The organism is Maricaulis sp., from assembly GCF_039978735.1.
Lineage (GTDB): Bacteria > Pseudomonadota > Alphaproteobacteria > Caulobacterales > Maricaulaceae > Maricaulis.
The window spans coordinates 1-55,073 of sequence record NZ_JBDWAS010000057.1; the positions used below are offsets into that span (position 1 = coordinate 1).

The following is a 55,073-nucleotide window of genomic DNA, read 5'->3' on the forward strand; positions in this document are numbered from 1 at the left end:
CAGGGGGCCAGGGGGTCAGGGCTTGATGTTTCAGGGCATCACGCCTTAGGGGGCAAGGCTCCGGGCTTCGAGTTCCGGGCTCGGAATTCCGGGCTTTGAGTTCCGGGCTTCGAGCTCCGGGCTTCGAGTTCCGGGCTTCGAGTTCCGGGCTTCGAGCTCCGGGCTTGCCGTTCTGGGCCCGGAGATCCGGGTTGGAAGCGCGATGCTCGGAGCGTGAGGTTTGAAGCGCGGTGCTTGGGTTTCGAAGCCAAGTCTCAAGGCAAAAGCACTCCCTTATAAGGAATACAAGACACCGCCACTTGCGATGCCAATCATTTTCTCCGATTGCGCCGGTTCTTTTTCGATTGCGCCGGTTCTTTTCCGACTGCGCCGGCTCTTTCTCAGATTGCGCTGTCCTTTCCCTGATCGCGCCGAGCGGCGAGCGCCCGCCTTGTTGACCGGTTCACTCGAGTGGAAGTCCCGCACCGGGGCAGAAACTCCCCGGCTGTGGCGCTGTCAAGAAGCACGCCCCAATGGCGCTGCACGCGAACGAACAGCCCGCGCCACCGGAGACGTGTTGCTCGACCTGCGCGTCGCCGCCGGCCCGGCTCTGCCCCGCCCATCCTTGATCGCTCTCAACATTGACACAGTTCCTTCTAAGCCTTGTAATAACTTCATACCTTCTCGGAGACGGACATGACAGCGCGGAATACGATCGAGCTGGATCTGGAATGTTACAAGGCGCTGGAATCGCACAGGCAGTCGCTGGACGAGAGCGCGCTGGATATTCTGCGCCGAATCCTTCTAAGCGCTAACGACACTTATAAGGAATGCCCGGCAGAGCCCGCGGAGCGGAGTGCGCCTGCCAGAGGCGATGAGGGGAGTATCGGCGGTGGCGCGCCGGATCGTACGAGCCCGACTTTGTCGCCGGATCATATGAGCCCGACTTTGCCGCCCGATCGAACGGGCCCAACGTTGTCACCGGATCACATAACCTCAGCTCTACCGCGAGATCACATAACCTCGGCTCTACCGCCCGATCACCTGGCCTCGGCTTTGCCGCCCGACTGGCAGGATCCGAACGACGAGACGGAAAGGCGGACCGGCAATTATCTCGTCCAGCTGGGCGACAAAGCCTGTTTCGCGTCCAGCCAGAAGGCCGCCTACCGGCTGGGGCTGATCTGGCTGGAGAAAACCCGTCCGGGCCTGCTGGCCGCACTCGCTCATGCCGGCACGCGAAACCGCCGGATCGTGGCGCATTCCCCGGACGCGCTCTATCCGCGATCGCCGGCGCTGGCCAAACATGCTGAAAAGCTGATCGATGACTGGTATGTCGATGTAAACCTCTCGAAGGAACAAAAGCTTTCGCGTCTCAAGACTGCCTGCCGGCATGCCGGCCTGATGTTCGGCAAGGATCTTATTGTTGACCTCTGACACCGGCTTCGATCTCGCCAACCCAATTCCGATCGCCCAGGCGCTGATCCGGCGGCCGTCGATCACCCCGGCCGATGCCGGTGCGCTGGACGTGCTGCAGGGCATGCTCGAAGCGATGGGGTTTGCCTGCCGGCGCTATCCTTTCGGCGAAGTCGACAATCTCTATGCCCGCCTCGGCACAGCCTCGCCCTGCTTCCTGTTTGCCGGACACACCGATGTCGTGCCGCCCGGCGACGCGGCCGGCTGGCAGCGCGCACCGTTTGCTGCCGAGGAGGCCGACGGGGTTCTGTGGGGACGCGGCGCCGCCGACATGAAGGGTGCGATTGCCGCCATGGTCGCCGCCGTGCGCCGCCATCTCGATGCGGCCGGCACGCCGGACGGCTCGATCGCCTTCCTGATCACGGGCGATGAGGAAGGTCCGGCGATCAATGGCACAAAGGCCGTGCTCAAGGCGCTGGAGGCCGAGGGCGAGACCTTCGACCATTGCCTGGTCGGCGAGCCCACCAATCCCAATGCGCTGGGCGACACGATCAAGTCGGGCCGGCGCGGATCACTGAACTGCGAGATCACCGTCACCGGCCGCCAGGGGCATGTCGCCTATCCGGAACGGGCCGAAAACCCGATCCCGCCTTTGCTCGACCTGCTGGCGCGGCTGCGTGCGCGGACGCTGGACAGCGGTGTGCCGCACTTCCAGCCGTCCAATCTGGAAATCACCACGGTCGATGTCGGCAATCCGACCACCAATGTCATCCCCGCCACCGCCCGGGCGCGGTTCAATATCCGCTTCAATATCGCCCATACCGGCGCCGACCTGACCCGCTGGATCGAGGATGAGGCGGCCGGTGTGAACCTGCATTTCGACGGGCAGGTGAAAACCGATATCCATGTCACGGGCGAAGCCTTCCTGACGCCGGCCGGCGCCTTCACCAGCCTGCTGCAGGATTGCGTGGAAGCGGAAACCGGCCGCCGTCCCGCCCTCACGACCGGCGGCGGAACCTCCGACGCCCGCTTCATCCAGGCCTATGCGCCCGTGGCCGAGTTCGGCCTCGTCGGCGCGACCATGCACCAGGTCAATGAGCGCGTGCCCGTCAGCGATATCGAGAGCCTGACGCGGATCTATGCGCGCATCCTGGATCGCTATTTCGAGGATACGCCGGAATGATGCGTCTCGTCGCCGAAGCCTGGGTCGCGGTCCGGGCCAGCTGGCGTATCTTCACCTTCCGGCCGGACTGGCAGTCGGGGTTCGATATCTCGATGGGCGGGTTCTGGCGCTCCTTCGGTGCCATCCTCTTCGCCGTGCCGATGATCGCGATGATCCACATCTCGGGCGAGGCCATCGGCCGCAATCTCAGCTGGACGGACGAGTTCCTGATCCAGGGCCTGTCCTGGGCGCTCTTCCCGGTCGCGGCCGCCATCGCGGCGCAGGTGACCGGTGCCCGCGCCGGTTTCGTCCGCTGGATCATCGTCCACAACTGGGCGGTGCTCTGGCTCTATGCCTATCTTTTTGTGCTGTGGACCCTGTTCACCGCGGGCATTCTGCCGGTCGAGCTGATGAGCATCGGGATCTTCATCTATCCCTATCTGCGCGTGCTCGCGCACTGGCGCATCGCCTATGTCTCGCTGGGTCTGCCGACCATTACATCTGCGCTCGCAGCAGCCGTACCCATTCTGGCGACGGAAATCGCGGTGAGGATCTATTTCACCAGCGTGGTCGTCCCTCAGGCGTCGGGCGGATAATCCACGGCGACGAGGTAGAGCCCGTCCGGCGGCGCGACCGGTCCGCAACGGCTGCGGTCGGCGGCGTCCAGCGCCGCCTTGAAGTCCTTCGGGCTCCACTTGCCCGTGCCGACCTCGACCAGCGAGCCCACCATGGAGCGCACCTGGCGGTGCAGGAAGGAGCGGGCCGAACAGGTCAGCTGCACCTCCTCGCCATAGCGGGAAACCTGCACCGCATCGAGCGTCTTCACCGGGCTTTCCGCCTGGCACTGGGCATCGCGAAACGTCGTGAAGTCATGCTGGCCCAGCAGCGCCTGCGCCGCGTGATGCATCGCGTCGGCGTCCAGGCGTTTCGGCACCCGCCAGACCTGGCCGCGATCGAGGGTGAGCGGCGGGCGGCGGTCGATCATGCGGTAGAGATAATGCCGGCTCGTCGCCGAGAAGCGGGCATGGAATTCATCGTCGACACGCTCGGCTTCCAGCACCGCGACCGGGTCGGGCTTGAGGTGATAGTTCAGCGCATCGCGCACCTTGTCGGCGGCCAGATCCTTGACGAGATCGAGATGCGCGACCTGGCCCAGCGCGTGCACGCCGCTATCGGTCCGCCCGGCGCCATAGACCAGGACCGGCGCGCCATCCAGCCGTTCCGCGGCCCGTTCGAGCGAGGCCTGGACGGAGGGGGCATTGTCCTGACGCTGCCAGCCGGCAAAGGGCGTCCCGTCATACTCGATGGTGATCTTGTAGCGCGACATCAGGCGAGCACCGTGCCGGGCTCGACGCTGTTGCCGCGCAGGAAGTCGGTGGCGTCCATGGCGCCCTTGCCCGCCCGCTGCAGGCGGACGAGACGCAGCGCGCCCTCACCGCAGGCGATCAGCAGATTGCCGTCGAGCACTTCGCCCGGCGCGCCGGAGCCCGTCTCGGCCTTCGCCATCAGCACCTTCACCCGCGCAACCTCCTTGCCGGTGTCCAGTTCGAACCAAGCGCCCGGGAAGGGGGAGAGCCCGCGCACATGACTGGCCAGTTCACCGGCCGGGCGTGTCCAGTCGATCCGTGCTTCCTCGGAGGAGATCTTCTTTGCATAGGTGATGCCCTCTTCCGATTGCGGCACCGCTTCCAGGCTGTCGCGTTCAAGCGCCGACAGGGCGCGCGGCCACATCAGCGCGCCCGCCTCCATCAGCTTGTCGTGCAGGCTGGCCGCGGTATCGGTGGGGGCAATGGCAACGGTTTCCGACAGCAGGATCGGACCGGTATCCAGACCCGCCTCCATCTGCTGGATCTGCACGCCGGTCGTCTCGTCGCCGGCCATGATCGCGCGCTGGATCGGCGCTGCCCCGCGCCAGCGCGGCAGCAGGGAGGCATGCAGGTTGAGACAGCCCAGGCGCGGCGCATCCAGGGCCGCCTGTGGCAGGATCTGGCCATAGGCAACCACGGCGGCGACATCGAGATCGAGCGATGCAAACTCCTCGATCACCTGCGGATCGCGGAAGCTGTCCGGTGTCGAGACCGGAATGCCCAGCACTTCGGCGAGCTGGTGGACCGGGGTCTTCTGCTCGGCCTGGCCGCGGCCGCGGCGGCGGGGCGGCTGGGTGTAGACCCGGGCGACCTCGTGGCCGGCGGCGGCGATCTCGGCCAGAGAGCGGGCGGCAAAGTCGGGCGTTCCCATGAAGGCGAGGCGGAGCGTCATTGTCGATCAACATTCATCTGAGGTTGGGCTTGGGGTGTGATATCGTCCCCGGCAATGAAACGCCAAGAGGAAGCGTCACCCATGAAACTCGCCTGGCTTGTCCTGCCCCTGACCCTGCTCGCCGCCTGCGCCGCCACTGACAGCCCGCCGCCCGGCTATGGCGGACCGGACCCGGTCGTCGTCGGTATCGGCGAGATGTGCGGCGGCAATGTGCGTCCCCAGCGGATCTGCGGCGGTGCGCCGGAGGCCAATTACTGCCGCTATGAACAGGCCGCCATGTGCGGTGCCGCCGACGCGCCCGGCACCTGCCAGCCGCGGCCGCAGATGTGCACCCGGGAATACCGCCCGGTCTGCGGCTGTGACGGCCAGACCTATGGCAATGCCTGCACCGCGGCCTCGGCCGGTGTCAGCATTGTCCATGAAGGCGAATGCCGCGCGGAATAGGGTTCACGGCGGGACGGGATTTGCTTCAGTCACGCAATAATTCGTGATGGCCGGCGATCAACGTCCCGCTACCCCAATAACGGGCATAATGGTAGATCGCACCCGCGTGCCAATCATGGCACGAGGGTCAAGGACACCATACATGCGCATGCAAATTTCCGCTGCCCTCCTGGGCGGCGCGCTTCTGATGGCCTGCACGGCTTCCGAGGACGTCTCCGCAGCCCAGGACGCTGCTCAGGAAGACACGTCTGTCGTGAGCGAAACCGTCACCGAAACCCCGGCCGAAACGGTCGTCGAGGACACCGGTACGGACCACATGTCGACCGACGCTACGGTCGATGCTGAAACCCCGGCCGAAGCGGTGGAAGCCGAAGCGGTCTGCACCCAGGACTATGCTCCGGTGTGCGGTTCGGACGGCGAAACCTACGGCAATGCCTGCGAAGCCGGGCTCGCCGGCGTGGACGTGGCGGCCTCTGGCGAATGCCATACCGACGAAGAGCCGCATAACTAGAGCGTGGTCAGGTGAAGTGGGAACCGGTTCACCGGTTCGACCACGCGACCACTCAGGATTCCGGGGCAGGAAACGATCCTGCCCCGGGCGTCTCCATACATCGAGAACCTGACGGGCCGGTTTCCCAACGACCGGCCCGTCTTGTTTCCGGGCTTGTTTTTGAGCCCTATTCGAAGCCCCAGGGCGGGGGCGGGGCATCGACGGGCCGGGTCAGATCGAACACGGCCGCGAAATGCCGCTCCGGACGGTCCAGCGCATAGGTGAAGCTGTCCTCCGTCAGCGTGATCGACCAGACATTCTCCATCGAGGCCGGAATACCCTCGCGCTCGAACAGTTCGCGCGAGAAATCGTCGGCGGGAAATTCGGCCCGGCTGTCCGTTGGCGGCGAGACCGTGTCGCCGCCATACTGGGTCAGCACATCCTCGCTGCCATCCTCATGACGGTGATCGTGCTTGAGACGCAGATGGCCGTCATCCATGCGCGTGATCACCCAGGTCCGCGACCGGTCCTCCCCGACATGCAGCGGAATGCGGATTTCCGTGTCCGAACACTCCCGCACATGCATGACGAGGCGCTGCGACGCCCAGTCGGCATCGCGCGGATCGTCGCTGGCGACATGCCCTTCGAACGCCTGGCCGCAATAGGCGCCGAGACGGTCGAACAGGTCGGCCTGTTCTGCAGGCTGTGAACAGGCCACCAGGGCCAGCGGCACGAGGCCGGTCATCAGGTGTTTCATTGGCAATCTCTCTCCCCCAATCGCGGATCACCCTGCCCGATCCTTGCCGCAGTGGAAACAATCCTTTTCGTCCGGCGTGGTGGGTCGCGCGGCCGATCATGCCTATCTTGGGGTCAAGCCAAGGCCCGAGCGGCCTCACAGAAAAGGAGCGCATCGCCATGACTGCGACCGATACCCTGACCCGTCCGCGCAAGATCACCAAGGTCTCGCGCGGCCTGCCGACCTCCGACGGGGCCGGCGTGAAACTCACCCGCATGCTGGGCCATCGCGGGCTGATGGATCTCGACCCTTTCCTGATGCTCGACCAGATCCGCTCCGACGACAGCGCGGACTATATGGCCGGCTTCCCGAACCATCCGCACCGCGGCTTCGAGACCGTGACCATCATGCTGGACGGCAAGATGCGCCATGGCGACAACAAGGGCCATTCCGGCGTGATCGAGGGCGGCGGCATCCAGTGGATGACGGCCGGCCGCGGCATCGTGCACTCGGAGATTCCCGAGCAGGAGGATGGCCGCCTCTGGGGCTTCCAGCTGTGGGTGAACCTGCCCTCGCACATGAAGATGACCGATCCGGGCTATCAGGAGTTCGCCAAGGACGATATCCCGGTGGAAACCCGCGACGGTGCGACCCTGCGCGTGCTCGCCGGCAAGAGTGCCAGCGGCGTTGAAGGCCCGGCGAAATCGGTCTCGATCCAGCCGACCCTGATCGACATCGTGCTGCAGCCGGGTGCCACGCTGCGTGAAAGCATCGATACCGATCACACCGCCTTCATCGCGGTTTACAAGGGCATGGTCTCGTCCGGCGAAGGCCGGGTGAGCGATCCCGATCTGGGCGTGCTGGAAGACGGCGACACGATCGAGCTGACCGCCGGGCCCGAAGGTGCCAGCCTGCTGCTGGTGGCCGGCAAGCCGATCAACGAGCCCGTCGCGCGCTACGGTCCCTTCGTGATGAATACCGAAGCCGAGCTGCACCAGGCGGTGCGCGACTTCCAGGCGGGCCGCTTCTAGGCGGAACCGATACCGGCCGGACCCGTAGCATGCGCTGCGGGTCCGGTACCCGGCACACACGCAACACCAGGAAAGGAGAACCCGATGGGCCTCCTCGTCGACGGCCAGTGGCAGGACCGCTGGTATGATACGGACAAGACCGGCGGACGTTTCGAACGCTCCGCCTCGAAACTGCGCAACTGGGTGACGCCGGACGGCGAACCCGGTCCCTCCGGCCGCGGCGGTTTCAAGGCCGAGCCCGGGCGCTATCACCTCTATGTCTCCTATGCCTGCCCCTGGGCGCACCGCACGCTGATCTACCGCGCGCTGAAAGGGCTGGAGGACATGATCTCCGTCTCGGTCGTCGACTGGCTGATGGGCGAGAATGGCTGGACCTTCAAGGATCGCGGCGACGGCATTGCCGGCGACGATCTCTTCGGCAAGGATTTCCTCTACCAAGTCTATCTGGAAAGCGAGCCGGACTATTCCGGCCGCGTCACCGTGCCCGTTCTGTGGGACAAGCGGACCGGCCGCATCGTCTCGAACGAGAGCGCCGAGATCATCCGCATGCTCAATTCCGCCTTCGACGGGGCCGGTGCGAAACCGGGCGACTGGTATCCCGAAGGCAGGCGCGACGAGATCGACGCGCTGAACGACCGCATCTACGAGACGGTGAATAACGGCGTCTACAAATCCGGTTTTGCGACCACGCAGGACGCCTATGAAGAGGCGGTCCGCCCGCTCTTCGACAGTCTGGACTGGATCGAGGGGATCCTGGCGGAGAAGCGCTTTTTGACCGGCGACACGCCGAGCGAGGCCGACTGGCGGCTATTGCCCACCCTGTTGCGTTTCGACCTCGTCTATCACGGCCATTTCAAGTGCAATATCCGGCGGATCGAGGACTATCCCAACCTGTCCGGATACATGCGCGAGCTCTACCAATGGCCCGGCATCGCCGGCACCTGCAATTTCGACCACGCCAAGGCGCACTATTATGCCAGCCATGAAAGCGTAAACCCGACCGGCATCGTCCCGGTGGGCCCGGCGCTGGATCTGGAGAGACCGCACGGGCGGGGGTAGGAGCCAGATGAGTTTCCTCCCCGCGCATTTTTCCCGGCCGTATGTCCCGCGGAGGCGGGACGAAGAGCCGGGACCGACAGCACGGGCATCGCGCTCGCTGCCCGTCCACTAGGTCCCGGATCTGCAGCCTGCCTTCGCAGGCTTCCGTCCGGGAAAACCGTGAAATTCTGAAATGAAATGGCGGAGAGTCGAAAACCTAAGCCGCGTCGCGGGACTTGTCTTTTTCGGCTTTCTTCACCTTCTGCACCGCCCGCTGCCGCTTCAGGCGCGAGAGGTAGTCGATGAAGAGAATGCCTTCCAGATGGTCCATTTCGTGCTGGATGCACACTGCGAACATGCCTTCGGCGATCTCGTCGCGCTCATTCCCGTCATAGTCGAGATATTGCACGCGGATGCGGTCGGGGCGCTCGACCTCGTCGAACACGGCCGGCACCGACAGGCAGCCTTCCTCATAGGGACGCAGCGTGTCGGACGGGTCGGACAGGACCGGATTGACGAAATAGCGCGGCTGCGGCTCCTCGTCGGAACCGGCCAGATCCATCACGATCACGCGCTTGGGCACACCGATCTGGATCGCGGCGAGACCGATGCCGTCGGCCGCGTACATCGAGTCCAGCATGTCGTCCATCAACGCACGGAGCTCGTCATCCACCCGGTCGACCGGTTGGGAGACTTCCTTCAGACGCGGGTCCGGGACGGTAAGAATGTCACGTATAGCCATGCCCCTAAAATAGTCGCAGCGGCTTAACGGTTCAAGAATTCGCCGCTTCTGATGCCGTATCCGGCGCAGCCAGGGCAGGCGCCTCGCCGGACGCGTCATCCTCATCCAGCCCGGCGGCATCGAGATACTCGCTCGGCAGGGCCTTGCGGGCATTCGCCCCCAGCGTCTTGAGCATCTCGGCCTGGCGCACCAGATTGCCCCGCCCCTCGACCAGCTTGCCCTTGGCGGCCGACCAGGCATCCTTTGCGCCGTCGATCCGCTTGCCGACGGTTTCCAGGTCCGACACGAAGCCCTCGAACTTGTCGTAGAGCGCGCCGGCGCGGTCGGCGATATCGATGGCATGGCGGTTCTGGCGGTCGATCGTCCACAGATTGCCCACCGTGCGCATGGCCATCATCAGCGTGGTCGGCGTGGCGATCATCACATTGCGGTCCCAGGCATAGCTGGACAATTCCGGATCGTTCTGCAGCGCCAGCGAGGCCGCGCCCTCGAGCGGCACGAACATGAGGGTGAAGTTCACTCCCTCGTAAAGCCGCGCATAATCCTTCTCGCCCAGCGCCTTGATATGGGCGCGTACCGAGGCGATGTGCTGTTTGAGCGCCGTCTTGCGCGCGGTTTCGTCCTCTTCATTGACGCAGCGCTCGAAGGCGACCAGCGAGACCTTGGAGTCGATCACCAGCCGGTGTTCGCCGGGCATTTCCACGATCACGTCCGGCCGCAGCAGCGCGCCGTCATCATTCCGCTCGGTCTGCTGGGTGAAGTAATGCTCGTTCTCGCGCAGCCCGGCGCGTTCGAGGATGGTTGCCAGCACCATCTCGCCCCAATCGCCCTGCACTTTCGAGGAGGAGCGCAGCGCATTGGCCAGGTTCTTGGCGTCCGCCGACATCTGATGCGCGTCCTTGCGCACCGTTTCCATCAATTGCTTGATTTCGCCGGCATGACCGGAGCGCTCGGTCGCGTCCTTCTCGACCTTCTCGCGGAAATCCTTCAGCTGTTCGCGCAGCGGATTGAGCAGGGTCTGCAGGTTTTCCGTGCTCTGCTTGTTCAGCTCGGCACCCGACGCCTTGAGGATCTCGTTTGCGGTGAGCTTGAATTGTTCGCTCAGCCGCTCGCGCGCCTTTTCAAGCTCGGCGAGCTTTTCCCCGTGATGGCGCTGCGTGGCGTCGTGCTCGGATTTCAGGCTGGCAAAGTCGGACGCCAGCCGGTCCCGCTCGGCCCGCAATTCCTCGGACTGTTTGAGCAGGCGGTCGCGCTCCTCGCGCACGCTTTCCAGGCGCGCCAGCTTCTCGCGTGCCTCGACGGCTTCGGTCGCGCGCTGCTCTGCCGTCTCGCGCCATTGATCGCGCTCGGCCCGCAGGGTTTCGGCCTGGTCGGCGGCAAACCCGTCCTGCGCCTTCGGCCGCCGGAAGAGCAATACGGCCAGCAGCAGGATGACGAGCGCCAGCCCGCCAAGCAGGAGCCAGGTTTCCGGAGCGATTTCGGTCAGCATCATGGGGTCGCCTTGTCTTTGCACGTCATTCTGCGTGAGTCGGTCGTGTGCGGCCACAATGCCGGCCCGCCGCGACAGAAGCTGTCACATCCCTCGGTCGCCCGCCGTGCTCGCGCAGGAGGGGAAAACGGCCCCGATCCTGCATCCTGCCCGCTACGGGATGTAGGAGAGCGTGCATGCACGTGCGTATCGTTTCAATCGGAGACATGACCGGCGAGCAGGTCGCGAAATGGAACGCCTGGGCGGCCCCGCATGGACGCCTGATCAGCCCCTATTTCCATTACGAGTTCACCGCCGCGATCGCCCGCGCCCGTTCCGACGTCCGCATTGCCATTGTGGAACAGGATGGCGAGATCGCCGGCTTCTTCCCGCACCATGTCGCCCATGACGGCGTCATCCGCCCGGTCGGGGCACCGATGAGCGATTATCAGGGCGTGATCGCCCGGCCGGACGTGCAGATCCCGCTGGAGCGGATCGTGCGCGCCTGCGGCGGTTCCGCCATGGTGTTCGACAACTGGCATTGCCCCCGGGGCGGCTGTGACCGCGCCCGCCGCAGCCGCGACGGCTCGGTGATGGTCGATCTGGCCGGCGGTGCCGATGCCTATTTTGCCGCCCAACGCGCCGAATACCGTGACCATTTCCGCAAGACCGCCCGGCGCCAGCGCGCGGCCGAGCGCGATATCGGCCCGGCGCGCGTCGTCATCGGCGATACCGATGGCAGCGCCTTTGCCCAGCTGGATACCTGGAAACAGACCCAGTACGAAACGACCGGCAAGCTGAATGTGTTCGGCATCGGCTGGGTGCGCGAGACCCTGAACGATCTGCGCACACTCGATACGGCAGGCTTCTCCGGTCTGACCGCCTCGCTCTGGTTCGGCGACCGCTTGGCTGCTGTCGAGTTCGGCCTCAGCGCCGGCGGCGTCTATCATTCCTGGTTCCCGGCCTATGATCCGGAACTGGCCCGCTATTCGCCTGGCCTCCTCCTGCTGCACGGCCTGTTCGAACAGGCCGCGGAACACGGCATCGAGCGCCTCGATCTGGGCCGCGGCGGTCTGCACTACAAGAAATATTATTCCAGCTATGAAGTGCCGCTGGACCAGGGCCGCGTCCTGGTGCCCGGCCTCGCCTCAACCGCGATCCGCAGCTGGGAAATCGCCGAGAAGGCCGCCGGCGTGATGCCGGGTGCCGTCGCCGAACTGCCGGCCCGCCTGCGCCGCCGCTGGTCCCAGGTCAGCGCCTTCCAGCCGCGCCTGGCCCCCCGCCTGGCCAGCTTTGCCGGATCGATTTCGCTGTAGGTCATCGGCACCTGCGACAAGTTCGCCGGGCGGCAGCCCGGTGGACGACGGCCAGCGCATCGATATCCCTGTCCCTGCAGGCATCCTGGCCCGTGACCGGCTCCAACCCAACGTCCGGTATTCATATATAACAATCACGGGTTCAGCTTCTCGAAACCCTGGCCGGGAGAAAGCGGCCATGTGCTGTTGTTTCGAGAGACCCCAAATGATCCAGCTTTCAAACCTCTCCATTTCCCTGAAAATTCTTCTCGTGGCCGGTCTGCTGTCTGCGGGCACGATTGCGCTTGCGGCGATCGGCGTCGCGAGCATCTCGAAGCTCAAGGCCTCTTCCGAGGCGGTCGAGCGTGTGTCGAATGAAATCCGTATCGGCGGCCGGATGGGCCAGAACGCGCTCGAACTCAGCCGGGCAGAGTATCGTGCCGCGGCGGACCCGGCCGTCATCGGGCAGGTCCGCCAGCAGATTGACGAGAGCCGCGCGGAATTCCGCGACCGCCTCGAGCGCGCCTCGGCCCTGGCCGGCCCCGAACAAGCCCGTCTCCTCGACGAGGTCGAAACCGGATACGAGGCCTACATCGCCGCGATGACGACGGCGTTCGACGCGATCGAACAGCTGGAACAGACAGAATTGACCGAGGCTGAAACGGCCGCGATGGACGCGATCCAGACCTCCCGTCAGACCATGGAAACCCTGCGCGCCGCCATCGCGGACTATGTGAACTTCACGGACGAAAAAGGGGCAACGCTCGTCGACGAGGCCGCAGCCCTGTCCAATACCGTACGCGGCGTGCAGGTGGTCGCCGGTCTCGCGGTCACAATCGGCGGGTTTTTCCTGGCGTTCTTCCTGAGCCGGACCAGTATTGTTCAACCGCTTGCGCGCGTCGTGCGCAATCTCAAGCGTGTTGCCAAGGGCGATCTGGAGGTCGACATCTCCGGTGCCGACCGCAAGGACGAGATCGGCGATCTCAATCAGGCGCTGCAGCACTTCATCGAAGCGGCCCAGGCGCAGCGCGCGCAGATCGAACGCGAGCAGGCCGATGCCCGCCGCAAGACCGAACGCGCGGCCCGCGTCAAAGCCCTCACCGACGCCTTCGAGGAAGAGATCGAAGCGGCCATGGCGACGCTCGCCAGCGCGGCCGAGGAACTTGCGGCGACAGCCAACTCCATGTCGTCCACAGCCGAAGAGACCAGCGCCCAGACCCAGAGCGTGTCGTCGGTCACCACCCAGACGTCCGCCAATGTGCAGACGGTCGCTGCGGCGAGCGAAGAGCTTGCGACGGCCATTGCCGAAGTCGCCCGCCAGATCGACCGGACTGCCGAAATCTCGGACACTGCGACCGAGCGGACGCAAGGCGCACTGACCGAGATCGATGCGCTGAGCACGGCGGCCCGCGAGATCGAGGATATTCTGGTCCTGATCGCCGGCATTACCGAACAGACCAAGCTGCTGGCTCTGAACGCGACCATCGAGGCCGCCCGCGCCGGTGAGGCGGGCAAGGGCTTCGGTGTTGTCGCCAGTGAGGTGAAGACGCTGGCCAACCAGACCGAACAGGCCACGGCCAGCGTCACCGAGCAGATCCGCACGATCCAGCAACGCACCCAGACCGTCGTCGACTCGGTCCAGGGCATCCACAGTGTCGTGAACGATGTGAACGAGATTTCGACGGCCGTTGCCACGACGGCCGAACAGCAGACCGCTGCCACCAACGAGATCAACCGCAACATCACCGAGGCGGCCACCGGCACCGAGGAAGTCACGCGCTCCATCAGCATGCTGGAAACGGCGGCCGGCAGCACGTCGGCTGCAGCGACCCAGGTCGCCTCGACAGCCGAGGAACTCTCGCGCCGGAGCAATTCCATCAAGGCGGACATCCAGCGCTATCTGGCCGAGGTGGAAGCGGCCTGATCCGGTGCGGCGGGCGGTGGACAACACTCCGCCCGCCTCTTCATTCATGAACCGCATCGCCCTAGATTGTTCCGGCAATGAGGGAGATGAGCATGCGCGTTGCTGCCGCCGGGCTCGCCCTTGCCGTCCTTGGTGGACCGGCAATGGCGCAAGACACGATCCACGAGACCGAACAGGCCGATTTCCGCGTCGAGACCGTCGCGACCGGGCTCGAATTCCCCTGGTCCCTGGCCTTCCTGCCGGATGGCGACATGCTGGTCACCGAGCGTGAGGGCGGTCTGCGCTATATCGATGACGGAACGCTGCGCGAGGCCCCGGTCGAGGGTCTGCCGGACATTCTGGTCGACAATCAGGGCGGGCTTCTGGGCCTCGCCCTGCACCCGGAGTTCGCGGAGAATCGCTGGGTGTATTTCTCCTTCGCCGAAGGCACGTCCCGCGCCAATCACACCGCGCTCGCCCGCGGCCGGCTGAGCGAGGACGGAAGCAGGCTGGACGAGGTGGAACCCCTGTTCCGCGTCAATTTCGACAAGCAGCGCGGCTATCATTTCGGCGGCCGCATCCTGTTCCTCGAGGACGGCACCCTGCTGCTCACCCTGGGCGAAGGCGCCCAGTATTTCCTGGAAGCCCAGAACCTGGACAATCATCTGGGCACGATCGTGCGCCTCAATGACGACGGCACGGTCCCCTTCGACAATCCCTATGTCAGCGCCAATGGCGCCCAGCCGGAAATCTGGAGCTATGGCCACCGCAATGTGCAGGGCATTGCCCGCAACCCGCAGACCGGCGCCATCTGGGCGCATGAGCACGGCCCCCGCGGCGGCGACGAGATCAATGATATCCGCCCCGGCCTGAATTACGGCTGGCCGGCCATCACCTACGGCATCAACTACAACGGCACGCCCGTCTCCGATGCCCGCGCGGCCGAGGGCATGGAACAGCCGCTGTGGTACTGGGTGCCCTCGATCGCGCCGTCGGGCATGGCCTTCTATGACGGCACCGGGTTTCCCGAATGGCAGGGCGATCTGTTCGTCGGCGCCCTCGCCGGCTCGATGCTCGTGCGCTACGAGGTCGAGGGCGACCGGATCATTTCCGAGGAAGAGCTGCTGACCGAGCGCGGCGACCGGATCCGCGACGTACAGTCCGGTCCGGACGGGCATATCTATCTGCTGACCGACGATCTGGAAGGCAGCGTGCTGCGGCTGGACCCGGTCATTCCCTGACCGGGCGGCTAACCCCGCATGTCGGTCAGCGACCGGCCTTCGGCGATATTGCGCAACAGATAGACCAGCGGCGTGTCGACCGCGGCGACGAGCAGTTTCACCACGACCTGGCCGAGGATGAGACTGCCGATCGCGGCCAAGCTCTCGATCCCGCCGAAGGCCACGGTGATGAAGATCGTCGAATTGAGGATCTGCGACACCATGGTCGACAGGTTGTTGCGCAGCCACAACCGGTTGCGGCCGATGTCGCGCTGGCGCAGATGGTGGAAGATCAGCACGTCCGCCAGCGCACTCACGAAGAAAGCGACAATGCCGGCGAAATTGGTCCGGATGCCTGAGGAAAATACCGAGACGAATTCCGACTGGCGCTCGGCGGTCCAGCTCGGCGCCGCCGAGACGAACCCGGCGACATCCTCGAAATACATGGCGTAGAGGATCAGGAGCGCCACAACGAAACGCATGATGACGCCGATCAGAACCACGCACAGCGCGTAGCCGCGACCCCACACCTCGCTGATCACATCGGTCGCCAGATAGGTGAAGCAGAAGGCCAGCGTGCCGGCGGGCACCAGCACGTCAAGCGGGCCGAGATGGATGACCTGCACCTTGATCGCCGTCAGTGCGGCCATCACCAGCGAGACCATGAACAGGCCCGTGCAGAAGAACAGCACGAAAGCCTTCCGCGTAACCCGTTCGGGATTCATCCCGCTGTGTGCGTGTGTATCGTCCATGCCGCCCCCGGCCGTCCGGTGGCAGTCTAGGACGATTTGCCGCTTTGCCTAGTATCGGCCGGAAAGCGCGCGCTCAGACCGCCGACCGGCTGCGGAAAGCCGCGGCCAGCGTGCCGTCGTCGAGATAGTCCAGCTCGCCGCCCACCGGCACACCGCGCGCCAGCGAGGTGACCGACACGCCGCACGGCTCCAGCTTGTCGGCGAGGTAGTGCGCGGTGGTCTGGCCGTCGACCGTGGCGTTGAGCGCCAGGACGATTTCGGTCACCGCCTCGTCGCTCGCCCGTTCGATCAGCTTGGCGATATTGAGATCGTCCGGGCGCACACCGTCGAGGGCCGACAGGACGCCGCCGAGAACATGATACCGCCCCTTGAACGCCCCGGCCCGCTCCAGCGCCCACAGATCGCCGACCGTCTCGACGACGCAGATTTCCTTCTCCGCGCGGTTCGGCGCGGCGCAGACGGCACACGGGTCGGTGACATCGAGATTGCCGCAGGTCGAACAGGCGCGGATCTTGTCGGCGGCATCGGCCAGCGCATCCGCCAGCGGGCGCATCACGGCATCGCGCTTGCCCAGAAGGTGCAGCGCGGCACGCCGGGCCGAACGCGGTCCCAGTCCCGGCAGCTTGGCCAGAAGCGTGATCAGGCGTTCGATTTCCGGGCCGGCAGAAGCGGTACGCATCAGAAGCTCTCGATCTGTCTGAGGGACATGTACCTTGGGTACGTGTCCCCGAAAAAAGCCTATCCCCGAAAAAGCCGGTTTCTTCTGGATTGCGGCAGTCGTGGAGGTCTTCCCGGGACGCGTACCAGAGGTACACGTCCCGCCTCCCATATCTAGAACGGAAGGTTCATGCCGGGCGGCAGGTCCAGCCCGCCGGCCGCTTCCTTGAGGACTTCCTGCTGGCGCACCTCGGCCTTGCGCCGGGCGTCGGCATGGGCCGCCAGGATCAGGTCTTCCAGGATTTCCGGCTCGTCCGGATCGATCAGGCTCTTGTCGATCGAGACACGCTTGAGATCGCCCTTGGCGGTCATCGTCATCGCGATCAGGCCGGCACCGGCCTCACCGGTCACCTCGGCCTCGTCGAGCCTGGCCTGGGCTTCGGCCATTTTCTGCTGCATGGCCTGCGCCTGTTTCATCAGGCCCATCAGGTCTTTCATGCCCGTCTCTCCGTTGTCTTCTCGTCTGCATCGCCGTCGGCGGCCGGCGCCTCGCGCACGGCGACAATCTCTGCGCCCGGGAAGAGACGCAAGGCTTCGGCTACAGCGGGATCCTGCCGCGCGCGCTCCAGCTTTTCCTCGGCCTCGCGCTGACGGCGTTCCGCCCAGGTCTCGCCGCCCCGCACTTCATGATCGGCCAGGATGGCCCAGCGCGCGCCGGTCCATTCCTGCAGCCGCTTGGCCAGCCGCTGGGCCAGATCCGGCGGGTAGTCCTCGACCGGCTGGAAGGTGAAGGAGCCCGGTCGGAAGGCGCCGGGCCGCACATAGCGCTCGACATCCGACTGCAGGGCGATGTCGCGCTTCTCGCGCAACAGCGCGATCAGCGCCTCGAACGTCCGGGGACCAGGCAGTTCGCTTTCGGCTTCGGCAGGCGCAACCGGCGCGGCAGGGCGGTCAGCATGCGCCGGCGCTTGTGACGCCGGCTCAGGCTTTCCCGGCGCCTCCCCGGCCAGAGAGGCGGGCGAGGCGGCAGGCGAAGAGTCAGGCGGAGCGGCGGGCGGATGTCCGGCCAGGATGCGCGCGGCCTCTTCGGGCGGCGGCAGCGAGGCCGCAGCGGCCAGGCGCAGCACCGTCATCTCGGCCGCGGCCAGCGCATCTGGTGCATTGCGCACATCGTCGAGCCCCGTCAGCAGGATTTTCCAGAGCCGGGTCAGCTGAGCGAGAGACTGTTTCTCGGCCAGGCCGGCAATGCGCTGGACGGTATCCGCCGCCTCGCCGAGATCGGCGCCGGGACCGGCCGCCTTCACCCGCGAGAGGGCATGGACATAGTCGAGCAGGTCGCGCGTGATCACCACCGGATCGCCGCCGGCATCGTAGAGCGCGCCGATCTCTTCCAGCGCATCCGCCGTCTTGCCCGACAGGGCCTGTTCGAGAAGGTCGAGCACGCGGGCGCGGTCGGCCAGGCCCAGCATGTCGCGCACCTGAGGCGCGGTGACCGGGCCGGTCTCCTCGCTGCCCTGCACGATCGCCTGGTCCAGCAGGGACAGCGCGTCCCGCACCGAGCCCTCGGCGGCGCGCGCGATCAGGGACAGGCCCTCGCGATCGACAGACGCGTTTTCCAGGCCGCAAATGCGTGTCAGATGATCGGTCAGAACCTCGCGGTCGATCCGCTTGAGATCGAAACGCTGGCAGCGCGACAGCACCGTCACCGGCACTTTGCGGATCTCGGTCGTCGCGAAGATGAACTTGGCGTGCTCGGGCGGTTCCTCGAGCGTCTTGAGGAGCGCATTGAAGGCCGAGGTCGACAGCATGTGGACCTCGTCGATGATGTAGACCTTGTAGCGCGCGGACACCGGCGCATAGCGCACACCGTCGAGGATCTCGCGGATATCGTTGACGCCGGTCCGCGAGGCGGCGTCCATCTCCATCACATCGACATGCGCGGAGCGCGCGATGGCCTCGCAATGGCGGCCCGGTTCGGACAGCGTCATCGCCGGTCCGTCGGCCGTGTCGGTTTCATAATTGAGGGCACGGGCAATCAGGCGCGCCGTCGTCGTCTTGCCGATACCGCGCACGCCGGTGAGCATGTAGGCATGGGCAATACGGCCTGCCGCGAAGGCATTCGTCAGGGTGCGCACCATGGCGTCCTGGCCGATCAGGTCCTCGAATTTCGACGGACGGTATTTGCGGGCCAGGACCTGGTAGCCCGGGTCCGGCGCCGTCTGCGGCAGGTCGAGACCCGGCATCAACGCTTCGCCCGCTGCGGTGTCGTCAGCTGGGAGCGGCGTATCGTCCATGAGGGCTCTTCTGGCTGCGGCTGACAGACCCTGTACCGGGGGCGTCCCCCGATCCGGGCGGCGCGATTGCGCGTGGAAGACCGGACAGCGACCCGGACGAAACTCGTTACGGCTGCTTCCTTCCGGACCTGACCGGGTTGGCGAGGTGCCCGTCCACCGCCGGCCTTCCGCCCCCTATATCGCCCGCCGGACAGCGTCATGCAAGCCGCGGCCTGCAGCCTTTTTCGCCGTGGCCTCACCCGGCCGGCGGGCCCGGCAGGCTGTCGCAGGACACCGCCTCGCCCAGGCCGAGTTCGGTGAAGGGAAGCACCGCCAGCGGCCCCGCCGCACTGCCCAGAAGCCCCGCCAGCACGCCCTGCAGCACAGACGGTGCCGCATCCACATCGATGTCGGGATTGCGCAGGGTTCCGTTCACGGCGACACCGCCCAGCAGATTGCCCCAGGAGACATCCTTCGCCTCTGCGGCGACAGCAAGCGCCAGCCGTTCGGTCTCCAGCGAGACCTGGCCGTCGAGCGCGACGACACTGTCATCGGTATCGACGAGGACGTTTTCCGCCTGAAGCCGGCCATCGCGGGCGCGGAACACGCCGCCGGCGCAGTTCACGGGAATAAAGCCGGGATCGGCCTCGTCTTCCGACAACCGCAGCAGCAGGATTTCGCCGACATCGAGACCGGCGCCCTCGACCGCGAGATGACGGATCCGGGCTCCCGGCGCCGCCTGCGCGGTGATCTCGCCATCGGCCGAGGCAAAAGCGGTTCGCAGGTCCGCACCGGTCATGGCCAGCGCGAAGGCGACATGCATCTGGCCCCGGGCCAGCCGTCCATTGCCGATCGAGGCCAGCTCGAACCCGTCCAGCTCGCCTTCGGCCTCCGTGCGCACCGTGTCTGTGCGGGCATCGATCGTCGCATAGGCGGTCAGGCGGCCCCGATCCGCCGTCTCGAAGGCCAGCGGCTCGAACGTCATCACGCCATTGTCCAGTTCGAAAACGATCTCCATCGCGCTCAGCGGAACGGCGCCGGCCTGCACATTGCGGGCGCTAAAACGCACCCGGGCGTCGGCGGTGCGCACGCGTGTGGTATCCAGACGCGCATTCGGGATCAGCCGTCCGCTGGACGCATAGGCCCGGTTCGCCGCTTCCTGTTCGTCATTGGCGGTTGTCCGGTCGATATCTGACGGCGCGCCGATCACCACGCCCAGATCGTCGAAGTCGAGATTGTCGGAGGTGAGGTCCGCCGTCAGCCGCGGGCGCGGCCGTCCGAAATCGGCGGACATGGTGCCGGCAAGATCGGAATCGCCGACCAGCCCGTTGAAGGGGCTGAACGTCCAGATACCGTCTTCGTGGGCGACGTCTCCATAGAGCGAGAAGGGCGGCGTATCCGGCGCCGACAGGCCGAAAACCGCCGCCAGCTCGGCGAAGTTGCGCCCGTGCATCTCCATCTCGCCGGAAAACCCGTCCAGCGACAGGCCTTCGGCCGACCCGTTGAGATGCAGCACCGACCGACCGCCTGCCGCGGTGAGACGGAAATCCCCGCTGGCGAGATTGCCCCGCGCTTCGGTGATGATCAGCAGAGCCGGCTCCCGCCCCGGCCGCTGTATGCTCAGCCGCAATTGCGTGATGTCGACATCGCGCACAGTTGAGAGATAGCCCGGCAGGCCGCCGGACCCGTCACGCCCCCGCATGCGGTAGGTGAAGGCGGCCTCGTCGATCCCGGCGAAAGCGATGAGCTGGCGTCCCGGGAGGATCCCGGCCGGGTCGAGATGAAGATCGATCGTCTGCGCCGAGCCGGTGCGCTCGATCTCGAGCTGGCGCAGATGGAGCACCGGCTTCAGCCCGGGGCTCACCCAGGCCCCTTCCAGCGCCACGGGCCGTCCGGCCATTGCTGCCAGGCGCGCCTCGACAAAGCCGGTCGCGCGATCCGGCGACGAGAGGAACCAGAATCCACCCGTCACCATCACCGCGAAGGCGGCGGTCAGTACTGCCGCAAAAACAAGTATCCGCCTGACTGTTCCCACACCACCGAACGCCGCGTCGCGCAGCGCGCCTCTGTCTCGTTCTCAATGGAACGTTGCAGCGGCCCGGCGGTTCCCCTCAGTGCCGGCAAGCCCGGGCTAGTGCGCGAAGACGGGTTCGGCACTGTCCAGCCGGGCCGCCGCCGCGAGCACATCGGCATGATGATCGAGCACGGCGATGAGTTCCTCGCTGCCGCCCGAGGACAGCAGGACGTCACGCCAGTATCCCGTCACCCGCGCCTGGGTCTCCAGCCAGTCGCGCACAGCCATCTGGGCGTGATGGGCGCACAGGGCTGACGATCTTTGCGATTTCGGATCCATTTCGACACCTCCTGCCGCGACAATAATTGCGACTCATTCGCAAATGCAAGTGACAAATCGGCGCCGCCCCCTGCGGCGCGTCGCCACGCTTGCCTTTGCGCGTCTCCCCCGGAAAGGTGCTGGAAGGAGGATGCGGATGGAAAAGCTCGAGCTGACCTTTCTCGGCGCGGCCGGCACGGTGACCGGGTCGCGGCATCTTCTCAGTTCGGCGGGACGGGACATCCTGCTCGATTGCGGCATGTTCCAGGGCCGGCGCGACATCCGCACCCGCAACTGGTCCGGTTTCGGCATCGACCCCGCGCGGATCGACGCCCTCGCCCTGTCCCACGCCCATCTCGATCATTCCGGCTATATCCCCCGCCTCATCAAGGACGGGTATCGCGGCCCCGTCCTGTGCACCCCGCCGACGCTGGATCTGTGCGAAATCCTGCTGACCGACAGCGGCTATCTCCAGGAGCGCGATGCGGAATACGCCAATCGCAAGCGCTTCTCGCGCCACGACCCGGCCCTGCCGCTCTACACCGAGGAAGACGCCAAGGCCGCGATGGAACAGTTCGACAGTGTCGAATTCGGCGAGACGGTCGAGCCGGTTCCCGGAGCGCGGCTGGTATTCCGCCGGGCCGGCCACATTCTCGGCGCCGCAACCGTCACGCTCGACTGGCAGGGCCGGCGCATCGTGTTCTCCGGCGATCTGGGCCGCGAGGACGATCCGCTGCTGCCGGATCCCGACCCGGTCGGCCGCGCCGACTTCCTGCTGCTGGAAACCACCTATGGCGACCGCCTGCACGAACGCCGCGACGTCGCCGACCTGCTGCACGATGTCGTCGAGCGCACCGTCCGGCGTGGCGGCACCGTGATCATCCCCGCCTTCGCGGTCGGACGCGCCCAATTGCTGACCTGGCATCTGTGGCGGCTGAAATGTGCCGGCCGGCTGGACTCCATCCCGGTCTATCTGGACAGCCCGATGGCCATCGATGCCAGCATCCTGCTCAACCGCCATGTCGGCGAACACAAGCTGAGCGCTGCCGATGCCCGCGCCATGGGCCGGATGATCGAATATGTCCGCGACACGGAGCGGTCCAAGGAACTGACTGCGGACCCCATGCCCAAGATCATCATCGCCGCCAGCGGGATGGTGACCGGCGGACGGGTGCAGCACCACCTCAAGGCCTATGCGCCGCACCGGCGCAACACGATCCTGTTCTCCGGTTTCCAGGCGCCCGGCACGCCCGGCGCGGCGATCCTCGCCGGTGCCGACGAAATCCGGCTGCACGGCCGCACGGTTCCGATCGAAGCCGAGGTGGCGGATCTGCCCATGCTGTCGGCCCACGCCGATGCCGACGGGCTGATGGGCTGGCTTCGCCGCTTCGAACAGCCGCCCCGCCGGACCTTTCTCGTGCATGGCGAGCCACAGGCCTCGCGGGCGCTGCGCGACCGGATCGAGCACGAGCTGGGCTGGGACTGCCACATCCCCGAACACGGCGAACGGGTCGCCCTGTAGCCGGTGCGCCGTCCGCACTGCCCGATTGATGCCCGCGCCGCATACGGCTAAGCCTGCAGGGCCGCTGACCGGACATCTCCCCATGAATGACAGAACCCTGCTCGCCGATGCCGCCCCGCTCGTTTTCGCCGGCGCTCCGCTGGATCGCGGTGAAGTCCTCAGACGCGACGAGGCAAGGCTGAGCGCGCTGATGGACGGCGATGAGGGCTGGTGGATGGTGCTGCAGGCGGGCGATCCGCTGCTGTCGCCGGAGGGTGCCATTTTCTGGTTCCGGCCGGACGAGCTGGCCGCCCTGGCGACAACGGGACCGCGCGTCTTCCTGGGCCATTATCGCGGCTCGCCCTGTTTTGCCGCCCAGCTGGATACCGACACGCCGGAGCCGGAGGGCACGATGCGCCTGGACGCCCGGCGCGCCGCCATGGGTCTTCCGGCCGACGAGGCGGCGATCTACGGCTATGCCAAGTCCATCCTGGCCTGGCACGACCGGCACGGTTTCTGCGCCAATTGCGGCCAGCCGACCCGCATGCGCTCGGGCGGCAATCGCCGCAGCTGCGACGGCTGCGGCGCCGAGCATTTCCCGCGCGTCGATCCCGTGGTGATCATGCTCGCCACCGACGGCGAGCGCTGTCTTCTGGGCCGGCAGGCCAGCTGGCCGGAAGGGATGTGGTCGGCCCTCGCCGGCTTCGTCGAACCGGCCGAGACACCGGAAGAGGCCTGCGCGCGCGAACTGAAGGAAGAGTCCGGTGTGACCGCCGACATCGCTGCCACCCGCTATGTCATGGCCCAGCCCTGGCCCTTCCCCTCCTCGCTGATGGTGGGCCTGGTCGCACCGGTGCTCGACGCCACGCTGACCATCGATGCCCACGAGTTGGAAGACGCGCGCTGGTTCTCGCGGGACGATGTCCGCGACATGCTGGCCGGGACGCATCCCGAGGCCGCGATGCCGCCCCCGATCGCGATCGCCCGGCGCCTCGCCGAGCTCTGGGTCGAGCGGAAAATCTGATTTCCGGCAAAAAGACGGGGCGGCAAAAAAGCGGGGCCGGCAATCCGGCCCCGCAGGTGTCCGCCAATCGGGCTTCCGTCTGATCAGTCGGCGTGCTGGAGGAGAGGTTTGGACCAGGCCATCGGCGCGAAACTGTCGTCCAGCTCGGTCTCGGCGATGTGATTGGTGTAGTTGGACATGGTTTTCAGCGTCACGCCGGTCACCACGTCGAGCACATTGGCCTTGGTGAAGCCGGCGCGCAGGAAGGCGTCGATATCGTGGCGCTCCACCAGGCCCCGCTCGCGCACCATGGCACGGGTGAACTGGTGCAAAGCCTCAAGCCGCGCATCGCTCTGGATGATCCGGCCTTCGCGGATTGCCACAACGATTTCGCGCTCGAGGCCGGTATTCAGGGCGATCGTGGAATCCGCCGCCATGCAATACCCGCAATTATTCTCGAAATCGGTGGTCAGGAGCACAACATTGCGCTCGATCTGGGTCAGGCCGCTGCGCCCGAAAACGGCGGACAGGGTCGCATAGGCGTCGAGCGCCGAGGGCGAGGCGGCGAGCTCGCCCATGATGTTGGGGATGAAGCCGAGCCGGGCTTTCACCGAACGCAGGATCGGCTTTGAGTCGGCGGGTGCGGACGTTTCGTCGAAGATCGTGAACTGGGTCATTGCATCGCCTTTCGTGCGACGCCCGGCAGACCGCCGCCGGGCGGTGTGGGTCGGAACTGTCAGAACAGATCCGGGCCCGTTCGGCCCGGAGCGACGCCCGTCCGGCGGGCTCATGGCTCTCGCAGGCGGCGCGGCGTCACACGCATGGGGCACCTATGGGGCAGTTATGCATCCTTTATGGTGCCGTAAAGCAACCATAACACACCCGAACCGAGGCGCCGAGTCCTCCTCGAACACCGGCCAAAAGAAAACGGGAGCCGCATCGCAGCTCCCGTTCATTTTCGCAGCGTTCCGGAGCCGGCTGTCAGCCGCCGAAACGATGGACATAGGACAGGCCGAAACTGTCGGCCTCGCCGAAATCGTCATAATCGGTCCGGGTATAGTCGAACCGGATCGCACCGTTCTCCCACAGATCATACTGGGCACCGACACCCCAGGCGATGGCCTGGTCATCCGTGGAACCGCCATAGGCGAAATTGGCGTCGAACTCGGTCGTCACATAACCCAGGCGGCCGAAGACGCTGAAACTGTCGGTGACGGGAAAACGTCCGACTGCAAACGCACCGACGGAGTATTCCAGGTCCAGCGTCGAGATCGCGGCGATGCACACGGCATCCACCGGGCAGGCATTGGCATCATCGCCGTCAATGCCGATATCGAGCTGGGCCTCGACGCCGAGATAGCGGTTGAAATCATAGCCGCCGCGAATCGTTGCTGCGCCGAGATCGAAATTCTCGAGATCGATACGGCTATAGCCGGCCGACAGGTTGAAGCCATTGTCAGCCGTCTGCGCGTGACCGGCCGCAGCCAGACCCGCCCATGCCAGCACGCACGCACTCAGCACTCTGAACATTTTGTATTTCCTCGCATTTGATGCCCTCGCACGGGGAAATTGCCGCCGGAAGCGTGAGCCCGGGCTGAACGCGGCGTTCATCTCGATTACGTGTCCGCAATGAAGGAAAAGGCCGCACCCGGCGGGCACGGCCTTTCGCTTTTCAAGACAGTTTACGGCTTTGCCTAGCCGCCGAAGCGACGGACGTAGGAAATGCCGTAGGTGTCGGCTTCACCGCCATCGTCATAATCATAACGGGTATAGTCGAGGCGGACGCCGTTATCGCCGGCGAAGAACCACTCGCCGCCGACGCCGAAAGCCCAGGCCTCGTCGCTGCCGTCATAGTTCAGACCGGCAATATCGGCATCGAATTCGGTCGTGGTGTAGCCGCCGCGCAGGAAGACATTGGCCTGCTCGTTCGACCAGGGGCGCACGACACCGAACGCGCCGAGCGAATAATCGAGACCGACATCGCCGGTCACGCCGGCCACCGTCACGGACTCGTCATTGATGCCGATATTGGCCTGGCCCTCAACGCCGAAGAAGCGATTGAAGTCGTAGCCACCGCGAACAACGGCTGTGTCCACATCGACATCGTCGAAGTCGAAGCGCTCATAGCCGCCGCCGAGGCGGAACTCGCCCTGCTGAGCCGTTGCACCGGCAGTGAGCGCAAGGATGGAAAGGGAGGCGAGGGAAAGGGTACGCAGCATTTTATCAACCTTACTCTATACATGGCGTCGTTGCGCCAGTTGCGGGTTCCCAGCCCGTCCCACAGCTGGGAACGGGCTTCGGGGGTTTCAAGCCGTCCGTCTGCAGACCGACTGACCGCCACCATGCCCTCCCCGACATGACGGCCTGCCAGACAATCCCGGCTGCAGCCGGTTCGCCCCGACACAACGCGCGAACTGCGATTTTTGGTCTTTCCGTTGCATGAAAATCCTGCAAGCCTGTGGTCATGCGTCGTGTTAACGCATGCACAAGAACGCGCTGGACTGTTGCCTGTCCGCGCAGCGCATGCCAAACACGGCCACGATTTTCGACCTGACTAATTTTGGGGGCGTCCATGGGCGATCTCTTCTGGAACAAGGTGGCCGGTGTCCTGATCGGCGCAGTGCTGGCTGTGATGGCCATTACCGAGCTTGGGCACCTGCTGGTTCCCTCGCACGGCGCGCACGAGCTGACCGACGAGAACACCTCGTATCCGGTTGACTGGGCTGCAATCGAATCGGGCGGCGGCGAGGCCGAACCGGTCGAGGAAGGTCCGACCGACTACGGCCTCCTGCTGGCCAATGCAGACATATCCAACGGTGAGCGTGTCGCGCGCCGCTGTGCCGCCTGCCACAATTTCGAGCAAGGCGGTGCCAATGGCGTCGGCCCCAATCTCTGGGGTGTTGTGGGTGCGGACATCGCATCCCATGCCGGTTTCTCCTACTCCGCAGCCCTGCAGGCGCTGGAAGGGGAATGGACCTATGAGGCCCTGAACCACTTCATCGAGAGCCCGGCCTCCTACGCGCCCGGTACGGCGATGTCCTTCCGCGGCCTCAGCGACGAAGCCCAGCGTTTCGACCTGATCGCCTATCTGCACAGCCTGTCGGACAACCCGCTGCCCTTCCCGGACCCGCTGCCGGAAGAGAGCGAAATGACGGAAGAAGTCTCCGATATGGCCGAGCAGGCTGGCGAAGCCATGGGCGACATGGCTGAAGAGGCCGGCGAACGGGCTGCGGAGATGGCACCTGAAGGTGAAGAACCCGCACCGGCCGAAGACGACGCGGCTGCTGCCGGTGAAGAACCTCAGGAAGGCGGCCACTAGGCCCACCTCCGATACGAACAGAAAAGCCCGGGTCACCTGACCCGGGCTTTTTTGTGCCGGCTGTCAGCCCCGCCAGGTGTCAGACGGGACGGACGATCGTGCGCACAGGATTTTCCTTTTCCCGGATTCGCGTTTCGGCTTCGGAAAAGAGCTCCAGCGTGACATCCATGAAACCGGCATTGGCGTGCAGCAGGTGTTCCGAGTCGACCATGATCCCGACATGGCCAGGCCAGAAAACGATATCGCCACGCTCGCGTGCCTCGTCACCGGTGACGTCCTGCCAGGCGGCCTTCAGCGCGGCCTCCTGCTGATCCGCATCCCGCGGCACATCGATGCCCGCTGCGCGGAGCGCCATCTGCACGAGACCGGAGCAGTCCAGCCCAAGACTCTCCTTGCCGCCCCAGAGATAGGGCGTCGCGAGAAAGCTTTCGGCCACAGCGACGAAGTCGCCGGCATGATCATCAGGAGCGCCGGTATGGGCCTCGACCACCCAGCCCAGGCCCTCAGCCTCGATGAAGCGGCCCTCACGCGCGCCTGTCGAAACCAGCGCGTTCAGGCTGAGCAGATGGCGCGGGGCCGATTTGATGTCCGGCTTTGAAAAGGCATAGGTGCGCAATGCGGTGATGCGCCGATCAGGCTGACGGATCGTCGTGGAGAAGCCGGCGAGGTCGACCCATCCGACATAGCCGCCGGCGCGGGAGAAGCCCCAGCCCCAGCCATCGCGCGCTTCCAGAACCGCGAAGACCTCGCCGGCCAGCACCTGATCGTCCATGGCACCGTCGGGCGCGGGCGCCCGGCGGATCGGCGCAGCAGCGATCACAGATTGATAGTCGGCCGGCTCCACGAAGCGCGCCGCTTCGACCTGCCCTTTCAGATGGGCGGCCGCGAGATCGGGCCTGGCGGGCGTGAGGCGGGGATCCAGGTGGGACATGTGCGGGTTTCCTCGGCACGGACGGCAACACGTTCGCCGTAATCGTACAGGAAGACAGCGCCTTTGACAGTGCGGTGCACCGAGACGTCCCGCTTGTCGTCACGGTCTCGCTTGCGGCGCACGAACCCCTGCCGCTCGAGCACGTCCAGGGCGCGTGTCACGGCCGGTTTGGGCAGGCCGAGCGCGCGCGACAGGTCCCGCACGGCGTGGGGGCCCGGCTGCATGAAGATCGACAGCAGCAGCGCGAACTGGCGGGCCGTGAGGTCCGCCGTTTCGCCCTGCAGCGCGTCCGCCGATACGCGGCGCATCATTTCAAGCGATGTCATCGCCTGGGATGCCATCCGGCACGCTCCCGTTCAGCCTGCGAATCGCCCCGAAGGGGTCGCGGCTAATCCTGAAAGCGTTCCTTGAGCATTTGGTAAACGGCGCGTGCGGCATGCATGTCGCCGCCCTTGGGACGCCCCGGACGGTCCTTGGGATTCCAGGCAAAGATGTCGAAATGCATCCAGGCCGCATCGCCGACGAACCGGCGCAGGAAGAGGCCCGCCGTGATCGATCCCGCCATCGGCATGGCGGTCGAGTTCACGATATCCGAGATCTCGCTGTCGATATCGCCTTCATAGCCATCCCACAGCGGCATGCGCCAGACCGGGTCGAACACTTTCACCGCGGCCCCGGCGAGATCGGCGGCCAGATCGTCCTGATCGGTATAGAAGGGCGCCACTTCAGGCCCCAGCGCAACGCGCGCCGCGCCGGTCAGCGTCGCGAAGTCGAGCAGCAGATCGACCTTCTCTTCGGTCGCCCGCGCCAGCGCGTCTGCAAGCACAAGCCGGCCTTCCGCGTCGGTATTGTCCACCTCGACGGTGATGCCCTTGCGCGATGTGAGAATGTCGCCCGGACGGAAGGCACCGGCACCGACGGCATTCTCGACGGCCGGCACCAGAAGGTGCAGCCGGACCGGCAGGCCGGCCGCCATGATCATGCTGGCCAGCCCCATCGCATTGGCCGCGCCGCCCATATCCTTCTTCATCAGGCGCATGAACTGGGCCGCCTTGAGGTCCAGGCCGCCGCTGTCAAAGCAAACGCCCTTGCCGACGATCGCAACGCGCGGATGGCTCTCCTCGCCCCATTCCAGCTCAAGCAGACGCGGCGCCTCGCCGGCCGCCCGTCCGACCGCATGGATCATCGGATAGTTCTGGGCGAGAAGGTCGTCGCCGCGCACAACCCGCACCGTCGCTTCGAAGCGTTCGGCCAGCGAGCGGAAGGCGTTCTCCAGACCTTCCGGCCCCATCCGGTCGGCCGGTGTGTTGACCAGATCGCGTGTCAGCGTGACCGCACGCACCACGGCCTCGGCTTCCGCAGCGTCGGCGCCCTCGGGCAGGGCCAGCCGCGCGGGTTCGCGATCTGCGGGCTTGTAGAGCGTGAAACTGTAGCCGCCCAGCGCCCAGGCGGTCGCAGTCAGGGTCGGGTCCCAGCCCTCGGGCAGAGCCTCGATCTGCCAGTCGCCGCCGGCGAGCGCTTTCGCGGCGGCGCCGATCGCGAAGACATCCTTGCCGGGACCGATACCCAGCCAGGCGTCGCTGTCACTGCCAGCGGGAAAGCGCACAACCTGGCCCGGCTTGCCTTCGAAACCGGCCGCCAGGGGACGCAGCGCCTCCGGCAGGGCTCCGACCATGTCTGCACTGGCCTCCGCCGTTACGAGCCGCAGGGTGAGCGCCGTCCCGCCGGACGCGAATATCGAAGTCATGATCAACCTTTCCCGTGTGCCGCGATGCGGCCGAACTGCGATTAACCCATTCTTGACCGGGCAGGCGCAGATTCAAGAGACGCCCACAGTTGACCGATTCGTCTCATGCGACCGATTTACGCCCTTGCCCCGCTCGTCTTCCTGGCCGTTTCGGCCTGTGCCACCACCACGGCACCGACCGAACAGGAACAGGCCGTCATCGACACGATGAACGCCAACACGATCGTGCCGGCCTCGCAGACCGAACGCGACGCCATCCGCAGCCAGGACCTCCTGACCCAGGCCGCATTCTGGGCCGAAGCCCACGAACTGAACCCGTCTGATCTGGAAGCCGCAACCGAACTTTCGAGCACGCTGCGCCAGCTGGGAAATCACCGCCGCGCAGCAGAAGTGGCGCAACAATCGCTTGCGCTCTACCCCGACAACGCACCGCTCTTGTTCGCCTATGGCAGCGCCATGGCCGCCGCCGGGCGCGGTGCGGGCGGAATGGAAGCGCTGCGCCGGGCGACGCAGATCGATCCCGGCAACTGGCAGTATCTCAACGCCCTCGGCGTAGCGCAGGAACAGGCCGGCCAGACAGGCCCAGCCCGGGCCAGTTTCCAGGCCGCGCTCGAGCTGCAGCCGGGCAACCCGTCCATCCTGTCGAATATCGCGCTGTCCTACATGGCGGCCGGGGAAACCGAGACCGCGGAGCGCATGCTGCGTGAGGCGATGATCCGTCCGGGCGCCGATCCGACGGTACGCCAGAACCTCGCCCTCGCCATGGCCCTGCAAGGCCGTTTCGAGGAAGCCGAAACGATGGCACGCGTGGATGTCTCGCCGCAAATGGCCGAGGCCAACATGGCTTATATCCGCTCGATGCTGACATCCCGCCGGCGCTATGACGCCGTGCGCGCAGACTAGGCCTCAACCCTCGACATATTCCGCATCGTACTCGATCGGGAAGTTCACCGACCGGGCTATGAAGCAGAAGCGGTGCACCTCCTTGTGCAGCGCGTCGGCTCTTGCCGTGTCGGTTCCAGGCTCCACCGAAATTCGCGGCCGCAGCGTTGCTCTCAGGAAACGGCCCGACCCGTCGGGCAGCGTCTCGCCCACCCCGTCCGGATTGTCCTCATACCCTGTCACCACGATCCCCGCCGAACTGGCGAGGTGCAGATACCAGAGCATGTGGCACGCCGACAGCGCACTGAGGAGCATGTCTTCCGGGTTGGGCAAACCGGGGTCGCCACCCAGCAGCGGATCGTTGGAACAATGGATGACCGGCTTGCCGGGTGTCTCCACATTCCAGGTCCGGTCATACCCCTTGTAGGTCCGCGTTCCCTCGCCCCGGTCACCGGTCCAGACGATGCGGGTAGTGTAGACGTGTTCCCGGCTCATGCGATCGGCTCCCTCGTTTGTCCCGGATCCGGCTGTCCGCTAGCGCAGAAAGCCACGCCGGTGCAGATAGGCGAGCGCGCATACCGCCACAAGATGGCCGATGAGATGGATGTAGCCGCTGAGATCATTCGCCATTTGGGGGATCGACGTCATCATCACCCAGTCTGCGATACCCGGCACCAGGCAGAAGACGAGAAGCGGCAGGGCCAGGCGAGCCCGCAGGACCAGCGCGATGAAGGCCGCAATGAAGCTGGCGCAGGCCGCAACGAACACGGCCTCATGCAATATGGTGGTCTGGCTGTAATACCCGTAGGCGTCAAAAGCGATGAGGTCCGGCGGCCAGATATTCAGGCGAACCGCAATGTCGACAATGCCCCAGAACGCGTAGGACAACGCCTGACGGCCCACCAGCACAAGCGCAATCGCGAAGACGACCCAATCGGCCCGCTTCGACCTGAGAAAGTGCAGGATGGGCATCGACTTCGCCTGAACGCCTTCCTTTTGCGCCTTCACGTGTCAGCCAACGCTCAGAGGCGGCGGAGGGGGCGGAGGCGGTGGCCCGTCCTCATTGTCCTCGACATGTTTGAGAGGAAAGTCCTTGCGCAGGATGGGCGAGACCAGGGTGTGATCGAAGCGGAAGTCTTCGACCATGTCCCGCAGCTCCGTCGGCGCCCGGCCGGTCTTCGAGGCTTCGGTTCCGCGATAGAGTGCATAGAGCTTGAGATAGTTCTTGTCGTCGCGCGACAGGGAGGTGTCGTCGAGACGTCCGCATATCGTGACCAGACGCTGCAGCCCCGCGCGGCGCTTGCCAGCCTTCAACTCGATCATCGCAGTCGCCAGACCAACCTTCCAGCCCATATCGGCATAGTGGGTCCTGGGCGCGGCGGACAGCGCCTTGCGGGCGGACTGGACATCGTCAGCCGACAGGGCCTGCATGGCCTCGCCAACGGCGCGGTCGGCAGCGCGAATATCCTCGCGGATGGCTTCTTCCGTCTTGCGGCCCGAAAACATGGGCTGTGTCCACCTGTGCAGCGTGCGGCGAGTCTATCAAATAGCGCGCCAAAACGAATTTTCACAGGCTGTTAAAGCGGATAATCGCCGGTCCGAGAATGACAACGAACAGAACCGGCAGGAAGAACACAATCATCGGCACGGTCAGCTTGGCCGGCAGCGAGGCGGCTTTCTTTTCGGCCGTCGCCAGACGCATGTCGCGATTTTCCTTCGCCATGACCCGCAGGGCCTGTCCGAGCGGTGTACCATATCGTTCCGCCTGAATCAGGGAGGTACATACAGCGCGCACACCGGGGTGGTTGGTGCGCTTGCCGAGGTTTTCGTAGGCGGATCGCCGGTCCTGGAGATAGGACAGTTCGGCCGTTGTCAGGGACAGTTCTTCCGCGAGCTCGATGGATTGAGACCCGACCTCAGTGGACACCTTGTGAAAGGCCGCCTCGATCGACATCCCCGATTCCACGCAGATCAGGAGCAGGTCGAGTGCGTCCGGGAAGGCCCCCATGATCGATTGCTGACGTTTCTGGGCGGCGTTCTTCAGATAGACGTTCGGCGCATAATAGCCGAGCAGGCCCAGACCGAAGGCCAGACACCAGCGGGTGATCGTCGGAAGACCGAAATCATTGATCATGAAGACGTAGGTCGCCGTGCCCGCGAACAGGATGATCGGCGAGGCCAGACGGAAGAAATAGAAGGCGACGGCGGGCTTGTTGCCGCGCAGGCCGGCCTGCTGCAGCTTGTCCTGCAGGTCGGGGTCCTCGAAGGCCTTCTGCAGGTTCAGCGCATCCACAACCTTGCGCATCAGGCCCTTGGCCTCGGCGCCGCGGATCGAACTGTTGCGGCCGGACTGCTCCATCGCCTCACGGCTCTTGCGGCGCAATTCCTCACGGCGGTTGCGCACGCCCTTGATCCGCTTGTCGAGGGAGTTCGTGTTCATGGCCGGCGCGGCCAGCGTGACGATCGTCGCGAATACCAGCGCGGCGGATATCATCATCACCAGATTTTCCGGCGAGATCAGGAAGTCACGGATATCGGCGAAATCGAGCCCGAACATGACGCCCTCAGATCTTGAAATTGATCATGCCGCGCATGACCATGATGCCGAGGAACATCCAGAATGCGCCGCCCAGCAGCATCAGCTGCCCTGTCGGATCCTGGAACATCTGGCCCATATAGGACGGTGTCGTCGCATAGACGATGCCCAGCACGGCAGGCGGCAACGACCCGATAATGAAAGCCGACGACTTGGCTTCAGACGAGAGCGCGCTGATCTTCTCGCGCATCATCTTGCGCGACCGCAGCACGGTGGCGAGATTGCCCAGGGTTTCGGCGAGATTGCCGCCGGTCTTCTGCTGGATCACCAACACCGTGCGAAAGAAGTTCACTTCGGGCAGCGGCATGCGTTCGCACATCCGGTCGAGCCCGTCCGCCAGCGTCACGCCGACAGCGGTTCCCTCGACCAGTTTCTCGAACTCCGTGCGGACAGGTTCCGGAGACTCGGTCGCCAGGATTTTCAGACACTCGTTCAGCGGCAGGCCGGACTTCACGCCACGCGTGATAACATCAAGCGAGTTGGCGAACTCGGCGGTGAATTTCTTCTGCCGCCGGCCGCACAGGAAGCCCAGCCACCAGCGTGGCAGACCGAAGCCGCTGATCAGCGTGATCGCTGCGAGAACCAGCAGGTTCTGACCCGTGATGAAGGCAACCAGCGCCCCCGTGAGCGCTGCCCCGGCCGAGATCATCCAGAAGACGCTCGGCGAGAACGACATACCGGCCTGGCGGATACGCGCCTTGATGGTCAGCGACTTCTTGCGCTGGTCGCGCTGGCGCTGCTCCATGTCCTTGAGGGATTCCTGGACCTGGCGTTTGCGCTGGGCAGCCTGGTCGAGCGCCGCGGTCTGGCGCTTGCCCCGGACGAGCTGGCCATCGCCCACCGCCCGGGTAATGCGCTTTTTCGACTGGGCGTCGCCCATCGAACCGACGGCTACCCAGCCGACACCGCCGACGGCGACAAAGGCCGCAACAGCTGCAAGCAAAAAGGCCATGTCCGGATTCATGCGTCAGGCCTCCGCTGCGTCGAGTGCGTTGGCGAGTTCGCGCTCCAGACCGAAATAGCGGGCGCGGTCCCAGAATTTCGGACGGGCGATACCGGTCGAGGCGTGCTGGCCGATGATCCGGCCGTGCTCGTCCTCACCCTGGATCTCGTACAGGAAGAGGTCCTGGGTGACGATGACATCGCCTTCCATGCCGACCACTTCGGTGATGTGGGTGATCTTCCGCGAACCGTCGCGAAGACGGGCCGCCTGCACAACGACATCGATCGAGCCAACGATCATTTCGCGGATCGTCCGCGTCGGCAGGCTGTAACCGCCCATGGTGATCATGGATTCGATCCGTGACAGGGCCTCGCGCGGCGAGTTGGCGTGCAGCGTGCCCATCGAGCCGTCGTGACCGGTATTCATGGCCTGCAGGAGGTCAAAGGCTTCCGGGCCGCGCACCTCGCCGACGATGATCCGTTCCGGACGCATACGCAGACAGTTTTTCACCAGATCGCGCATCGTCACCTGCCCCTGGCCTTCCAGGTTCGGCGGGCGCGTTTCCAGGCGCACGACGTGCGGCTGCTGCAGCTGCAGTTCCGCGGCGTCCTCACAGGTCACCACGCGCTCGTCTTCTTCGATGAAGCCGGTCATGCAGTTCAGGAGTGTCGTCTTGCCCGAACCGGTACCGCCGGAGATCAGCACGTTGCAGCGGCTGGCGCCGATGATTTCGAGAACCTTGGCGCCTTCCGGCGTGATGGAGGCGAACTCCACCAGGTTCTTCATCGTCAGCTTGTCTTTCTTGAACTTACGAATGGTCAGCGTCGGACCGTCCAACGCCAGCGGCGGCGCGATGACGTTGACGCGCGAGCCGTCCATCAGGCGCGCGTCACAGATCGGCGAGCTTTCGTCGACCCGGCGGCCGACCTGGCTGACGATCCGCTGACAGATATTCATCAGCTGGGCGTTGTCACGGAAGCGGATATTGGTCCGCTCGACCTTGCCGTTCACTTCGATGAAGACGTCGTCGGCCCCGTTGACCATGATGTCGGCGATGTCGTCGCGCGCCAGCAGCGGCTCCAGCGGACCGAAGCCGAGCACATCATTGCAGATGTCCTGGAGCAGCTGTTCCTGCTCCGCGATCGACATGGCGACATTCTTGATCGAGATGATCTCGGTGACGATGTCGCGGATTTCTTCGGCGGCAGTCTCATTGTCGAGACGGGCCAGCTGGCCCAGATCGATCGTGTCGATCAACGCGTTGAAGATCGTCGTCTTGATCGCGTAATACTCTTCCGACCGGCCATTGTCGGCAGGCGGACGGGCCCGGGCGGCTGCAGCGGCCACAGCCGCCGGCCTGGAAGGCTTGGGCGCCTGGAAGGTCTGCACAGACGGTTTCGGCGCAGCCTTGGCTGCGGGCTTGGGCGCGGGAGCAGGCGCACGACGACGTTCGGCGCCCGCATCGCTGCGAGGCGCCTCCTTGACCTCCGCCGGCGGCGGGGTCGGTGTCGTCGGTTGGGTGGTGGGACCTCCGGCGCGCTTGCCGAACATGGCTGACTAGCCTCCGAACATCTTTCCGAACAGGGAACGCGAACGCTGCGGCGTACTCGCACGACCGCTGACCAGACCGGCCAGGTGGGTGAAGCCTTCCGCCGCCTTGGACTTGGCATCGAGCTCGGTGATCATCTGGCCGTTATTCGCCGCCTTGCCGAACAATTGCGGCTCGAACGGCAAGACGAGGGCCGGCTGGGTGCCCAGCGCTTCGGCGAAATCCTTGACCGGAATTTCAGGACGCTTGGGCATGCCGGCCATGTTGATAACGACCTTGGGCGGCTCGTCATTCGGACGCGCGCTGGTGATCAGGTCGAACAGGTTCTTCGCATTGCGCAGGGATGCCAGGTCCGGCGTCACCGTGACCACGACCTGATCGGCGCTGAGCAGTGTCTGCTTGACCCAGGGCATCCAGATGTGCGGCAGATCGAGCGCCATGAAGGGTGCCTGGCGGCGAACCTTGTCGAGCACGATCTCGTATTCGGACGGCGAGAATTCCCAATCCTTGTCGAGCGTGGCCGGTGCCGAGAACAGGCTGAGCCGTTCCGTGCAGCGCACCAGCAGGCGATCGAGCAGGGCATCATCCAGACGGTCGGGCTCGGCCAGGGCATCGCCCAGCGTCTGGGCCGGATCCTGGTTGAAGTCCAGGCCCGCCGTTCCGAACGACAGGTCGAGATCGACCAGAACAGCGTCGGTCTGGATGCCTTCGGTCAGGGCCCAGGCGCAATTGTGCGCGACGGTCGACGAGCCCACGCCGCCCTTGGACCCGATAAAGGCGATCGACTTTCCGGCGAAAGGCTGATCGGGATCGAGGAAAAGCTCCGAGATCGTGCGGATCAGGTGCAGCGGCGTCATCGGCGGCACCAGATACTCGCTCACACCGCGCTTCATCAGCTCGCGATAGAGACCGATATCGTTCGCGGCACCGACGATGATCACCTTGGTGTCCGCATCGCAGACGCCGGCCAGCTCCTCGAGCTGGTCGAACAGGCCCCGCCCGCGCATGCCACTCTCGACAATCAGCAGGTTGGGCGTTGATTCATCGTGATAGCGTTCGATTGCAGCAGGCAGACCGCCGAGTTCGACCGTGACATGCGCTTTCGCAAGACGGCGGTCGTTGCCGGCATTGTGAACCAGAGCGCCGGTTTCAGGGCGTTCACAGAAGGCGGCTACGGTGATGCGCGGCACCGGCTGGTCGGAGACCTCGCCATCGACCTCGCCATAGAAGGCACCGCTTGCTCCGACAGGCGCGACTTCGTCGTGCATGCCGTCATACTCGGCCGCGCTCGGATCGAAGGTCGCGCGCGGTGCGGGGCTGGCCGGATAGTCGCTGTCGTCGAAGGCGTCCTCGTCTTCGAGATACGGGTCATCGCCGTCATCATCATAGGCAGCGCCGAAGCCGCCTTGCGGCGCGTTCATGGGCGGCGCAGGGCGCGCCGGGGCCGCCTCGCCGAGCAGCATCCGCTCAACGTCTTCGGCCTCCAGGAACGGATCATCCCCGTCATCCATGAGCGGATCGGCCCTGAGGGCTCTGTTTGCGTCGTTCATCATTCGCGCCTTTCGCCCCCTAGTTTTCGTTGACTTCCGAGACCGCACCGCTCTCGTGATCGGAACGCTCACTCGCGGTCGATTCCCCAGCCCGATACGCATCAAGCACGGTCTGCCGACGGCCCGTATCTGCCACCCCCATGGTTCTCGGCGCGACCAGATCGCGCGGATCGGCGATCATGGCGGCGAGATTGGCTGCCATCGCGCAGCCAAAATTGCTGTACGCCTGATTGTCGCGCTCGACAGCGAGATTGTCCCAGCTGGTTCCGCATTCAGGTGCGACCGCCGCATAGCGGCGGAACGAGAAGATCACCTGCCCGTCCATCCCGCCCCGGGCGTCATACGCACCGCCGACGATCTGGCGCCAGTCAATGCCCTGCTCGTAGAGAAAGGTCCGCGCCTCGGCGATAGCGCCAATCGCGGCGTCCTGGCTGCCGCCGCCCTGAGGATAGCTGATTACGAGCGGGCCATGGCCACGCGCCTTGTACTCGCTGGCGATCGCTGCCAGCTGGCTGCGCTGCTGCCAGGTCAGACCATTGTCGCGCGGATCGATCATCATCTCGCTGCGGAATGTCTCCGCAATGGCGGTTGCGCGCGGCAGACCGACATCGGCACTCGGGGTCGACGCGCAAGCCGTCAGGGCGGCAAGCGAAGCCAGGGCTGCGAAACTTGTACGGAACGCCGTCATGACCAACTCCACCTACTCGAACAGATAGCCGACCGGACCGGACCAGGACTGGTCGCCGGCATCCGAACCGGGCACGGAATAAACCTGGTTGATCCGGTTGAAGAGGAAGGCTGTCGCCTCGTGCGGCGTGCGATAGCCATCGGCCGGAGTATTCAGCTGGTTCGGATTGGCCGGATCAACCAGATAAGGCGTGACCAGCACGACCAGTTCGGTTTCCTGGTTCTCGAAGTCGCGCGAGCGGAACAGCGTGCCCAGAACCGGCAGGTTGCGAACACCCGGGACGCCGTCGAGATTCTGCCGTGTCTCTTCCTGGATCAGGCCAGCCAGAACGAGGCTGCCGCCGGAGGGAAGTTCCACTGTCGTCTCGGCCCGGTTCACATTCAGTGCGGGGATCGTCAGGCCGGGCACGGTGCCGATCACTTCACCGGCATCGTTCACAACCAGGCTTTCCTGGGCCGTCAGCGCACCCTGCGTTGTCAGCTCAGAGACCTCTGTCGAGATGCGCAGGCTGATGCGGCCTTCCGAAAGGACGACCGGCGTAAAGCCCAGCCCGACGCCGAACGGCTTGTATTCGATGATGACGTTGCCGTCGCGGTCGCGGCCGACCGGAACCGGGAATTCGCCACCCGCCAGGAAGTTGGCCGATTCACCCGTGATCGCAGTCAGGTTGGGTTCGGCCAGCGTACGGACCAGACCAACCCGCTCCATTGCCTGCAGGAGGGTCGAGACATCGGTTACGCCTGTGGGGTTCCCGCTGGTCCATTCCAGCAGGGCACCCATTCCGCCCAGGAAGGACCCGACCTGCGAGAATTGCGGCTCCGTTTCGACCTGGAAACCGAATTCGCCAGTGTTGCCGCCCGCTGTCAGATTGACACCAAGCTGGCGAACGATGGTCCGGCGCATCTCCACGATGCGCACTTTCAGCATCACCTGCTCGCGCGCCTGGACCGAGATCATGGACAGGATGTTCTCCGGATCGTCGACCCAGCGCTGGGCAATCCGCAAGGCCGCATCGGCGTCCGAAGCACTCGGCACCGAGCCGGACAGCACGATGTGGTCATTCATCGCCTCGGCCTGGACGCGCGCATTCGGCAGGAAACGCTCCAGCGCGTCCTGCAGCGGCGCCAGATCGCGTTCGACGCGCAGGTTGAGATCGAGGATCAGCTGACCGTCGGCGTCGAAGAAAAAGGCATTCGTCTGGCCGATACCCATACCCATCAGATAGGCCCGGCGCGGCGTCCGCACGACAGCGTCGACGACTTCGGGATTGGTCACCAGCACATCGGCAACGTCGACCGGCAGATGGACGACTGCAGCCTTGGACAGCGGCAGATCCAGATTCTGCGAGACCGGGCCATCGCCAGGCTCGCGGATGTAGACCTGCATGGTGTTGCCGCGTTCAGTACCAGGCGCCTGGGCCTGGACCGGAGCGGCAACCGCTATCGCGGCGAGAAGGATCAGGGAGCGGATCATCGCGTCAGTCCTCACTCGTCTCCGGCCAGCGCGATTTGCTGGGCATGGCCGTAACGGATCAGCGTCACCTGGTTCGTGCGCGGTGACAGGCTTTCGGTCATTCCATCGGCGTCAGCCATTTCGCCGCCGGTCACAAGAACAGGACCGCCTTCATTGTCCGTCAGGCTGCGCAGCACGAGGGTTACCTCACCGCGCGCAACCGCGACGGCGACGGCGCGTGCCTGGTCCGGGGTCAGCTCGAGTGTGGCGGTATCGCCGACGACATTTTCCTCACCCTCGCCATCACCGAACATTTCGTCGATGGCCAGGACGCGCGCATTTTCCACGATCGTGCGGGCAACGAATGCCCGACGGCCGCCGCGGGCGCCTTCCCCGTCATCCTCGAAGGAGACGATGACGTCGACGCGGTCATTGGGAAGAATGAAACCACCGGCACCACGCTCGGCCGAGATCGGCACGGCCACAGCACGCATTCCCGGCGACAGGACAGCTGCCATGAAGCCGGCATCGCCGGGCTGCACCAGGCGGCGGCCGGTTATCGGCTCGCCCTGGGCGATCGGTGCGCGAACAACGGAACCGGCAAAATCCTCGATACCCTGTCCCTGGCCTTCGACGATATAGCCGTTGGAAACCGCCTCTTCGGGCCAGGCTTGCCAGTAAAAATCACCAGCGCCCACGCGCGCACCCGTCGCCAGGTCGTTACGTGCCGCCAGGATGCGAACAGCCGGGCGCTCTTCCTGGACCTGCACGACCTGCGGAGCATCGGACCCCGACATGGCCTGCTTTACGAAGAAGGCCACGGCGATCGCTGCGATCGCGGCGGCGGCAAGAATGGCAATACGGACAGCGTTCATGGGACGCTTCGAACCTCTTGGGCGCACGAATACGCCCCACAGGAGAAGCCGAATTCCTCAAAGTCGCGTTAATGCTATCCGGACAATCCGTTTGAACTCCGGATTTTTCCGCATGTGCCGGTAATTCCGGATGATTCGCTTGCACGGCAAAGTTTATCTTGCCCGGGCCTGAGGTACTCAGACGGCCGCAAACAGCGTGCTTCCGGGCAAGGTCCACAAGGCCCCAGCGGCGATCGCGATTCCATAGGGAACCGGAGCGCCTTCCGCGATCGCGGTTCGGGCGACCCATCCGGCCGGAAGGTCGAAAACGGGAACCATGCGGCGGATGCCGATCAGCAACAGGACCAGAACACCGCCAGCAAGCGCGGTGTGGAAAGCAAAGGCCGCCAGATCCGTCCACCCCATCCAGAGCGCGGCCGCAGCGATCAGCTTGGCGTCACCGCCGCCGATCCAGCCCGGCGCGAAAAGCGCGAATCCGAAGACGAGGGCAACAAATCCCGCGAGGACATGCAGGCCGGCATCGGCCCAGCCAAGTCCGGCCGCCACGGCGACCAGCGGAAATCCGGCGGCGATGACGCCGCACAACCAGTTGGGGATCGTAAAGCGCACCGCGTCGGAAAACGCGGCGGCCACCATCAGGCCGGCAAAGGCAAGCAGCAGGATATCGGTCAGCATGGTTTCCCTCCTGGTCGAGGGCGATACTGCTGCAAAGGCCTTAATATCGGGTTGGCGACACAACAAGTCTGCCCAAGTCGCGGCCGGACAAGTGAAAAGAAAAAGGGCCGCCCTTTCGGGGCGGCCCTTCCACTGCGTGAAGCAGTGTTTGACGTGTCTTAGTTGACCGCGTCGGAGACGGTTTGGAAACCGCCCTGGATGCCCGTGCCGAGCGTGGTCACGGCGCCGATGATGACGACGGCGATAAGGGCGGCAATCAGACCGTACTCAATCGCGGTGGCGCCAGATTCGTCTTTGAAAAAGCGAGAAACGAGTTTCATTTTTCTACTCCCGTGTAGGTACCTCACCATCAGGAGCCGATCCGTCCCGACCCCTCCTGAACGAGGCCCATCAAACACGAGAACGCTTTCAGTTCAGTAAAAATACGTGCTTAATAAAATCTGTACGAACACCAATCTTCGCTATAGTTAACATTGAAATAACAATACCGTCCGATTTCAAAAACAAATACGCACAGCGCCGTTTAGAAAAGATTCAGACGCGCGCGCGAGACTGGAGGCCATGTTCAGCTGACCGGGACGGAGTGCCCATCATGTTCTACAGGACCGCCGCCGCATTCACCTTGGCCATCGCCTGCACGATGCCGGCAGCTGCCAACGAACTTTCTGTCGCCGTCGAGCATGCGCAGGTCGTGCGCCTGCCCGGCGAAGCCTCTGCCATCGTGATCGGCAATCCCTCGATCGCAGATGCCCTGGTCCATGATGGCCGCACGCTCGTTGTCACGGGGCGCCTGCAAGGCCGCACCAATGTCATCGCCCTGGATCGCGTCGGACGCATCATCTACTCGCGCGAGATCGTGGTGACCAATCCGGTCGAGGGTCAGGTCGCCTATTTCCGTGGTGCCAACCGCTACACGCTCTCCTGCGGCGACGTTTGCGAGAACGTGCCGCGCGTCGGCGACGAGGACGAGCGTTTCAACCAGCTTACCGGTGCCCAGCAGGCCCGGCTCGGGACGGCAGAGGCCGGACTGGGCAGTGGCGGCGGGCAGCCGCAACAATAGTCCCGGTCACGGAGAGGCGTGATGAAGCTATCGGACCTCCTGGCCGGACAAGGGTTTGCCGCCCGGCGCACCCGTGCCCTTCTGCGCCGCTTCGCCCGCAATCGCTCGGGTGTGGCTGCCGTCGAATTCGCGATGATCGCGGCGCCGTTCTTTTTCCTGCTCTTTGCGATGATCGAGATCGCAGCTGTCTTCTTCCTTGGCTCGGTTCTCGAAAACGCCGTTCTCGAGACCGCCCGCGACATCCGCACGGGCCGCGCCCAGTCCTCCGGCATGTCCCAGGCTGCGTTCCGTACTGCCGTATGCGACCGTATTGTGGTGCTGGGCACCTGCGACAATGTCGAGATCGACGTGCGGGTCTTCGAGGACTTCGACAATGTCGACCAGTCCAGTCCGGTCGAGGACGGCGCCATCAACACGGATGATTTCGGTTTCGATCCCGGCGATGCCGGCGACATCGTGCTGGTCCGCGTCTTTTATCGCTGGCAGCTGCTGACGCCGGGCTTTTCCGGAGCCCTGGCCAATATGAGCGGCAACCAGCACCTGATCACGGCAGCCACCGTTTTCCGCAACGAGCCTTTCGATGACTAGTTCGCCGATTGCCCGCCTGCACCGCTTCTGGCGTGACTGCCGAGGCCTCTCGGCTGTCGAGTTTGCCCTCATCGCACCGGTGATGATCCTGCTCTATCTCGGTGCCGTCGATCTCAGCCTGGTCCTGTCGATTGACCGGAAAGTCACAAGCGCGGCCAGCGCCCTTGCCGATCTCGTCGCCCAGGACGACATCATCACCGATGACGAGATGGTTGAAATTCTCAATGCCGGCACCGTCATTCTTGCGCCCTTTGACCCGACACCCATGCAGATCCGCGTGTCCAGCGTGATGATGGACAATGGCGGAGACGTCGAGGTGCAATGGTCGGACGCACGAGGCATGTCGCCCTATTCGGAAGGAGCCGGTGTGGCGATACCCGGAGGCATCCTGCAGCCGAACCGCTCCATCATCATGGTCGAAGTGAATTACGAGCACGAGACGCTGTTCAGCGAGCTCGGCATGTCGCGCTTCAACCTGAATGAAGCCTTCTATCTGCGGCCGCGGCGCTCGCTTGTCGTGTCACGCGAATAGCGCGGCGATCCGGGGCGGCAACTCCCCGCTGCCCAGCGGCACCCCGTCCAGCGAGACGACCGGCACTGCGCCAATAGCGGCATTGGTGACAAAGACGGCATCGGCCTGCATCAGTTCGCCGAGCTCGTGGTTTCCCGCCTCGACGGGAATGGAATCGAGAATCTCGGCCCGCACGGTTCCGGCCAGCACACCGCAACGCAGATCCGGCGTGAAGACTTCCTCCCCGCGCGTCCAGAACAGGTTGGCACAATCGCCGCCGGAAAGATTGCCCCGGGTATCGAGCAGAAGCGCCATGTCGGCGCCGGCGCCGCGAGCCTGCCGCCGCGCCTGCAGATTATCCATATAGCTCAGCGTCTTGTAACGTGCCGCAATACTCGCCGGAGACCGCCGGATCTCACTCAGCGCCAGTCGGTATTGCGCCGGCGGCGGCGTGAAAGGCGCCGCGGACAGGGCCAGAGACGGGATGATCTCGTCCGGCCGGTCAAGACCGCGCGGCCCCGGCCCGGCGGTCAGGGTCAGGCGCACCACCGCATCCTTCAGTGCATTCTCGGCAACGAGCTCGGCAATGAGGCCCGCAATGCCCTCCGCGTCCTTCGGACCGGGCAGGCCGAGATCGGCGCAGCTGCGCGACAGCCTTTCCATGTGACGGTCAAAGCGCAGCACTTGCCCGCGCACGACGCGCATGGTCTCGATCAGCCCGTCGCCGAGCAGTGCCCCCCGGTCATTGAGCGCCCAGGCCTTGCGGGTCTCCTCGATCCAGTCGCCATCCTTGAATGCAATACCGCTCATTCCGCCTCCACGCCGAAAGCCCGGCGCAGGGCCGAGGCCTTGGTCAGGGTTTCCTCGTATTCTGCCTGCGGATCGCTGTCGGCGACAATGCCTCCGCCCGACCGCACACTGGCCCGCCAGCGCCCGCCAGACCGGCGCAGCGCCGCCGTGCGGATCATGACGTTGAGATCGAGCGCAGCAGCCCCCTCAGTCCAGCCGAGTGCCCCGCAATAGGGACCGCGCGGTTCGCCCTCGAGTTCGCTGATGATTTCCATCGCCCGGACCTTGGGTGCGCCCGTGATCGAGCCCGGCGGGAAGCTGGCGGCCAGAAGATCGAAGACATCGTGATCCGCGGCCAGCTCGCCTTCGACGACAGAGACCAGATGGTGCACATTTGCGTAGCTTTCCAGTTCACATAAGTGCGGCACACCTACACTGCCCGACCGACATACGCGTGACATATCGTTACGCATCAGATCCACAATCATCAGGTTCTCGGCGCGGTCCTTCGCGCTGGCCGACAGTTCGGCGGCGAGCGCGGCATCGGTGTCCGGATCGGCCGCGCGGCGGCGGGTGCCCTTGATCGGCCGCGCCTCGACCCGGCGGTCCCGGACCTTCAGGAACCGTTCCGGCGAATTGGTCAGCACCACCCGGTCGGCGTCGAGCCGGAGAAAGGCCGCATGCGGCGCCGGACTGGCCGAACAAAGGCGGCAAAAGACCGCCCAGGGCGTGTCCTCCTCCGCCAGTTCGATATCGAAGGCCTGGGACAGGTTGACCTGGAACACATCGCCGGCATGGACATAATCGCGGGCCCGGCGGGCGGCGTCGAGATAGCGCTCACGGCTCCAGCGCGGTTCAAGCCGGGCACCCGTGACAGGGGGAACCGGGACGGGTTCGCCCGCCCCCAGCGCGCCGGCAAGGCGGTCGATCGCGGCAGCGGTTTCACCGTGAACCCGGCAGGTCCCGGCCTCCCGGTCGAACTCGGCCCAGGCGGGATAGCGGGCCATGGCCAGCATCGGCCAGCGCGGATCGGGATGCGGCAGGCGTTCGAAGGCGGCAGCGAGATCGTAGCCGAGAAGACCGGCGTGAAGCCCGCCCCGCGTTCGCGCGGAGTCAGCCAGCGCGTCGAACCCGGCCCGGCCCTCGCCGTCAAACACTGCGTCCGGAAACGCAAAGATCCGCGCCCGGCCATTGCGGCCGTCGTGCAGCAGGAGGGCATTCGGTTCGCCGGCCAGCGGCGCAAAGGCCGCCAGCGGGTCCCGCCAGGGCAGGTCGATCGATTGGCCCGTCATGTCATGCGCGCCATGGCCGCTCTCAGGACGTCAGCCAGCGTTCGCGCAGCGCCTGGCGCTCGGCTTCGGTAATCCCGAGCTGGCCGGCCACATAACGGTCGGTATCGCCCATGGTGCGGAAGGCCTCGGCGAGGTAGTCGGCATCCACGCCCAGGAAAACCTGCATCATGGCGGACGGCATGGCCTGGCCATACTGTTCCAGGGAGCGTTCCTGGATGCGCGGAATCAGGCTGTCGAAATCCACCGCTTCATTGGTCAGCAGATAGTCCGCCATCACGGTATCCCGGTTGACGCCAAGCTCCTCGAGGATCAGGGCGCAGAATATCCCCGTCCGGTCCTTGCCGGCAGCGCAGTGAACCAGGAAACCGCCATCCGCCTCGCCCGAGGCCAGCGCCCGGTAGCCTTCGCGATAGACTTCCTGATTGCACGCCTCCATGGGGATGCGGCGATAGGCCGACAGCATGTAGTCGCGCACGGCTTCGGGCGTATGGACGCCCTTGCGCATGAAGGCCAGATGCGGCGGCTCGCCGGCATCGCCCAGATCCGAGGCGATCACACGGACGGCCATGTCTTCCGGCCAGGCCGAGGGTTCGTTGGTGCGCTCGCGTGCCTTGCGCAGATCGGCGACGACGCGGATGCCCAGCTTGCGCATGATTTCCAGATCGGCCGCGGTGGCCCGGCTGTGATGGCCGGAGCGGTAGAGACCCTCGCGCACCTTCGCGCCGCCGGCTGCGTCATAGCCGTGGAAATGACGAAAATTATGGACGCCTTCAAGCGGTGTAATCCGTGTCATGCCATGGAGGTACGCAATCCGCACCGCCGCGGCAAGAGGAGCATCAGGCGTGCAATCCGCACCTCGCAGGCGGCCAGCGCAGGATCAGCCATTCTGCGACGAGGAGATTGCCGACCCAGCACAGCCAGGCGGCGATGCCGTAGGCGGCGGCGAATTCCATGTCCGCCGCAACGGCCAGCAGGAGTGTTTCTGCCCGCAGCGTCACACCGGAGAAGGCGAGTGCATAGGAGCGGATCATCCAGCGGCGATGCTGCAGGAGATCGCCGGCGATGACGGCCCGGATACCGGTCGCCGTCGCGATGAACCAGAGCACCGCGAGCATCGCGAAGGCCGCCTTGTTGGATGGTGGGCCGAAAGCATGACCGGACAGCGCCAATCCGCTTGCAGACGCGCTGACGACGGCGAGTGCGTAGACCCAGCCATTGGTGCGATGCAGGACGGGCCGGCGTTCACGCAGGCCGCGCAGGAACTGGACCGGCCCGGCCAGCAGCGCCAGCATGCCGCCCGCCACATGCACCAGCAGCGCCGTGCGATTGGCCGCGTAGACGGCGCCCTGTTCCTCGAACGGGTAAGCATCGGCCGAAACCATGAAATAGCGCATCGACACGGCACACACGGCCAGCGCGGACAGAAAGACGAGCGCCAGCGCATATCGGCGAGGAAGTGCGGACATGATTGTCTCCGGTGAACAGAGCGTGATCAGGTGAAGTGGGTACCGGTTCACCGGTTCGATCACGTGACCGCTCAAATCGAGCGTGATCAGGTGAAGTGGAAACCGGTTCACCGGTTCGATCACGCGACCACTCAGGATTCTGGAGCGGAGCGATTCCGCAGGAAACGATCCTGCTCCAGCGGCGCGGGGCGGTCGCAGACCGGCCCCGCCCCGGCGGATCAGAAGCGGACCATCAGTCCCAGAAAGGCGCCATAGCGGGCATCCGCATCGATGATCGGGCTGTCACGGCCGGTATCCGGTATGGCCTCGACCTCGATCGCGCCGACAATCGCGACGCGCTCGGTCAGGGCATAGCGCCCCATGGCCGCCATGAAGGGCGCAACACTATCATCGGCAGTGTAGGCGGCGCGGCCGGGCCGGACTTCATCGGCGTAGATGCCATACATATAGGTGCCCAGATCGCTGTCGCGCCAATAGGCCCCGGCCTCCGCCGAGATCGCGAAGCGCGGCGTCAGCGCCGTCTCCGCTTCAACCGACAAGGTGACTTCCTGCCCTTCATGCTTGCCGGAAAGGTCTGCGAGATACGCCAGGGATACGGTCACCGGACCGCTGGCGGCGGACACACGAAAACCGCCATCGACGGCAATGTCGCGCTCGATGTCTTCCAGCCCGGCGACATCGCCAGGTTCGGCAAACTGCCAGCGCGGCGCGATCAGCGCTTCCAGCCGGAACGCCTCGCCGCGGTAGAGCGCCACGGCGGCTCCCTCGGGACTGACCGAGAGCCAGTCAGTCTCATAGGCGATGTAGGGGATGGCCGTGACTTCGACATCGTCATCGGCGCCCAGATAGGGATTGGAGTTGACGACAACGCCCAGACCGGCCGTCCAGCGGGGTTCGGCGTCCTGGGCGGAGGCCACAGCCGCCAGGCAAGGGAAAGCCAGTCCGGCCGCGAGGGCCATGGCCGGGAAGCAAGCGGATTTCATGATCGGATACACCTTATACAGTTCGGGGGATGGCCCGCTGCACCAGGCTGGGGAATTGGGAGCTGGACGGTGCGGCGGGCCGCCCGTCTTGTGCCGTGCCTTCGCGGCCGGGTCGTCCGGACGGTCACGCCGGGACGCGGGAATGTCCGGACGCTCACGCCCGGACATGGCCGGCAGACCTATTCTGCCGGTGAAGCCTCGATCCGCGGCAGCCCGTCCGGCCAGTCGGCGGCGGGCTGGCGGCGCCAGGCGCTGGGCGTGGTGCCGGTATGCTTGCGGAAGGCGGCATTGAAGGTGGAGCGGGAGTTGAACCCGGTCTCGTGCGCCACATCCAGCACACGAGCCCCCTCGCCCAGACGCCGGCAGGCATCGGCAATCCGCCAGGCATTCACATAATCGAAGAAGTTGCGGCCCAGCCGGTCATTGAGCGTCTGGGAGATATAGTTCTGGGAGACCCGGATCGTGTCGGACAATTGCCGCAGCGAGAGCGCCGGATTGCGGTAGAGATGCTGCTCGCGCATGGCGTTTTCGATCCGGGCGGCGATCCGGTCCATGCGCTGCGCGTCCAGCGCCGAGCGGGTGTATTTCGCCGCCTCTGCCAGTGGCGGAACAGTGCGGGCAGGAAAGATCTCGCCCTGGCGGATGCCGAAGAAGGCGAAGGCAAACACCCATCCCATTTCCAGAATGCTGGCCAGCGGGCCCTGCCATTGCGGCACCTGGTCGTCGAGCCGCCAGAGCGTGCTGGCCGCCCCCCAGATCCAGGCTGCCGACAGGACCAGCAGGACCGCCCGCACCCAGTTCAGCGACTTGTCCTCGATATTGGCGAACAGGTTCCGCAGGCTGCGCATGTGCGCCAGGAGCCCGCGGAAGGCGAGAACCAGGGAGGCCAGTGCGATCACCAGGAAGAGGACGCCGAGAATGGCCGGGACCGCTGACGCGATCGTATCCGGCGCATCGCCGCCTGCGAGCATGGCCAGCTTCTCCTCACCCGGGCGCAGGAAGAAGGGCAGCGCGATCAGATAGCCGGCCGGGACCGGCCAGGCGTAGCGGGCAAAGCGCACCGGCGTCATCGGCGGGCGCTCGGCAGCGGTCATGTCGCGGACATAGAGCAGGATGGCCGGTCCGATGATCACGATAAGCGGCCACGCCAGGGCGATGCTCCAGGGATGCAGCGCGTATCCGCCTGCATGCATGTAAAGCTCGTCGAGCTCCGAGACAGCGGTCGCCAGGAAGAAAAGCGCCAGTCCCAGCGTGCGCATCCGGGCATCATGATCGCGGGACAGGAGCAGGAGTGCGGCAAAGCCTGCAATAGCGGCCGTCATCGCGCCGATCACGATCTGCAGGAAGTCCAGCGCTGACAGATCAAGCGGCACGTACTGACCGAGCATTGGGAGTACCCCGGGACGTTTCGCGCGGCGTGATCGCCGCGACCGGCCTAGTCGAGCCCGGCCTCGCGCAATTCTTCGAGCAGCTGACGATACTGTTGTATCAGGAAGCGCTCCTGTGAGGCCAGCTCGCCAAAGCCGATCTGGGTAAAGCGCAGGCTGGCCTCGAGGTCCTGCTCTCGCATGATCTGCGGCCCGGCAAACAACAGTTCGACGATCTGCCGCCAGGTGGCTTCCACGCCACTGGCCTGCATGCCGTAGACGCGCGCCGTTCCGGCCACGACGGCATAGGGCAGCACGTCCAGCCGGCCATGCTGCTGGGCGTGTTGCCAGGCGAAGCTGGACAGGCCGGGCGCGTTGACGCCGCGCGGCATGAGTTCGCCGAACTCGTCGAAGGCGACACCGCGGACGGGTTCGCCGGCCGCCGCGATTTCGGCGAGGCGTTCGTCGATGCGCTCGACCACGCCTTCGTGATAATCCACCACGGCTTCCAGCTGGGCGATATTGGTCTCGATCTCGGCAACCACACGGCCCATCGCCGCCTCGGCCGCACGCCGGTCGGAAACATCCTCGCGCCATTCATTGACGACAAAACCGAGCACCACCGCGAACACGATGAGTGCGGCCTCGATGACCGCACGGCCCAGCCAGGCCCGGGCGGAAGAAGTCTTCGACATGGAGCGCCCCCTCGCAAGCATGGGGACATCTACCTGCGGTACGTGTCCCCGTTGCCGTCTCTTTTACCGGGACACGTACCCGAGGTACATGTCCCTCTTTTCACCGGAAGGGCGGCTCGTCGAAACTGCGCAGCTTGCGCGAATGCAGGGCCGAACCCTCGTCGCGCTTGAGGATCTCGATCGTCTCGAGACCGGCGGCGAGGTGTTCGGAGACCGAACGCTGGTAGAAGAGATTGGCGGCGCCGGGCAGTTTCAGCTCGCCATGCAGCGGCTTGTCGGAGACGCAGAGCAGCGTGCCATAGGGCACCCGCATGCGCAGGCCGTTGGCGGCGATGGTGGCCGATTCCATATCCAGTGCGATAGCGCGCGACTGGTTGATGCGGCGCGACTGGGCGGCATAGGTGAGTTCCCAGTTGCGGTCGGCATAGGTCGCCACAGTGCCGGTGCGCAGGCGCGCCTTCAGGGCATCGCCGCTATCGCCGCTGACATTGGCGACGGCCTCTTCCAGCGCGATCTGGATTTCCGCGATCGGCGGGATCGGGATCTCGATCGGCAGCGCCTCGTCCAGCACCGCGTCATAGCGCAGATAGGCGTGGGCCAGGACGTAATCGCCCAGGCGCTGGGAATGACGCAGGCCCGCGCAATGACCGATCATCAGCCAGCATTGCGGGCGCAGCACGGCCAGGTGGTCGGTGATGTTCTTCGCATTCGAGGGACCGACACCGATATTCACCAGGGTGATGCCGCGGCCGCCCGGCGCGATCAGGTGATAGGCCGGCATCTGGAAACGGCGCCAGGGCGCGCCTTCCACCAGGGCGTGGGCATTGGGCGTGTCGGCATCGACGCGCACATGGCCGGCCGCCGAGAAAGCCTCGTAGTGATTGTCTTCCTTCAGCTGGCGGATGGCCCAGGCGGTGAAGACATCGACATAGCGGTGGTAATTGGTGAACAGGATGAACTGCTGTGTGTCCTCGTAGGGCGTGCCGGTATAGTGGCGCAGCCGCTGCAGGGAATAATCGACCCGCGGCGCCTCGAACAGGGAAAGCGGTTTCACCTCGCCCGGCACCGAGGGCCGTTGACCATTGGGCAGGTCGTCATCGATCCGCGAGAGGTCGGCATAGGGGAAGTGGCGCACCAGCTCGGCCGGCGTCACCGCATTCATGTCCAGATCGTCGGCGCCGTCGAGCACGTAGGAGAAGGGAATCTCCACCTGCGACGGGCCGGTCTCGATCGTGATCTCGTACTGGTCGGCCAGCAGGGTGAGCTGTTCGATCAGATAGGCGCGGTAGAGCATCGGATGCGTGATCGTGGATGCGTAGACGCCGGTATCGGTGAATTTGCCGAAAGCGCGGCTGACCGGTGGCGGCGGGCCGTCCGGCAGATAGGTGACCCGCAGCTCGGGATAAACAAAGGCTCCGGACTTGCGGTCCTGGTCCGATGGCGGTTTTCCGCCGGTCAGGAAGGTTCTCAGGGCTGTCTGGAGACGTTCAACGGAAGCCTGGTAGAGCGCATCGAGCTGCTCCACCGCTTCCTCGGGGCTGTTCGCAACCGTAAAGACTGTCATCGCGCACCTCATGCCCCAATTCTTGCGGGGGGTAAATCTCCCAGATCACGAAATATCGGCGACAGCGCGCCCTCCCCCCTCGCCTGGCAAGGGAAAGCATTCACAAAGCGTTCAGCTCTGGCGTTTCATCGTGCCCGCTGGAACAAGCACGGGGGCGTCCATGTTTCTGGTTTTCAACTTCAAGGATCTGAGCAATGCGGTCCTGACCCTGGTACAGCTGCTCATCCTCGCGATGATCTTCATCGTCTTTCCGTTCTGGTTCCTGCAGACGCTCATCTATCTGGCCACATCGAGCGGCTGGTATCTCGTCGCCGGCCTGGTCCTCCTCGTGGGTGGCTTCTTTTTCGCCCTGATGAAGAAGCAGATGATGCTGGCAACCCTGCTGGGTATCGCCAGCCTGGCCATGGCCGTTTGCGTCTTGGTGATCGGCCATAACATGCGCACCAATGCCATTGAGTTCGGCTCGCCGCGCAATGTGCTGTGGGTGGAGAGCCTGGACGCGATCTACCCCTATCCGGTGTGCCGCAATGAATGCGTCACCTTCCGCCCGATCCTGCCGCCGGCAATCCGGGCCGTCACGGACGGTGCAAGGCTTGATGAACGCCCCTACCACAATTTCGGCTCCCGGGCCCGCAGGCGCTACGACTCCATCGAGCTGATGGACTACAGCATCAGCCCGGCCGACCTGTTCGACCGCTATATCGAGGCCGCGCAGGACGAGGGCGACTGGCTCGCCTTCCACGCCGAATGCGTGCTGGGCGACCGGCAATGCGGTGCCGATACCGACACGCTGGCCGAGGCTGCGCGGGAGGTCCGCAACCGCTATGGCATCGATGTGCCGGCCCGGATCGCCGGCCATCTCGGCATGGCGGACCTGACGCCGGAGACCATGGAGACCTCGGCCGAATTCGCCGCTGCCTGTCACGCCGATGCGCCCTGCCGCAGCGTGATGGCAGGGATCAGCTGGCCCGTCATTATGGGTGCCAGTTCAGGCCGGCCTGTCGTCGTCCACACCCAGCGCCGCCGCGATTAAACAGAACCGCAGGCCGTTGGCGGACGCCACCAATGGCTTTAAGCACGGACGCCTGACACAAAAGGATGGCGTCATGACGCAGGCCCGGACCTTCCACGACCGCGTTGCGGTTTCGCTCGGCGATCACATTGCCCGGATCGAAATGATCCGCGAGGACAAGCTGAACGCGCTGGACCCGGCCATGTTCGACGCGCTGATCGAGGCGGCAGCCTGGCTGCGCGAACAGCGCGAGGCGCGGGTGGCGATCCTGTCCGGCCGGGGCCGGATGTTCTGCGCCGGGCTGGATTTCGGCAGCTTCGCCGCGATGGCGGGCGAGGACGGGACAGCATCGACCGCGCTGGAGCCGCGCACGCACGGTCTGTGCAACACGCCGCAATACGCCGCCTATGCCTGGCATGAAGCGCCGGTGCCCGTGATCGTGGCGATCCAGGGCGGCGCGCTGGGCGGCGGGCTGCAGATCGCGCTGGGCGGCGATATCCGCATCGCCGCGCCAGACGCCAAGATCGCCATCGCCGAGACGCAATGGGGCCTGGTGCCCGACATGTCGGGCATGGCCCGCGTGCGCCGCCTGGTGCGCGACGATGTCCTGCGCCGGCTGACCTATACTGCCGAACGCATCGACGGCACCCGGGCCAGCGAGGCCGGTCTTGTCACCGAGGTGCACCCCGATCCGCAGGCCCGCGCCCTGGAGATCGCGCAGCAGATCGCCCATCGCAGCCCCTCGGCCATCCGCGCCTGCAAAGTGCTTCTCAACGGGCTGGACGATGCCAATGCCGGCGAGATCCTGGCCGCCGAGTCCCGCCTGCAGCAGGCGATCATCGGCCAGCCGAACCAGGTCGAGGCCGTAATGGCCAATCTGGACAAACGGACGCCTGATTTTCGGGATTAGCCAGCATGGAAAATGCGCATGGCAGGCATGCGGACTGAGATTCGCGCAATTATCTGTTGTTGCGCCGCAACAGGGCCTGTATGCACGCCGCGCCCCGAGGGCCACGCCGGCCCTGCGGCGTAATGGAGATAGCCATGAGCAACACGCAGAACTGGGTCGTACTGAAATTCGGCGGCACCAGCGTCAAATCGCTGGCGGACTGGCGTGTTATCTCCAAACGGATCGCCGATGTGCGGGCGGAGGGCAAACGGGTCTTCGTCGTGCACTCGGCCGTCGCGACGATCTCGGACCTGCTCGACACGCTGGTGACCCGCGCGGTCGCCGGCGAGGGCGAGGCCGAGCTTGCGGCGATCAAGGCGCGCCACCTGGAACTGGCGAGCGAGCTGGGTGTCGAGGGCGAGGCCCTGCTGGCGCCCTATTTCGACGCGCTGGACCGGCTGCGCGCCGGCCTGTCGCTGACCGGCGATGTGTCGCCGCGCCTGAAGGCGCGCATCATGGCCCAGGGCGAGCTGATGGCGACGACGCTGGGCCAGGCCTGGCTGGCCCGCGAAGGCGTGGCCTCGGCCTGGCTGGATGCGCGCGATCACCTGACCGCGGCCCACGCCTCCGGCGCCCGCGGCTATCTGGCCTGCGACTGCCCCTTCGATGCCGACGCGCATCTGCAGCGCACGCTGGCGGACCTGCCGCCGGTGATCGTCACCCAGGGCTTCATCGCCCGGCGCGAGGATGGCGACACCGCCCTCTTGGGCCGCGGCGGCTCGGACACATCGGCGAGCTATTTTGCCGCCAAGCTGGGCGCCGAGCGTATCGAGATCTGGACCGACGTGCCCGGCTTCTTCTCGGCGGATCCGCGTCTGACCGGCGCCGCCCGCCAGATCCGCTCGCTCGCCTATGAAGAGGCGCAGGAACTGGCCTCGATGGGCGCCGGCGTGCTGCACCCGCGCGCCATCGGCCCGGTGCGCCGCGCCGGTATCGAGATGCAGGTGCTGTGCACGCACCGGCCGGAGATGACCGGCACAACGATCTCGGCCACCCCGTCGGAAGACACGCCGCGCATGAAAGCGGTGTCGGTGAAGCATGGCGTGCGCCTGATCACGCTGGAGACCGACGGAATGTGGCGCGCCTCCGGCTTTCTGGCGCGGGCCTTCGAACCCTTCTCGCGCCATGGTGTGTCGATCGACCTGGTCTCCACTTCGGAGACCTCGGTCACGGTGTCGCTGGACGACGATCCGGGCCTGACGCCGGACGTGCTCGGTGCGCTGGAGGACGAGCTGTCGCAGATCGCCAGCGTCAAGCTGATCGAGGATTGTGCCGCCGTTTCGATGGTCGGCCGCGGTGTGCGCGCCCTGCTCGCCCAGCTCGGCCCGGCGATGGAGGCCTTCGCCCACTATCCGGTACGGCTGGTCTCCCAGGCGGCCAATGATCTCAACCTCACTGTCGTGGTGGATGGCGATCAGGGCCGGCCGCTCTGCCGCCGCCTGCACGACCAGCTGATCCAGCCGAAACCGCGCGACAAGACTTTCGGTCCGTCCTGGCGGGAGATCGGCGAAAACCTGACCGGGGCGGCCCCGGCGGGTGCCGGCACCTGGTGGCGCAACAAGCGCCAGGCGCTGCTCGATCTCTGCCCGGCCGACGGGGCGGTCTATGTCTACGATCTGGAGACCGTGCGCGCGCGCGCCGAAGCGGTCTCCGGGCTGAAGCATCTCGATCGCGGCTGGTATGCGATGAAGGCGAACGGCCATCCGGACATGATCCGCACGGCGGTGGCTGCGGGCCTGGGCGTGGAATGCGTCTCGATCAACGAGGTCCGCGCCGCCCGCGAGGCGGTGCCGGGCCTGGAGGCCGACCGCATCCTGTTCACGCCGAACTTCGCGCCGAAGGCGGAATACGCCGAAGCGCTGGAACTGGGTGTGCATGTCACGCTGGACGGG

At 65.4% G+C, this 55,073-nt stretch carries 57 protein-coding genes and 1 other RNA gene (1 of these 58 running past the window's edge); 20 read left to right on the top strand and 38 right to left on the bottom strand.

Annotation, left to right across the window (positions count from 1 at the left end; genetic code table 11):
* Positions 1-675: 675 nt before the first annotated feature.
* From ABJO18_RS16800 to ABJO18_RS16810, 3 genes are read left to right on the top strand one after another with little or no spacing between them, the layout of a single operon-like run.
* A complete protein-coding gene (locus tag ABJO18_RS16800; RefSeq protein ID WP_348509306.1) occupies positions 676-1,413 on the top strand; it encodes a hypothetical protein in 738 nt (245 codons plus the stop codon).
* Positions 1,400-2,575 (top strand): succinyl-diaminopimelate desuccinylase, encoded by a 1,176-nt coding sequence (gene dapE, locus ABJO18_RS16805; protein WP_348509307.1) that lies wholly within the window; start codon positions 1,400-1,402, stop codon positions 2,573-2,575. The genes ABJO18_RS16800 and dapE overlap by 14 nt, the downstream gene beginning before the upstream one ends.
* Positions 2,572-3,150, top strand: a complete 579-nt coding sequence (locus tag ABJO18_RS16810; RefSeq protein ID WP_348509308.1) for a hypothetical protein — start codon at positions 2,572-2,574, stop codon at positions 3,148-3,150. The genes dapE and ABJO18_RS16810 overlap by 4 nt, the downstream gene beginning before the upstream one ends.
* Here ABJO18_RS16810 and truA read toward each other — a convergent pair.
* Both truA and fmt read right to left on the bottom strand, forming a co-directional pair.
* Complete coding sequence (truA, locus tag ABJO18_RS16815) at positions 3,132-3,881, bottom strand: tRNA pseudouridine(38-40) synthase TruA (protein ID WP_348509309.1); 750 nt, start codon at positions 3,879-3,881, stop codon at positions 3,132-3,134. The genes ABJO18_RS16810 and truA overlap by 19 nt on opposite strands.
* A complete protein-coding gene (gene fmt, locus ABJO18_RS16820; RefSeq protein ID WP_348509310.1) occupies positions 3,881-4,813 on the bottom strand; it encodes a methionyl-tRNA formyltransferase in 933 nt (310 codons plus the stop codon). The genes truA and fmt overlap by 1 nt, the downstream gene beginning before the upstream one ends.
* Positions 4,814-4,894: 81 nt before the next feature.
* Between fmt and ABJO18_RS16825 the strand changes: the two genes are divergently transcribed.
* Positions 4,895-5,257, top strand: a complete 363-nt coding sequence (locus tag ABJO18_RS16825) for a Kazal-type serine protease inhibitor family protein (protein WP_348509311.1) — start codon at positions 4,895-4,897, stop codon at positions 5,255-5,257.
* Between the two features lie 142 nt (positions 5,258-5,399).
* On the top strand, positions 5,400-5,768 hold the full coding sequence (locus ABJO18_RS16830; RefSeq protein ID WP_348509312.1) for a Kazal-type serine protease inhibitor: 369 nt from the start codon (positions 5,400-5,402) through the stop codon (positions 5,766-5,768).
* 166 nt (positions 5,769-5,934) lie between these two features.
* Here ABJO18_RS16830 and ABJO18_RS16835 read toward each other — a convergent pair whose 3' ends face one another.
* Entirely contained in the window at positions 5,935-6,504 is a 570-nt protein-coding gene (locus ABJO18_RS16835) for a hypothetical protein (protein ID WP_348509313.1), read from the bottom strand.
* A gap of 158 nt (positions 6,505-6,662) precedes the next feature.
* On the opposite strand from ABJO18_RS16835, the gene ABJO18_RS16840 reads away from it, so the two are divergent.
* Complete coding sequence (locus ABJO18_RS16840) at positions 6,663-7,514, top strand: pirin family protein (protein WP_348509314.1); 852 nt, start codon at positions 6,663-6,665, stop codon at positions 7,512-7,514.
* A gap of 84 nt (positions 7,515-7,598) precedes the next feature.
* Positions 7,599-8,573 (top strand): glutathione S-transferase family protein, encoded by a 975-nt coding sequence (locus tag ABJO18_RS16845; protein WP_348509315.1) that lies wholly within the window; start codon positions 7,599-7,601, stop codon positions 8,571-8,573.
* A gap of 196 nt (positions 8,574-8,769) precedes the next feature.
* Here the strand turns inward: ABJO18_RS16845 and def are convergent, their stop codons facing one another.
* A complete protein-coding gene (gene def, locus ABJO18_RS16850; RefSeq protein ID WP_348509316.1) occupies positions 8,770-9,294 on the bottom strand; it encodes a peptide deformylase in 525 nt (174 codons plus the stop codon).
* A 31-nt stretch (positions 9,295-9,325) separates the two neighbouring features.
* The gene (rmuC, locus tag ABJO18_RS16855) at positions 9,326-10,786 is read right to left on the bottom strand and encodes a DNA recombination protein RmuC (RefSeq protein ID WP_348509317.1); all 1,461 of its coding nucleotides are present in this window, start codon (positions 10,784-10,786) and stop codon (positions 9,326-9,328) included.
* A 173-nt stretch (positions 10,787-10,959) separates the two neighbouring features.
* On the opposite strand from rmuC, the gene ABJO18_RS16860 reads away from it, so the two are divergent.
* From ABJO18_RS16860 to ABJO18_RS16870, 3 genes are all read left to right on the top strand, one after another.
* Positions 10,960-12,078, top strand: a complete 1,119-nt coding sequence (locus tag ABJO18_RS16860) for a GNAT family N-acetyltransferase (RefSeq protein ID WP_348509318.1) — start codon at positions 10,960-10,962, stop codon at positions 12,076-12,078.
* Between the two features lie 205 nt (positions 12,079-12,283).
* Positions 12,284-13,981 (top strand): methyl-accepting chemotaxis protein, encoded by a 1,698-nt coding sequence (locus tag ABJO18_RS16865; RefSeq protein ID WP_348516023.1) that lies wholly within the window; start codon positions 12,284-12,286, stop codon positions 13,979-13,981.
* 92 nt (positions 13,982-14,073) lie between these two features.
* Positions 14,074-15,201: a PQQ-dependent sugar dehydrogenase gene (locus tag ABJO18_RS16870; RefSeq protein ID WP_348509320.1), complete on the top strand. Its 1,128-nt coding sequence runs from the start codon at positions 14,074-14,076 to the stop codon at positions 15,199-15,201.
* Between the two features lie 8 nt (positions 15,202-15,209).
* Here ABJO18_RS16870 and ABJO18_RS16875 read toward each other — a convergent pair whose 3' ends face one another.
* From ABJO18_RS16875 to ABJO18_RS16905, 7 genes are all read right to left on the bottom strand, one after another.
* The gene (locus ABJO18_RS16875) at positions 15,210-15,932 is read right to left on the bottom strand and encodes a queuosine precursor transporter (protein ID WP_348509321.1); all 723 of its coding nucleotides are present in this window, start codon (positions 15,930-15,932) and stop codon (positions 15,210-15,212) included.
* Positions 15,933-16,005: 73 nt separating this feature from the next.
* The gene (gene recR, locus ABJO18_RS16880; protein ID WP_271186370.1) at positions 16,006-16,611 is read right to left on the bottom strand and encodes a recombination mediator RecR; all 606 of its coding nucleotides are present in this window, start codon (positions 16,609-16,611) and stop codon (positions 16,006-16,008) included.
* Between the two features lie 152 nt (positions 16,612-16,763).
* On the bottom strand, positions 16,764-17,087 hold the full coding sequence (locus ABJO18_RS16885; protein ID WP_291884709.1) for a YbaB/EbfC family nucleoid-associated protein: 324 nt from the start codon (positions 17,085-17,087) through the stop codon (positions 16,764-16,766).
* Positions 17,084-18,883, bottom strand: a complete 1,800-nt coding sequence (locus ABJO18_RS16890; RefSeq protein WP_348509322.1) for a DNA polymerase III subunit gamma/tau — start codon at positions 18,881-18,883, stop codon at positions 17,084-17,086. Before ABJO18_RS16890 ends, ABJO18_RS16885 begins: the two co-directional genes overlap by 4 nt.
* A gap of 71 nt (positions 18,884-18,954) precedes the next feature.
* An RNA gene (gene ffs / locus ABJO18_RS16895) (signal recognition particle sRNA small type) lies at positions 18,955-19,052 on the bottom strand.
* 66 nt (positions 19,053-19,118) lie between these two features.
* On the bottom strand, positions 19,119-20,897 hold the full coding sequence (locus ABJO18_RS16900; protein WP_348509323.1) for an AsmA family protein: 1,779 nt from the start codon (positions 20,895-20,897) through the stop codon (positions 19,119-19,121).
* 96 nt (positions 20,898-20,993) lie between these two features.
* The gene (locus tag ABJO18_RS16905; RefSeq protein WP_271186366.1) at positions 20,994-21,215 is read right to left on the bottom strand and encodes a hypothetical protein; all 222 of its coding nucleotides are present in this window, start codon (positions 21,213-21,215) and stop codon (positions 20,994-20,996) included.
* Positions 21,216-21,351: 136 nt separating this feature from the next.
* Between ABJO18_RS16905 and ABJO18_RS16910 the strand changes: the two genes are divergently transcribed.
* Both ABJO18_RS16910 and nudC read left to right on the top strand, forming a co-directional pair.
* Positions 21,352-22,716, top strand: a complete 1,365-nt coding sequence (locus tag ABJO18_RS16910; RefSeq protein ID WP_348509324.1) for an MBL fold metallo-hydrolase — start codon at positions 21,352-21,354, stop codon at positions 22,714-22,716.
* 82 nt (positions 22,717-22,798) lie between these two features.
* The gene (nudC, locus tag ABJO18_RS16915; protein WP_348516024.1) at positions 22,799-23,719 is read left to right on the top strand and encodes an NAD(+) diphosphatase; all 921 of its coding nucleotides are present in this window, start codon (positions 22,799-22,801) and stop codon (positions 23,717-23,719) included.
* An 83-nt stretch (positions 23,720-23,802) separates the two neighbouring features.
* On the opposite strand, the gene ABJO18_RS16920 is transcribed toward nudC, so the two are convergent.
* From ABJO18_RS16920 to ABJO18_RS16930, 3 genes are all read right to left on the bottom strand, one after another.
* Positions 23,803-24,375 (bottom strand): carboxymuconolactone decarboxylase family protein, encoded by a 573-nt coding sequence (locus tag ABJO18_RS16920; protein ID WP_348509326.1) that lies wholly within the window; start codon positions 24,373-24,375, stop codon positions 23,803-23,805.
* Positions 24,376-24,679: 304 nt separating this feature from the next.
* On the bottom strand, positions 24,680-25,228 hold the full coding sequence (locus ABJO18_RS16925) for a porin family protein (protein WP_348509327.1): 549 nt from the start codon (positions 25,226-25,228) through the stop codon (positions 24,680-24,682).
* Between the two features lie 164 nt (positions 25,229-25,392).
* Positions 25,393-25,917, bottom strand: coding sequence for a porin family protein (locus ABJO18_RS16930; RefSeq protein ID WP_348509328.1), 525 nt, complete (start codon positions 25,915-25,917; stop codon positions 25,393-25,395).
* A gap of 353 nt (positions 25,918-26,270) precedes the next feature.
* Here ABJO18_RS16930 and ABJO18_RS16935 point away from each other — a divergent pair, with 353 nt between their 5' ends.
* Positions 26,271-27,017 (top strand): cytochrome c family protein, encoded by a 747-nt coding sequence (locus tag ABJO18_RS16935; protein WP_348509329.1) that lies wholly within the window; start codon positions 26,271-26,273, stop codon positions 27,015-27,017.
* A gap of 79 nt (positions 27,018-27,096) precedes the next feature.
* Here the strand turns inward: ABJO18_RS16935 and ABJO18_RS16940 are convergent, their stop codons facing one another.
* From ABJO18_RS16940 to ABJO18_RS16950, 3 genes are all read right to left on the bottom strand, one after another.
* Positions 27,097-27,948, bottom strand: a complete 852-nt coding sequence (locus tag ABJO18_RS16940) for a C40 family peptidase (protein ID WP_348509330.1) — start codon at positions 27,946-27,948, stop codon at positions 27,097-27,099.
* Positions 27,888-28,274: a MarR family transcriptional regulator gene (locus ABJO18_RS16945; RefSeq protein WP_348516025.1), complete on the bottom strand. Its 387-nt coding sequence runs from the start codon at positions 28,272-28,274 to the stop codon at positions 27,888-27,890. Before ABJO18_RS16945 ends, ABJO18_RS16940 begins: the two co-directional genes overlap by 61 nt.
* Positions 28,275-28,336: 62 nt before the next feature.
* Complete coding sequence (locus tag ABJO18_RS16950; protein WP_348509332.1) at positions 28,337-29,695, bottom strand: leucyl aminopeptidase family protein; 1,359 nt, start codon at positions 29,693-29,695, stop codon at positions 28,337-28,339.
* 105 nt (positions 29,696-29,800) lie between these two features.
* Between ABJO18_RS16950 and ABJO18_RS16955 the strand changes: the two genes are divergently transcribed.
* Positions 29,801-30,598 carry a tetratricopeptide repeat protein gene (locus ABJO18_RS16955; RefSeq protein WP_348509333.1) on the top strand — a complete coding sequence of 266 codons (798 nt, stop codon included), beginning with the start codon at positions 29,801-29,803 and terminating at the stop codon, positions 30,596-30,598.
* Between the two features lie 3 nt (positions 30,599-30,601).
* Here the strand turns inward: ABJO18_RS16955 and ABJO18_RS16960 are convergent, their stop codons facing one another.
* From ABJO18_RS16960 to ABJO18_RS17015, 12 genes are all read right to left on the bottom strand, one after another.
* Entirely contained in the window at positions 30,602-31,072 is a 471-nt protein-coding gene (locus ABJO18_RS16960; protein ID WP_348509334.1) for an OsmC family protein, read from the bottom strand.
* Positions 31,073-31,111: 39 nt separating this feature from the next.
* Positions 31,112-31,549, bottom strand: a complete 438-nt coding sequence (locus ABJO18_RS16965; protein WP_348509335.1) for a hypothetical protein — start codon at positions 31,547-31,549, stop codon at positions 31,112-31,114.
* A 39-nt stretch (positions 31,550-31,588) separates the two neighbouring features.
* On the bottom strand, positions 31,589-32,083 hold the full coding sequence (locus tag ABJO18_RS16970) for a hypothetical protein (RefSeq protein ID WP_348509336.1): 495 nt from the start codon (positions 32,081-32,083) through the stop codon (positions 31,589-31,591).
* A 61-nt stretch (positions 32,084-32,144) separates the two neighbouring features.
* Positions 32,145-33,134, bottom strand: a complete 990-nt coding sequence (locus ABJO18_RS16975) for a type II secretion system F family protein (protein WP_348509337.1) — start codon at positions 33,132-33,134, stop codon at positions 32,145-32,147.
* Between the two features lie 7 nt (positions 33,135-33,141).
* Positions 33,142-34,137, bottom strand: coding sequence for a type II secretion system F family protein (locus ABJO18_RS16980; RefSeq protein ID WP_348516026.1), 996 nt, complete (start codon positions 34,135-34,137; stop codon positions 33,142-33,144).
* Between the two features lie 3 nt (positions 34,138-34,140).
* The gene (locus ABJO18_RS16985) at positions 34,141-35,667 is read right to left on the bottom strand and encodes a CpaF family protein (protein ID WP_348509339.1); all 1,527 of its coding nucleotides are present in this window, start codon (positions 35,665-35,667) and stop codon (positions 34,141-34,143) included.
* Positions 35,668-35,673: 6 nt separating this feature from the next.
* Complete coding sequence (locus ABJO18_RS16990) at positions 35,674-37,176, bottom strand: AAA family ATPase (protein WP_348509340.1); 1,503 nt, start codon at positions 37,174-37,176, stop codon at positions 35,674-35,676.
* A 58-nt stretch (positions 37,177-37,234) separates the two neighbouring features.
* Complete coding sequence (locus ABJO18_RS16995; RefSeq protein WP_348509341.1) at positions 37,235-37,903, bottom strand: CpaD family pilus assembly protein; 669 nt, start codon at positions 37,901-37,903, stop codon at positions 37,235-37,237.
* 12 nt (positions 37,904-37,915) lie between these two features.
* The gene (locus tag ABJO18_RS17000) at positions 37,916-39,376 is read right to left on the bottom strand and encodes a type II and III secretion system protein family protein (RefSeq protein ID WP_348509342.1); all 1,461 of its coding nucleotides are present in this window, start codon (positions 39,374-39,376) and stop codon (positions 37,916-37,918) included.
* 11 nt (positions 39,377-39,387) lie between these two features.
* Positions 39,388-40,230 carry a Flp pilus assembly protein CpaB gene (gene cpaB, locus ABJO18_RS17005; protein WP_348509343.1) on the bottom strand — a complete coding sequence of 281 codons (843 nt, stop codon included), beginning with the start codon at positions 40,228-40,230 and terminating at the stop codon, positions 39,388-39,390.
* A gap of 177 nt (positions 40,231-40,407) precedes the next feature.
* Positions 40,408-40,905: a prepilin peptidase gene (locus ABJO18_RS17010; RefSeq protein WP_348509344.1), complete on the bottom strand. Its 498-nt coding sequence runs from the start codon at positions 40,903-40,905 to the stop codon at positions 40,408-40,410.
* 158 nt (positions 40,906-41,063) lie between these two features.
* Positions 41,064-41,225, bottom strand: a complete 162-nt coding sequence (locus ABJO18_RS17015; protein ID WP_348509345.1) for a Flp family type IVb pilin — start codon at positions 41,223-41,225, stop codon at positions 41,064-41,066.
* 272 nt (positions 41,226-41,497) lie between these two features.
* Between ABJO18_RS17015 and ABJO18_RS17020 the strand changes: the two genes are divergently transcribed.
* The 3 genes from ABJO18_RS17020 to ABJO18_RS17030 are packed head-to-tail and all read left to right on the top strand — an operon-like array spanning position 41,498 to position 43,085.
* Positions 41,498-41,965: a pilus assembly protein N-terminal domain-containing protein gene (locus tag ABJO18_RS17020; RefSeq protein ID WP_348509346.1), complete on the top strand. Its 468-nt coding sequence runs from the start codon at positions 41,498-41,500 to the stop codon at positions 41,963-41,965.
* A 21-nt stretch (positions 41,966-41,986) separates the two neighbouring features.
* Entirely contained in the window at positions 41,987-42,553 is a 567-nt protein-coding gene (locus ABJO18_RS17025) for a TadE/TadG family type IV pilus assembly protein (RefSeq protein ID WP_348509347.1), read from the top strand.
* A complete protein-coding gene (locus tag ABJO18_RS17030; protein WP_348509348.1) occupies positions 42,546-43,085 on the top strand; it encodes a TadE/TadG family type IV pilus assembly protein in 540 nt (179 codons plus the stop codon). The genes ABJO18_RS17025 and ABJO18_RS17030 overlap by 8 nt, the downstream gene beginning before the upstream one ends.
* On the opposite strand, the gene ABJO18_RS17035 is transcribed toward ABJO18_RS17030, so the two are convergent.
* From ABJO18_RS17035 to ABJO18_RS17070, 8 genes are all read right to left on the bottom strand, one after another.
* Complete coding sequence (locus ABJO18_RS17035) at positions 43,074-43,874, bottom strand: aminotransferase class IV (RefSeq protein ID WP_348509349.1); 801 nt, start codon at positions 43,872-43,874, stop codon at positions 43,074-43,076. The genes ABJO18_RS17030 and ABJO18_RS17035 overlap by 12 nt on opposite strands.
* Positions 43,871-45,145, bottom strand: a complete 1,275-nt coding sequence (gene pabB / locus ABJO18_RS17040) for an aminodeoxychorismate synthase component I (protein ID WP_348509350.1) — start codon at positions 45,143-45,145, stop codon at positions 43,871-43,873. Before pabB ends, ABJO18_RS17035 begins: the two co-directional genes overlap by 4 nt.
* A gap of 22 nt (positions 45,146-45,167) precedes the next feature.
* The gene (locus tag ABJO18_RS17045; protein WP_348509351.1) at positions 45,168-45,938 is read right to left on the bottom strand and encodes a tyrosine-protein phosphatase; all 771 of its coding nucleotides are present in this window, start codon (positions 45,936-45,938) and stop codon (positions 45,168-45,170) included.
* 43 nt (positions 45,939-45,981) lie between these two features.
* Positions 45,982-46,611, bottom strand: a complete 630-nt coding sequence (locus ABJO18_RS17050; protein WP_348509352.1) for a DUF2306 domain-containing protein — start codon at positions 46,609-46,611, stop codon at positions 45,982-45,984.
* A gap of 218 nt (positions 46,612-46,829) precedes the next feature.
* On the bottom strand, positions 46,830-47,594 hold the full coding sequence (locus ABJO18_RS17055; protein WP_348509353.1) for a MipA/OmpV family protein: 765 nt from the start codon (positions 47,592-47,594) through the stop codon (positions 46,830-46,832).
* A gap of 179 nt (positions 47,595-47,773) precedes the next feature.
* On the bottom strand, positions 47,774-48,982 hold the full coding sequence (locus ABJO18_RS17060) for a helix-turn-helix domain-containing protein (RefSeq protein WP_348509354.1): 1,209 nt from the start codon (positions 48,980-48,982) through the stop codon (positions 47,774-47,776).
* Between the two features lie 47 nt (positions 48,983-49,029).
* Positions 49,030-49,656 carry a hypothetical protein gene (locus tag ABJO18_RS17065; RefSeq protein WP_348509355.1) on the bottom strand — a complete coding sequence of 209 codons (627 nt, stop codon included), beginning with the start codon at positions 49,654-49,656 and terminating at the stop codon, positions 49,030-49,032.
* 100 nt (positions 49,657-49,756) lie between these two features.
* On the bottom strand, positions 49,757-51,220 hold the full coding sequence (locus ABJO18_RS17070) for an AMP nucleosidase (RefSeq protein ID WP_348509356.1): 1,464 nt from the start codon (positions 51,218-51,220) through the stop codon (positions 49,757-49,759).
* 160 nt (positions 51,221-51,380) lie between these two features.
* Here ABJO18_RS17070 and ABJO18_RS17075 point away from each other — a divergent pair, with 160 nt between their 5' ends.
* The 3 genes from ABJO18_RS17075 to ABJO18_RS17085 form a co-directional block, all read left to right on the top strand.
* Positions 51,381-52,253 carry a DUF308 domain-containing protein gene (locus ABJO18_RS17075; protein WP_348509357.1) on the top strand — a complete coding sequence of 291 codons (873 nt, stop codon included), beginning with the start codon at positions 51,381-51,383 and terminating at the stop codon, positions 52,251-52,253.
* A gap of 73 nt (positions 52,254-52,326) precedes the next feature.
* A complete protein-coding gene (locus tag ABJO18_RS17080) occupies positions 52,327-53,142 on the top strand; it encodes a crotonase/enoyl-CoA hydratase family protein (protein WP_348509358.1) in 816 nt (271 codons plus the stop codon).
* A gap of 134 nt (positions 53,143-53,276) precedes the next feature.
* Positions 53,277-55,073, top strand: partial view of a bifunctional aspartate kinase/diaminopimelate decarboxylase gene (locus ABJO18_RS17085; protein WP_348509359.1) — the 5' portion only. Its footprint extends 777 nt past the window's final position; the window shows 1,797 of its 2,574 coding nt (coding positions 1-1,797); it begins with the start codon at positions 53,277-53,279; its stop codon lies beyond the right edge, outside the window.

Coding starts and splice junctions, on each gene's coding strand:
- ABJO18_RS16800 (WP_348509306.1), top strand. CDS start 676: ATGACAGCGCGGAATACGATCGAGCTGGATCTGGAATGTTACAAGGCG.
- ABJO18_RS16810 (WP_348509308.1), top strand. CDS start 2,572: ATGATGCGTCTCGTCGCCGAAGCCTGGGTCGCGGTCCGGGCCAGCTGG.
- truA (WP_348509309.1), bottom strand. CDS start 3,881: ATGTCGCGCTACAAGATCACCATCGAGTATGACGGGACGCCCTTTGCC.
- fmt (WP_348509310.1), bottom strand. CDS start 4,813: ATGACGCTCCGCCTCGCCTTCATGGGAACGCCCGACTTTGCCGCCCGC.
- ABJO18_RS16825 (WP_348509311.1), top strand. CDS start 4,895: ATGAAACTCGCCTGGCTTGTCCTGCCCCTGACCCTGCTCGCCGCCTGC.
- ABJO18_RS16830 (WP_348509312.1), top strand. CDS start 5,400: ATGCGCATGCAAATTTCCGCTGCCCTCCTGGGCGGCGCGCTTCTGATG.
- ABJO18_RS16835 (WP_348509313.1), bottom strand. CDS start 6,504: ATGAAACACCTGATGACCGGCCTCGTGCCGCTGGCCCTGGTGGCCTGT.
- ABJO18_RS16840 (WP_348509314.1), top strand. CDS start 6,663: ATGACTGCGACCGATACCCTGACCCGTCCGCGCAAGATCACCAAGGTC.
- ABJO18_RS16845 (WP_348509315.1), top strand. CDS start 7,599: ATGGGCCTCCTCGTCGACGGCCAGTGGCAGGACCGCTGGTATGATACG.
- def (WP_348509316.1), bottom strand. CDS start 9,294: ATGGCTATACGTGACATTCTTACCGTCCCGGACCCGCGTCTGAAGGAA.
- rmuC (WP_348509317.1), bottom strand. CDS start 10,786: ATGATGCTGACCGAAATCGCTCCGGAAACCTGGCTCCTGCTTGGCGGG.
- ABJO18_RS16860 (WP_348509318.1), top strand. CDS start 10,960: ATGCACGTGCGTATCGTTTCAATCGGAGACATGACCGGCGAGCAGGTC.
- ABJO18_RS16865 (WP_348516023.1), top strand. CDS start 12,284: ATGATCCAGCTTTCAAACCTCTCCATTTCCCTGAAAATTCTTCTCGTG.
- ABJO18_RS16870 (WP_348509320.1), top strand. CDS start 14,074: ATGCGCGTTGCTGCCGCCGGGCTCGCCCTTGCCGTCCTTGGTGGACCG.
- ABJO18_RS16875 (WP_348509321.1), bottom strand. CDS start 15,932: ATGGACGATACACACGCACACAGCGGGATGAATCCCGAACGGGTTACG.
- recR (WP_271186370.1), bottom strand. CDS start 16,611: ATGCGTACCGCTTCTGCCGGCCCGGAAATCGAACGCCTGATCACGCTT.
- ABJO18_RS16885 (WP_291884709.1), bottom strand. CDS start 17,087: ATGAAAGACCTGATGGGCCTGATGAAACAGGCGCAGGCCATGCAGCAG.
- ABJO18_RS16890 (WP_348509322.1), bottom strand. CDS start 18,883: ATGGACGATACGCCGCTCCCAGCTGACGACACCGCAGCGGGCGAAGCG.
- ABJO18_RS16905 (WP_271186366.1), bottom strand. CDS start 21,215: ATGGATCCGAAATCGCAAAGATCGTCAGCCCTGTGCGCCCATCACGCC.
- ABJO18_RS16910 (WP_348509324.1), top strand. CDS start 21,352: ATGGAAAAGCTCGAGCTGACCTTTCTCGGCGCGGCCGGCACGGTGACC.
- nudC (WP_348516024.1), top strand. CDS start 22,799: ATGAATGACAGAACCCTGCTCGCCGATGCCGCCCCGCTCGTTTTCGCC.
- ABJO18_RS16920 (WP_348509326.1), bottom strand. CDS start 24,375: ATGACCCAGTTCACGATCTTCGACGAAACGTCCGCACCCGCCGACTCA.
- ABJO18_RS16925 (WP_348509327.1), bottom strand. CDS start 25,228: ATGTTCAGAGTGCTGAGTGCGTGCGTGCTGGCATGGGCGGGTCTGGCT.
- ABJO18_RS16930 (WP_348509328.1), bottom strand. CDS start 25,917: ATGCTGCGTACCCTTTCCCTCGCCTCCCTTTCCATCCTTGCGCTCACT.
- ABJO18_RS16935 (WP_348509329.1), top strand. CDS start 26,271: ATGGGCGATCTCTTCTGGAACAAGGTGGCCGGTGTCCTGATCGGCGCA.
- ABJO18_RS16940 (WP_348509330.1), bottom strand. CDS start 27,948: ATGTCCCACCTGGATCCCCGCCTCACGCCCGCCAGGCCCGATCTCGCG.
- ABJO18_RS16945 (WP_348516025.1), bottom strand. CDS start 28,274: ATGACATCGCTTGAAATGATGCGCCGCGTATCGGCGGACGCGCTGCAG.
- ABJO18_RS16950 (WP_348509332.1), bottom strand. CDS start 29,695: ATGACTTCGATATTCGCGTCCGGCGGGACGGCGCTCACCCTGCGGCTC.
- ABJO18_RS16955 (WP_348509333.1), top strand. CDS start 29,801: ATGCGACCGATTTACGCCCTTGCCCCGCTCGTCTTCCTGGCCGTTTCG.
- ABJO18_RS16960 (WP_348509334.1), bottom strand. CDS start 31,072: ATGAGCCGGGAACACGTCTACACTACCCGCATCGTCTGGACCGGTGAC.
- ABJO18_RS16965 (WP_348509335.1), bottom strand. CDS start 31,549: ATGCCCATCCTGCACTTTCTCAGGTCGAAGCGGGCCGATTGGGTCGTC.
- ABJO18_RS16970 (WP_348509336.1), bottom strand. CDS start 32,083: ATGTTTTCGGGCCGCAAGACGGAAGAAGCCATCCGCGAGGATATTCGC.
- ABJO18_RS16975 (WP_348509337.1), bottom strand. CDS start 33,134: ATGTTCGGGCTCGATTTCGCCGATATCCGTGACTTCCTGATCTCGCCG.
- ABJO18_RS16980 (WP_348516026.1), bottom strand. CDS start 34,137: ATGAATCCGGACATGGCCTTTTTGCTTGCAGCTGTTGCGGCCTTTGTC.
- ABJO18_RS16985 (WP_348509339.1), bottom strand. CDS start 35,667: ATGTTCGGCAAGCGCGCCGGAGGTCCCACCACCCAACCGACGACACCG.
- ABJO18_RS16990 (WP_348509340.1), bottom strand. CDS start 37,176: ATGGATGACGGGGATGATCCGTTCCTGGAGGCCGAAGACGTTGAGCGG.
- ABJO18_RS16995 (WP_348509341.1), bottom strand. CDS start 37,903: ATGACGGCGTTCCGTACAAGTTTCGCAGCCCTGGCTTCGCTTGCCGCC.
- ABJO18_RS17000 (WP_348509342.1), bottom strand. CDS start 39,376: ATGATCCGCTCCCTGATCCTTCTCGCCGCGATAGCGGTTGCCGCTCCG.
- cpaB (WP_348509343.1), bottom strand. CDS start 40,230: ATGAACGCTGTCCGTATTGCCATTCTTGCCGCCGCCGCGATCGCAGCG.
- ABJO18_RS17010 (WP_348509344.1), bottom strand. CDS start 40,905: ATGCTGACCGATATCCTGCTGCTTGCCTTTGCCGGCCTGATGGTGGCC.
- ABJO18_RS17015 (WP_348509345.1), bottom strand. CDS start 41,225: ATGAAACTCGTTTCTCGCTTTTTCAAAGACGAATCTGGCGCCACCGCG.
- ABJO18_RS17020 (WP_348509346.1), top strand. CDS start 41,498: ATGTTCTACAGGACCGCCGCCGCATTCACCTTGGCCATCGCCTGCACG.
- ABJO18_RS17025 (WP_348509347.1), top strand. CDS start 41,987: ATGAAGCTATCGGACCTCCTGGCCGGACAAGGGTTTGCCGCCCGGCGC.
- ABJO18_RS17030 (WP_348509348.1), top strand. CDS start 42,546: ATGACTAGTTCGCCGATTGCCCGCCTGCACCGCTTCTGGCGTGACTGC.
- ABJO18_RS17035 (WP_348509349.1), bottom strand. CDS start 43,874: ATGAGCGGTATTGCATTCAAGGATGGCGACTGGATCGAGGAGACCCGC.
- pabB (WP_348509350.1), bottom strand. CDS start 45,145: ATGACGGGCCAATCGATCGACCTGCCCTGGCGGGACCCGCTGGCGGCC.
- ABJO18_RS17045 (WP_348509351.1), bottom strand. CDS start 45,938: ATGACACGGATTACACCGCTTGAAGGCGTCCATAATTTTCGTCATTTC.
- ABJO18_RS17050 (WP_348509352.1), bottom strand. CDS start 46,611: ATGTCCGCACTTCCTCGCCGATATGCGCTGGCGCTCGTCTTTCTGTCC.
- ABJO18_RS17055 (WP_348509353.1), bottom strand. CDS start 47,594: ATGAAATCCGCTTGCTTCCCGGCCATGGCCCTCGCGGCCGGACTGGCT.
- ABJO18_RS17060 (WP_348509354.1), bottom strand. CDS start 48,982: ATGCTCGGTCAGTACGTGCCGCTTGATCTGTCAGCGCTGGACTTCCTG.
- ABJO18_RS17065 (WP_348509355.1), bottom strand. CDS start 49,656: ATGTCGAAGACTTCTTCCGCCCGGGCCTGGCTGGGCCGTGCGGTCATC.
- ABJO18_RS17070 (WP_348509356.1), bottom strand. CDS start 51,220: ATGACAGTCTTTACGGTTGCGAACAGCCCCGAGGAAGCGGTGGAGCAG.
- ABJO18_RS17075 (WP_348509357.1), top strand. CDS start 51,381: ATGTTTCTGGTTTTCAACTTCAAGGATCTGAGCAATGCGGTCCTGACC.
- ABJO18_RS17080 (WP_348509358.1), top strand. CDS start 52,327: ATGACGCAGGCCCGGACCTTCCACGACCGCGTTGCGGTTTCGCTCGGC.